General features: G+C 58.1%; 45 protein-coding genes and 3 pseudogenes (2 of these 48 cut by a window edge). 29 read left to right on the top strand and 19 right to left on the bottom strand.

What is annotated here, in order from left to right:
• Window positions 1-307 carry the 5' end (the start) of a lipid asymmetry maintenance lipase MlaY gene (mlaY, locus tag LJU29_RS19935; RefSeq protein WP_005733991.1) on the bottom strand. The gene continues 992 nt to the left of window position 1, outside the view, so 307 of the gene's 1,299 nt are visible here — the first part of the coding sequence; it begins with the start codon at window positions 305-307; the stop codon falls past the left edge of the window.
• A 1,276-nt stretch (window positions 308-1,583) separates the two neighbouring features.
• Here mlaY and LJU29_RS19930 point away from each other — a divergent pair.
• The 3 genes from LJU29_RS19930 (at window position 1,584) to LJU29_RS19920 (ending at window position 4,641) form a co-directional block, all read left to right on the top strand.
• Window positions 1,584-2,438 (top strand): glycine betaine ABC transporter substrate-binding protein, encoded by an 855-nt coding sequence (locus LJU29_RS19930; protein WP_005758702.1) that lies wholly within the window; start codon window positions 1,584-1,586, stop codon window positions 2,436-2,438.
• Between the two features lie 236 nt (window positions 2,439-2,674).
• Complete coding sequence (locus tag LJU29_RS19925; RefSeq protein WP_002552552.1) at window positions 2,675-2,986, top strand: DUF485 domain-containing protein; 312 nt, start codon at window positions 2,675-2,677, stop codon at window positions 2,984-2,986.
• A complete protein-coding gene (locus LJU29_RS19920; protein WP_004657644.1) occupies window positions 2,983-4,641 on the top strand; it encodes a cation acetate symporter in 1,659 nt (552 codons plus the stop codon). Before LJU29_RS19925 ends, LJU29_RS19920 begins: the two co-directional genes overlap by 4 nt.
• A gap of 105 nt (window positions 4,642-4,746) precedes the next feature.
• On the opposite strand, the gene LJU29_RS19915 is transcribed toward LJU29_RS19920, so the two are convergent.
• A complete protein-coding gene (locus tag LJU29_RS19915; protein WP_002552554.1) occupies window positions 4,747-4,905 on the bottom strand; it encodes a DUF3309 family protein in 159 nt (52 codons plus the stop codon).
• A gap of 314 nt (window positions 4,906-5,219) precedes the next feature.
• On the opposite strand from LJU29_RS19915, the gene LJU29_RS19910 reads away from it, so the two are divergent.
• The 4 genes from LJU29_RS19910 to csrA all read left to right on the top strand — a co-directional run bounded on the left by LJU29_RS19910 (window position 5,220) and on the right by csrA (window position 7,644).
• Entirely contained in the window at window positions 5,220-5,597 is a 378-nt protein-coding gene (locus LJU29_RS19910; RefSeq protein ID WP_005758700.1) for a DUF2784 domain-containing protein, read from the top strand.
• 103 nt (window positions 5,598-5,700) lie between these two features.
• On the top strand, window positions 5,701-6,516 hold the full coding sequence (locus LJU29_RS19905; RefSeq protein WP_005746252.1) for an SDR family oxidoreductase: 816 nt from the start codon (window positions 5,701-5,703) through the stop codon (window positions 6,514-6,516).
• A gap of 431 nt (window positions 6,517-6,947) precedes the next feature.
• Window positions 6,948-7,280: a YnfA family protein gene (locus tag LJU29_RS19900; protein WP_054995098.1), complete on the top strand. Its 333-nt coding sequence runs from the start codon at window positions 6,948-6,950 to the stop codon at window positions 7,278-7,280.
• A gap of 169 nt (window positions 7,281-7,449) precedes the next feature.
• Window positions 7,450-7,644: a carbon storage regulator CsrA gene (gene csrA / locus LJU29_RS19895; RefSeq protein ID WP_002552557.1), complete on the top strand. Its 195-nt coding sequence runs from the start codon at window positions 7,450-7,452 to the stop codon at window positions 7,642-7,644.
• A 48-nt stretch (window positions 7,645-7,692) separates the two neighbouring features.
• On the opposite strand, the gene LJU29_RS19890 is transcribed toward csrA, so the two are convergent.
• The 4 genes from LJU29_RS19890 to LJU29_RS19875 form a co-directional block, all read right to left on the bottom strand.
• The gene (locus tag LJU29_RS19890; protein WP_003314533.1) at window positions 7,693-7,920 is read right to left on the bottom strand and encodes a YheU family protein; all 228 of its coding nucleotides are present in this window, start codon (window positions 7,918-7,920) and stop codon (window positions 7,693-7,695) included.
• A gap of 67 nt (window positions 7,921-7,987) precedes the next feature.
• Window positions 7,988-9,184, bottom strand: a complete 1,197-nt coding sequence (locus tag LJU29_RS19885; RefSeq protein ID WP_002552559.1) for an osmoprotectant NAGGN system M42 family peptidase — start codon at window positions 9,182-9,184, stop codon at window positions 7,988-7,990.
• An 81-nt stretch (window positions 9,185-9,265) separates the two neighbouring features.
• Entirely contained in the window at window positions 9,266-11,014 is a 1,749-nt protein-coding gene (gene ngg / locus LJU29_RS19880; protein ID WP_257111104.1) for an N-acetylglutaminylglutamine synthetase, read from the bottom strand.
• Window positions 11,015-11,017: 3 nt separating this feature from the next.
• Window positions 11,018-12,790, bottom strand: coding sequence for an N-acetylglutaminylglutamine amidotransferase (locus tag LJU29_RS19875; protein ID WP_257111103.1), 1,773 nt, complete (start codon window positions 12,788-12,790; stop codon window positions 11,018-11,020).
• 236 nt (window positions 12,791-13,026) lie between these two features.
• Here LJU29_RS19875 and LJU29_RS19870 point away from each other — a divergent pair, with 236 nt between their 5' ends.
• Both LJU29_RS19870 and LJU29_RS19865 read left to right on the top strand, forming a co-directional pair.
• The gene (locus tag LJU29_RS19870; protein ID WP_306459379.1) at window positions 13,027-13,500 is read left to right on the top strand and encodes a hypothetical protein; all 474 of its coding nucleotides are present in this window, start codon (window positions 13,027-13,029) and stop codon (window positions 13,498-13,500) included.
• Between the two features lie 9 nt (window positions 13,501-13,509).
• The gene (locus tag LJU29_RS19865) at window positions 13,510-15,795 is read left to right on the top strand and encodes a polysaccharide lyase 8 family protein (protein WP_257111102.1); all 2,286 of its coding nucleotides are present in this window, start codon (window positions 13,510-13,512) and stop codon (window positions 15,793-15,795) included.
• A 29-nt stretch (window positions 15,796-15,824) separates the two neighbouring features.
• Here LJU29_RS19865 and LJU29_RS19860 read toward each other — a convergent pair whose 3' ends face one another.
• From LJU29_RS19860 to mnmC, 4 genes are all read right to left on the bottom strand, one after another.
• A complete protein-coding gene (locus LJU29_RS19860; protein WP_257111101.1) occupies window positions 15,825-16,904 on the bottom strand; it encodes a lipocalin-like domain-containing protein in 1,080 nt (359 codons plus the stop codon).
• Complete coding sequence (locus LJU29_RS19855; protein ID WP_257111100.1) at window positions 16,894-19,374, bottom strand: FtsX-like permease family protein; 2,481 nt, start codon at window positions 19,372-19,374, stop codon at window positions 16,894-16,896. The genes LJU29_RS19860 and LJU29_RS19855 overlap by 11 nt, the downstream gene beginning before the upstream one ends.
• Window positions 19,374-20,042 carry an ABC transporter ATP-binding protein gene (locus tag LJU29_RS19850; protein WP_005758688.1) on the bottom strand — a complete coding sequence of 223 codons (669 nt, stop codon included), beginning with the start codon at window positions 20,040-20,042 and terminating at the stop codon, window positions 19,374-19,376. The genes LJU29_RS19855 and LJU29_RS19850 overlap by 1 nt, the downstream gene beginning before the upstream one ends.
• A 174-nt stretch (window positions 20,043-20,216) precedes the next feature.
• Window positions 20,217-22,199 carry a bifunctional tRNA (5-methylaminomethyl-2-thiouridine)(34)-methyltransferase MnmC2/FAD-dependent 5-carboxymethylaminomethyl-2-thiouridine(34) oxidoreductase MnmC1 gene (gene mnmC / locus LJU29_RS19845; RefSeq protein ID WP_257111099.1) on the bottom strand — a complete coding sequence of 661 codons (1,983 nt, stop codon included), beginning with the start codon at window positions 22,197-22,199 and terminating at the stop codon, window positions 20,217-20,219.
• 162 nt (window positions 22,200-22,361) lie between these two features.
• Here mnmC and pap point away from each other — a divergent pair, with 162 nt between their 5' ends.
• Window positions 22,362-23,858 (top strand): polyphosphate:AMP phosphotransferase, encoded by a 1,497-nt coding sequence (gene pap, locus LJU29_RS19840; protein WP_004664251.1) that lies wholly within the window; start codon window positions 22,362-22,364, stop codon window positions 23,856-23,858.
• Window positions 23,859-23,910: 52 nt separating this feature from the next.
• On the opposite strand, the gene LJU29_RS19835 is transcribed toward pap, so the two are convergent.
• Window positions 23,911-24,315 (bottom strand): YbaN family protein, encoded by a 405-nt coding sequence (locus tag LJU29_RS19835; protein WP_122322597.1) that lies wholly within the window; start codon window positions 24,313-24,315, stop codon window positions 23,911-23,913.
• A gap of 10 nt (window positions 24,316-24,325) precedes the next feature.
• Window positions 24,326-24,913, bottom strand: coding sequence for a UPF0149 family protein (locus tag LJU29_RS19830; RefSeq protein ID WP_002552569.1), 588 nt, complete (start codon window positions 24,911-24,913; stop codon window positions 24,326-24,328).
• A gap of 176 nt (window positions 24,914-25,089) precedes the next feature.
• Here LJU29_RS19830 and recQ point away from each other — a divergent pair, with 176 nt between their 5' ends.
• From recQ to LJU29_RS19815, 3 genes are all read left to right on the top strand, one after another.
• Window positions 25,090-27,219: a DNA helicase RecQ gene (gene recQ, locus LJU29_RS19825; protein ID WP_016980791.1), complete on the top strand. Its 2,130-nt coding sequence runs from the start codon at window positions 25,090-25,092 to the stop codon at window positions 27,217-27,219.
• Window positions 27,220-27,312: 93 nt separating this feature from the next.
• Window positions 27,313-27,747, top strand: coding sequence for a MarR family transcriptional regulator (locus LJU29_RS19820; protein ID WP_002552570.1), 435 nt, complete (start codon window positions 27,313-27,315; stop codon window positions 27,745-27,747).
• Between the two features lie 95 nt (window positions 27,748-27,842).
• On the top strand, window positions 27,843-30,050 hold the full coding sequence (locus LJU29_RS19815) for a motility hub landmark protein FimV (protein ID WP_257111098.1): 2,208 nt from the start codon (window positions 27,843-27,845) through the stop codon (window positions 30,048-30,050).
• A gap of 39 nt (window positions 30,051-30,089) precedes the next feature.
• On the opposite strand, the gene LJU29_RS19810 is transcribed toward LJU29_RS19815, so the two are convergent.
• Window positions 30,090-30,440, bottom strand: a complete 351-nt coding sequence (locus LJU29_RS19810; protein WP_005758680.1) for a topoisomerase DNA-binding C4 zinc finger domain-containing protein — start codon at window positions 30,438-30,440, stop codon at window positions 30,090-30,092.
• A gap of 250 nt (window positions 30,441-30,690) precedes the next feature.
• On the opposite strand from LJU29_RS19810, the pseudogene LJU29_RS29930 reads away from it, so the two are divergent.
• From LJU29_RS29930 to LJU29_RS19780, 7 genes and pseudogenes are all read left to right on the top strand, one after another.
• Window positions 30,691-30,972: pseudogene (locus LJU29_RS29930) on the top strand (PAS domain-containing protein); the annotation flags it as partial.
• A 249-nt stretch (window positions 30,973-31,221) separates the two neighbouring features.
• Window positions 31,222-32,256, top strand: a complete 1,035-nt coding sequence (locus LJU29_RS19805; RefSeq protein ID WP_442628822.1) for a methyl-accepting chemotaxis protein — start codon at window positions 31,222-31,224, stop codon at window positions 32,254-32,256.
• A gap of 794 nt (window positions 32,257-33,050) precedes the next feature.
• On the top strand, window positions 33,051-36,056 hold the full coding sequence (gene eprS, locus LJU29_RS19800) for an autotransporter serine peptidase EprS (RefSeq protein WP_257111096.1): 3,006 nt from the start codon (window positions 33,051-33,053) through the stop codon (window positions 36,054-36,056).
• 58 nt (window positions 36,057-36,114) lie between these two features.
• Window positions 36,115-37,882, top strand: a pseudogene (locus LJU29_RS19795) (autotransporter outer membrane beta-barrel domain-containing protein).
• Between the two features lie 549 nt (window positions 37,883-38,431).
• Window positions 38,432-39,649, top strand: coding sequence for a DUF6861 domain-containing protein (locus tag LJU29_RS19790; protein WP_306459378.1), 1,218 nt, complete (start codon window positions 38,432-38,434; stop codon window positions 39,647-39,649).
• On the top strand, window positions 39,646-40,014 hold the full coding sequence (locus LJU29_RS19785; protein ID WP_081023442.1) for a hypothetical protein: 369 nt from the start codon (window positions 39,646-39,648) through the stop codon (window positions 40,012-40,014). Before LJU29_RS19790 ends, LJU29_RS19785 begins: the two co-directional genes overlap by 4 nt.
• A gap of 421 nt (window positions 40,015-40,435) precedes the next feature.
• On the top strand, window positions 40,436-40,726 hold the full coding sequence (locus LJU29_RS19780; protein ID WP_257111095.1) for a hypothetical protein: 291 nt from the start codon (window positions 40,436-40,438) through the stop codon (window positions 40,724-40,726).
• 52 nt (window positions 40,727-40,778) lie between these two features.
• Here LJU29_RS19780 and LJU29_RS19775 read toward each other — a convergent pair whose 3' ends face one another.
• Together LJU29_RS19775 and LJU29_RS19770 are read right to left on the bottom strand one after the other, a co-directional pair.
• Window positions 40,779-41,354 (bottom strand): BRO-N domain-containing protein, encoded by a 576-nt coding sequence (locus LJU29_RS19775; protein ID WP_257111094.1) that lies wholly within the window; start codon window positions 41,352-41,354, stop codon window positions 40,779-40,781.
• A 161-nt stretch (window positions 41,355-41,515) separates the two neighbouring features.
• Window positions 41,516-42,678 (bottom strand): IS3 family transposase gene (locus tag LJU29_RS19770; protein ID WP_122320854.1). Its coding sequence is split into 2 segments (ribosomal slippage): window positions 41,516-42,423 and window positions 42,423-42,678, totalling 1,164 coding nucleotides; the frame shifts between segments, so codons are not numbered across the junction.
• Window positions 42,679-42,741: 63 nt separating this feature from the next.
• Here LJU29_RS19770 and LJU29_RS19765 point away from each other — a divergent pair.
• The 3 genes and pseudogenes from LJU29_RS19765 to LJU29_RS19755 form a co-directional block, all read left to right on the top strand.
• A pseudogene (locus tag LJU29_RS19765) lies at window positions 42,742-43,062 on the top strand (5-methylcytosine restriction system specificity protein McrC); the annotation flags it as partial.
• A gap of 185 nt (window positions 43,063-43,247) precedes the next feature.
• On the top strand, window positions 43,248-44,987 hold the full coding sequence (locus tag LJU29_RS19760; protein ID WP_257111093.1) for a hypothetical protein: 1,740 nt from the start codon (window positions 43,248-43,250) through the stop codon (window positions 44,985-44,987).
• A gap of 42 nt (window positions 44,988-45,029) precedes the next feature.
• Complete coding sequence (locus LJU29_RS19755; RefSeq protein ID WP_054078085.1) at window positions 45,030-46,010, top strand: IS5-like element ISPsy2 family transposase; 981 nt, start codon at window positions 45,030-45,032, stop codon at window positions 46,008-46,010.
• Window positions 46,011-46,327: 317 nt separating this feature from the next.
• On the opposite strand, the gene LJU29_RS19750 is transcribed toward LJU29_RS19755, so the two are convergent.
• Both LJU29_RS19750 and LJU29_RS19745 read right to left on the bottom strand, forming a co-directional pair.
• Entirely contained in the window at window positions 46,328-47,575 is a 1,248-nt protein-coding gene (locus LJU29_RS19750; protein ID WP_002554639.1) for a ribonucleotide-diphosphate reductase subunit beta, read from the bottom strand.
• 274 nt (window positions 47,576-47,849) lie between these two features.
• Window positions 47,850-50,762: a ribonucleoside-diphosphate reductase subunit alpha gene (locus tag LJU29_RS19745; protein ID WP_122322946.1), complete on the bottom strand. Its 2,913-nt coding sequence runs from the start codon at window positions 50,760-50,762 to the stop codon at window positions 47,850-47,852.
• Between the two features lie 685 nt (window positions 50,763-51,447).
• Between LJU29_RS19745 and LJU29_RS19740 the strand changes: the two genes are divergently transcribed.
• Genes LJU29_RS19740 through fhuF form a run of 3 tightly spaced genes read left to right on the top strand, consistent with a single transcriptional unit; the run spans window position 51,448 to window position 54,534 of the window.
• Complete coding sequence (locus LJU29_RS19740; protein WP_161796206.1) at window positions 51,448-52,215, top strand: response regulator; 768 nt, start codon at window positions 51,448-51,450, stop codon at window positions 52,213-52,215.
• Window positions 52,216-52,219: 4 nt separating this feature from the next.
• Window positions 52,220-53,830 carry an ATP-binding protein gene (locus tag LJU29_RS19735; RefSeq protein WP_257111092.1) on the top strand — a complete coding sequence of 537 codons (1,611 nt, stop codon included), beginning with the start codon at window positions 52,220-52,222 and terminating at the stop codon, window positions 53,828-53,830.
• Window positions 53,788-54,534, top strand: a complete 747-nt coding sequence (gene fhuF / locus LJU29_RS19730) for a siderophore-iron reductase FhuF (RefSeq protein WP_257111091.1) — start codon at window positions 53,788-53,790, stop codon at window positions 54,532-54,534. Before LJU29_RS19735 ends, fhuF begins: the two co-directional genes overlap by 43 nt.
• On the opposite strand, the gene LJU29_RS19725 is transcribed toward fhuF, so the two are convergent.
• On the bottom strand, window positions 54,535-55,260 hold the full coding sequence (locus tag LJU29_RS19725) for a 4'-phosphopantetheinyl transferase family protein (RefSeq protein WP_257111090.1): 726 nt from the start codon (window positions 55,258-55,260) through the stop codon (window positions 54,535-54,537).
• Window positions 55,261-55,645: 385 nt separating this feature from the next.
• Here LJU29_RS19725 and LJU29_RS19720 point away from each other — a divergent pair, with 385 nt between their 5' ends.
• On the top strand, window positions 55,646-56,179 hold the full coding sequence (locus tag LJU29_RS19720) for an REP-associated tyrosine transposase (protein WP_122322341.1): 534 nt from the start codon (window positions 55,646-55,648) through the stop codon (window positions 56,177-56,179).
• A gap of 114 nt (window positions 56,180-56,293) precedes the next feature.
• On the opposite strand, the gene LJU29_RS19715 is transcribed toward LJU29_RS19720, so the two are convergent.
• Window positions 56,294-57,091 carry a dienelactone hydrolase family protein gene (locus LJU29_RS19715; RefSeq protein ID WP_257111089.1) on the bottom strand — a complete coding sequence of 266 codons (798 nt, stop codon included), beginning with the start codon at window positions 57,089-57,091 and terminating at the stop codon, window positions 56,294-56,296.
• A 172-nt stretch (window positions 57,092-57,263) separates the two neighbouring features.
• Here LJU29_RS19715 and LJU29_RS19710 point away from each other — a divergent pair, with 172 nt between their 5' ends.
• Window positions 57,264-57,614 carry a hypothetical protein gene (locus LJU29_RS19710; protein WP_057424082.1) on the top strand — a complete coding sequence of 117 codons (351 nt, stop codon included), beginning with the start codon at window positions 57,264-57,266 and terminating at the stop codon, window positions 57,612-57,614.
• A 27-nt stretch (window positions 57,615-57,641) separates the two neighbouring features.
• A protein-coding gene (locus LJU29_RS19705) for a response regulator (protein ID WP_002554629.1) crosses the window boundary here: on the top strand, window positions 57,642-57,671 show its start. Its footprint extends 648 nt past the window's final position; only the first 30 of its 678 coding nucleotides appear in the window; its start codon is at window positions 57,642-57,644; the stop codon falls past the right edge of the window.

The following is a 57,671-nucleotide window of genomic DNA, read 5'->3' as shown; positions in this document are numbered from 1 at the left end:
TCAGGAAGATCAGCGGGGCAGCGTGGTCCTGCTTCGCCAGGCGATAGTGCAGCTTTTTTACCGCCCAGAAGTTGTCCGGCAGGGTGAACTCGCGCTCGGGATGCAGGTTCAGGGTGTAGACGTCCTGATCGATGTCTTCATCGTCAGGCAGATCGGGGCGCAGATCAGGCGGTGTGGTCGCAATGGTCGCTTCAAACGGATTAGTCAGCGGGTAACCATAGGTGGCAGAGTCGACGGTGGTTGCCAGAGCGGACGCACTTAAACACAAGCCACCTATAACGGTAGCGAAGCGCAGAAAACGGAGCATGACTAAATCCCTTGGGAAAGAAGTGCTGATGAGATACGCAGGCTATGACCAAGGTGTAGTGCCAAAGTGCCGCATCCACCGGTTAACCGTGTAAATTATGACGGAACAATACACGTTCTTTGGAATTTGCAATGCAGTTATGCGGTTTATTTTTCGCAGGCGACGTAGATTGGCTCGGTTTGACCATACAGGCGGGGGACTGACTGCCGCTACATGCCGCTACGCTGCAGCTTTCTGGGGACGAAAAACACAAAGGAGAGCCGTAGCTCTCCTCCAATGTGTTTTACCTGCTCTTTTTATTGTTGTAGGGCGGCCTGTTATTGTTGTTGATGGCCAGTCCCTTTACAGCGTTGTTGAGCGACCCCCATCCGGGGTCAAGAGCAAACGTATTTTTTTGAGCGCTGACTCGCTTTAATCACCTGTCTGCACAACATCGTGATCCCACCGGTTCGGAAGCTACCTAAAGGTAGTTTTATTGTTCTCTGTCCGGTCGCGAGGCCTTTCACCGAAAGGTCCCTGTAAAGCTGATCCACTCCAAAAAAATCTGTTAGCTGCGCCTCTGTCCGTTTTGTTCTTGTTATGTCAGAGCCGTTACGTCTTGTTTTTATTGGTTTGCCGCTTCGTTTCTTGTTTTTGTTGTACAAGAGAGATAGCAGAAGCTGTGCCAACTTTTTAAAGTGCTTTTAAAACAACGATTTAGCTGTTCTGCGGGAAGAGGTGAGTGGGCTGCGCTGGAAAAACTGTTCCCGTGTTACCCGTTCGGGCCGGTGGATGTGAGTCGGCGGTAACACATCCTGTTTCCTTTTATAAAACGAGCAGGCTGAGACGTTTTTCAGCAGCGCTTGTCGCTGATGACTGCATGTTGTCGTTTCCCGTTGCCCGAGTGTCGTAGCCAGAGCATGTCTGCTTGCCCGGCAGGTTGATGATGACGGTGGCAATTTGCTGCGTGTCACTGCGCGTGGCGGCGATCAGAGCGCAGCGTGCCCCGAAACTGGACGCTCAGCGTTATACATCAGCCCCGGAGAGCCCGGGAAGTGATGCTTTCAGGCTTCTGCCCGCAGGGCGTGGGAGCGAACCTGTTCGCGAAAGGGCCGGTACAATCTCTGAATATGCATCGTCTGAGATACAGCCTTCGCGAACAAGTTCGCTCCCACGGCCTTCAGCCAGAATCACAAGCAACGTGTGTATGACGATGAGAGCCAAGCGTGGGTGTGCGCTTGAAAACAACGTTGACGAAGCCCGACAACCGTCGGTGCAGACTTCCGGGGAAGCGACAATGATGATGCGAAAAATACTGGGGGCGGGTGCCGCTCTGGTGCTTGCTGTCAGCTCCACGCTGGCGATTGCTGAAACCAAAACCCTGACCATCGGCTATGTGGAAGGCTGGTCCGACAGCGTCGCCACCACCTTCGTGGCCTCCGAAGTGATCAAGCAGAAGCTTGGCTACGACGTCAAACTGCAATCGGTCGCGGCCGGGATCATGTGGCAGGCTGTGGCCACCGACAAGCTCGACCTGATGTTGTCTGCCTGGCTTCCGGGCACTCACGGCGAGTACTACACCAAGTACAAGGATCAGGTCGTCAACTACGGGCCCAACTTCAAGGACGCCAAAATCGGCCTGATCGTGCCTGAATACGTGAAAGCCAAAACCATCGAAGACCTCAAGACCGATGCTTCCTTCAACAAGAAGATCACCGGGATCGATGCCGGTTCAGGGGTCATGCTCAAGACAGATCAGGCCATCAAGGATTACGGTCTGGACGGTTACAAACTGCAGGCGAGTTCCGGCGCAGGCATGATTGCCGAGCTGACTCGTGCGGAGAAAACGCAGAAAGCCATCGTCGTCACCGGCTGGGTACCGCACTGGATGTTCGCCAAGTGGAAACTGCGTTTCCTGGAAGACCCTAAAGGCGTCTACGGTGCAGCTGAAACCGTCGACAACGTCGCCAGCCTTGGCCTGGAGAAAAAAGCCCCCGAGGTCGTGGCCTTCCTGAAAAAATTCCAGTGGGCATCCAAGGATGAAATCGGTGAAGTGATGCTGGCGATTCAGGACGGTGCCAAACCTGAAGCCGCTGCCAAGGACTGGGTAGCCAAGCACCCGGATCGGGTTGCTGCATGGACCGCTAAATAGTTCTGCAGCCCTCTGCAAAAGCCGTTTCAAGGCCGTCTGGTGCCATCGCCAGACGGCCTTTGGCGTTTCTGGACCACGGTATTTTCTGCACAGGCTGACTTGTGGCGGACCTGTGCCGTGCAAAGAGGTTCATCTGCGGCTAGTGTCGTTCTAATACTAAGGTCGTCTGGAGTGCGCGCCGGACCCGACTAAAGTGCGTTACGTGACATCTCATCTGTGCTGCGAGGACAAAAACAATGAACGACAGCATTTACCTCTCGATTCAAAACAGCCCGCGTTTCAAGGAGCTGGTATCCAAAAGAGAGCGGTTCGCCTGGATTCTCTCGGCGATCATGCTTGGCCTGTATGCGGCCTTTATTCTTTTGATTGCGTACGGACCCCATATTCTGGGGGCCAAGTTGAGCCCGACTTCAACCATTACCTGGGGAATGCCGATAGGCGTAGGGCTAATCCTCTCCGCGTTTGTGCTGACCGCCATCTATGTTCGCCGTGCCAATGGCGAATTCGATGATCTGAACAACGCCATCCTGAAGGAGGCTCAGCAATGATCCGGCGCCTATCAGCAGCACTTGGCCTGGCCACATTCGCGCCGACTCTCTGGGCGGCAGACGCATTGACGGGCGCCGTGCAGAAGCAACCCCTTAACATCGCCGCGATTGTCATGTTCGTGGTATTCGTCGCCTTCACGCTGTACATCACCTACTGGGCGTCGAAAAAGAACAAGACCGCGTCGGACTACTACTCGGCAGGCGGCAAGATCACCGGTTTCCAGAATGGTCTGGCAATTGCCGGTGATTACATGTCGGCAGCGTCCTTTCTGGGTATCTCCGCACTGGTCTACACCTCCGGCTACGACGGCCTGATCTACTCGATCGGCTTTCTGGTGGGCTGGCCGATCATTCTGTTCCTGATCGCCGAACGCTTGCGTAATCTGGGTAAATACACATTTGCCGACGTTGCGTCGTATCGCCTCAAGCAAAAGGAAATTCGCACCTTGTCCGCCTGCGGCTCGCTGGTGGTAGTGGCGTTCTACCTGATTGCGCAAATGGTCGGTGCCGGCAAGCTGATCCAGCTGCTGTTCGGTCTGGACTACACGGTTGCGGTGGTACTGGTCGGTATCCTGATGTGCCTTTACGTATTGTTCGGCGGCATGCTGGCCACTACCTGGGTGCAGATCATCAAGGCGGTCATGTTGCTGTCCGGTGCGTCGTTCATGGCCCTGATGGTTATGAAACACGTTAACTTCGACTTCAACATGCTGTTCTCCGAGGCGATCAAGGTTCACCCTAAAGGTGAAGCGATCATGAGCCCTGGCGGTCTGGTGAAAGACCCGATTTCAGCGTTCTCGCTGGGTCTGGCGCTGATGTTCGGTACTGCTGGCCTGCCGCATATTCTGATGCGCTTCTTCACCGTGAGCGATGCCAAGGAAGCCCGCAAGTCCGTGCTGTACGCAACCGGCTTCATCGGCTACTTCTACATCCTGACCTTTATCATCGGTTTTGGCGCGATCCTGCTGGTCAGCACCAACCCGGCGTTCAAGGATGCAGCGGGTGCCTTGCTGGGCGGTAACAACATGGCAGCGGTTCACCTGGCCGATGCTGTCGGTGGCAGCCTGTTCCTGGGCTTCATCTCGGCAGTCGCCTTCGCCACCATTCTGGCAGTGGTTGCCGGCCTGACCCTGGCAGGTGCTTCGGCGGTCTCCCATGACCTGTATGCCAGCGTGATCAAAGCGGGCAAGGCCAACGAGAAAGACGAGATCCGTATCTCGAAAATCACCACCATTGCGCTGGCAGTCGTGGCGATCCTTCTGGGTATTGCCTTCGAAAGTCAGAACATCGCGTTCATGGTGGGTCTGGCGTTCTCGGTCGCTGCAAGCTGCAACTTCCCGATCCTGCTGCTTTCCATGTACTGGAAAAACCTGACCACCCGTGGCGCTATGATTGGCGGCTGGATGGGCCTGATCAGTGCCGTGGTGCTGATGATCCTGGGGCCAACCATCTGGGTGCAGATCCTGCATCACGAGAAAGCCATTTTCCCTTACGAATACCCGGCGCTGTTTTCTATCGCCATCGCCTTCGTAGGTATCTGGTTCTTCTCCATCACCGACAAGTCGAAAGCGGCAGAGGGCGAGCGCGCCTTGTTCTACCCGCAATTCGTCCGGTCACAAACAGGCCTGGGTGCCAGCGGTGCGGTTTCGCACTAAGTGCTGAAGCAGTAAATGAAGCAGCCTTCGGGCTGCTTTTTCATGGGCCATAAAAAAGCCCCGCCTGGAGAGGCGGGGCTTTTGCCTGTTGCTTGAAGCAACAGGTTATATCTTGCCGAGCAATACCAGAATCAGCAGGATCACCAGGATAGTACCGATGATGCCCGACGGACCGTAGCCCCAGCTGCGCGAGTGCGGGAATACCGGCAGACCGCCAACCAGCAACAGAATCAGAACGATGATAAGAATAGTGCCGATGCCCATGATGAGTTCCCTCTTTCATTTAAGTTAGTTAACAGATGCAGTACAGAATTTCATACCCAACGGCACTGAATTTGCCTGCTTGACTCATCCGACTATGGCCGCTCGGGAAAGGTTTCATCTATTTTTAATAATTTCTTACATATCTAAAAAATCATTAAAATCATGGGCTTGATGTGTTTTTGTCCGACAAAAATTCGGGTCTAGTTGATGGAAAGTGCCTGAAATGATCTTAAAAATCATTGAACTAAATGGCGTGAAAATTCTCCGCTGATTTGCACAGATGACCTGATTGAAATCCAGCAGAGGGCGCGCAGATGTTTTATCGAGTGGCGGCAGATGCCGTGGTCGCGTTTCATCTACTGTTCATCGTATTCGTGCTATTCGGCGGTCTGCTGGTAGTGAGCAGGCCGTGGCTGGCATTACTACACGTTCCGGCAGCTGCGTGGGGGGCTGCGGTTGAGTTTCTGCATCTTTATTGCCCACTGACACCGCTGGAAAACACACTGCGCCGCACAGCCGGTGAGCAAGGATATGACGGCGGCTTCGTCGAGCATTATCTGATTCCGCTGATCTACCCGGCCGGGCTTACGCCGGGCATACAGCTGTGGCTGGGGGGCATTGTGCTGTTGGTCAATGTGTCGGTGTACGGCCTGTTATTGATGCGTTTCTTATCACGCGTGCGGCATTCATAAGCTTCGGGTTTGCTCCAGGCATTCAGCGCCTTGATGGTGGGGTTGTAGGGCCCCGGCTGTGATTACACTCAGGCAACTCCTGCACATCACAAGGCACTCGGCTATGCAAAACCGCATCATGATTACTGGCGCCGGCTCAGGTCTGGGTCGTGAAATTGCACTGCGCTGGGCGCGCGAAGGCTGGCGGCTGGCGCTGTCGGACATCAACGATGCCGGTCTGCAGGAAACCCTGATGCTGGTGCGCGAGGCGGGTGGTGACGGGTTCGTTCAGCGTTGCGATGTTCGCGATTACAGTCAGCTCACGGCGTTTGCTCAGGCATGTGAAGAGCGACTGGGCGGCATCGACATCATCGTCAACAACGCGGGCGTGGCGTCGGGTGGCTTCTTCAACGAGCTGTCGCTGGAAGACTGGGACTGGCAGATCGCGATCAACCTGATGGGGGTCGTCAAAGGCTGCAAGGCGTTTTTGCCTATGTTGCAGGCCAGCAAAGGCAAAATCATCAACATTGCGTCGATGGCCGCGTTGATGCAGGCCCCGGCGATGAGCAATTACAACGTCGCCAAGGCAGGGGTTGTGGCACTTTCTGAAAGCCTGCTGGTTGAACTGCATGATCAGGGCGTCGCCGTGCATGTGGTCTGCCCGTCGTTCTTTCAGACCAACTTGCTGGATTCGTTTCGAGGCCCGACGCCTGCCATGAAAGCGCAGATCGGCAGACTGCTGGAGAAGTCACCGATCACTGCCGCAGATATTGCCGACTACATCTTCAGGCAGGTAGCCGCAGGCGAGTTCATGATCCTGCCCCACGAAGAAGGCCGAATGGCCTGGGACCTCAAGCGCAACCAGCCACAAGCGATGTATGACGAAATGACCATCATGTGCGCAAAGATGCGCGCCAAGGCGCAGAAAGGGCACGCCTGACACAGCTCAAAAGCGGACGCGAGCATCTCACTATCGTGCGATGCTCCCACGCTGGAGCGTGCGGAACGATAACCTCACTATCGTGCGACGTTTCGGGCCGGAATGCCGTTGCGTACGTTGACTATCGTGCGACGCTCCGCGTCGCATGCCGTTCCGGATGCTCTGCGTCCTCTTGCGACGCAGAGCGTCGCGACCTGCATTCCCACGCTGGAGCGTGCGGAACGATAACCTCACTATCGCGCGACGTTTCGCGTCGGCATGTCGTTGCGTACGTTGACTATCGTGCGACGCTCCGCGTCGCATGCCGTTCCGGACGCTCTGCGTCCTCTTGAGTGGCGCCGCGTTGGGTGTTCAGGGTCATTAAGGTCATGGGGGCGCTGTTTTCTGCTAGGGTTGCGCCCATCCTTTCAGCCCCTTTCAGCGAGTCCATCGTGCTCAATTACCTGTGGTTCTTTCTCGCAGCCCTGTTCGAGATATTCGGCTGCTATGCCTTCTGGCTATGGCTGCGCCAAGGCAAAAGCGCGCTGTGGGTCATTCCGGCACTCATCAGCCTGACACTGTTCGCGCTGTTGCTGACACGTGTGGAAGCGGCCTATGCGGGGCGAGCCTATGCGGCGTATGGAGGAATTTACATCGTCGCGTCGATTGCCTGGCTGGGGCTGGTCGAGCGGATCAGGCCGCTGGGCACGGACTGGCTGGGTCTGGCTTTCTGCGTGATCGGCGCGACTATCATCCTGCTCGGGCCGCGCTGGTCAGCTCCATGAAAACTGCGGCTGCCAGCGATATTTCCTACAGATTTAGCTAGAAAGTAAGACCCTTCCTTCAGTCTTTTCCGATGCGTTTGAAGGGCGTTACTGATTTGCCATCAGCGCATTGAAGCGCTCGGTTTCGCGATGCACCCTGCCTTTTTGCGCAACGAGAAGGGTGGGAAAAATGCTGGTACTGACGCGGGAAATTGGTGAAACGTTTTCAATCGGTGATGACATCACCGTGCAGATTCTAGGTATCAACGGCAATCAGGTGAGGCTCGGGATCAATGCCCCGAAAGACATCAAGGTTCACCGAGCCGAGGTCTACAAGCGCATCGCCAACAAACTTTCGCAACAAGCGACAACGCCGCTTCAATAGGCGACGTTGTTCGCCTCATTGAAAACCCCGATTCAGGCCCGCCCAAGGTTATTCAAAAAACTCCTTGGGCACATCGTGCTTGAGCATCAACTGACATTGCTGACTCTCAAGATCGAAAAAGATTACCGCCTGGCCTTTGGTCAGCGCATGTCGCACACGCAGCACGCGGGTTTGCAGCGGTGTTTCGTCGCCATTATCGGTGCCCTCACGGGTGACGAAATCCTCAATCAGGCGGGTGAGGGTGTCGGGTTCCAGTTGGTCGTAGGGGATCAGCATGGCGGTTCTCGTGTCGATGAGCAGCGATGATAGAACTGCGGTGCCAGGCACCGCAATTCACAGGCCCTCAACTTTCCTCGCGATTCTGCCCGATCAGGCTGTCGACCGGTGGCACACGGGTGTCGGATTCCATCTGCGCATCATGTTCGATCTGATGGCTGAACCGCTCCAGTGAACTCTGGGCCGGTTTGGCATCGCTGGCGAACACAGGTGGGCTCAATATGTAAGCACCCAGCAGTTTGCTCAGCGCTGCCAGGCTATCGATGTGCGTACGCTCATACCCGTGAGTCGCATCGCAGCCGAAGGCCAGCAGGGCCGTGCGGATGTCGTGCCCTGACGTCACTGCCGAATGCGCATCGCTGTAGTAATAGCGAAACAGGTCACGGCGTACCGGCAGTTCGTTCTCTACGCCCAGACGCAGCAAGTGGCGGGACAGATGGTAGTCGTACGGACCGCCCGAGTCCTGCATCGCCACGCTCACCGCGTGCTCGCTGGAGTGCTGGCCCGGTGCAACCGGCGCGATGTCGATACCGACGAACTCGCTCACGTCCCAAGGCAGTACGCCCGCTGCGCCCGTACCGGTTTCTTCGGTGATGGTGAACAGCGGGTGGCAATCGATCAACGGCTCTGCACCGCTGTCGACAATGGATTTCAGCGCCGCAAGCAGCGCCGCGACACCGGCCTTGTCATCCAGATGGCGTGCACTGATGTGACCGCTCTCGGTGAACTCCGGCAGCGGGTCGAAAGCCACAAAGTCGCCGATACCGATGCCCAGCGATTCGCAGTCGGCACGTGTGGTGCAATAGGCATCCAGACGCAGCTCGACGTGGTCCCAACTGATCGGCATCTCGTCCACGGCGGTATTGAACGCATGACCGGACGCCATCAACGGCAGAACGCTGCCACGAATCACGCCCGTGTCGGTGAATACACTGACACGGCTGCCCTCGGCAAACCGGCTTGACCAGCAACCGACTGCCGCCAGTGCCAGGCGGCCATTGTCTTTGACTTCCCGAACGCTGGCACCGATGGTGTCCAGGTGCGCTGATACTGCACGGTCAGGGCTGTTCTGCTTGCCCTTGAGCGTGGCGCGGATCGTGCCGCGGCGGGTCAGCTCGAACGGGATGCCCAGTTCTTCAAGACGCTCGGCCACGTAACGCACGATAGTGTCGGTAAAACCGGTCGGACTTGGAATCGCGAGCATTTCCAACAGAACTTTCTGCAGGTATTTCAGATCCGGATCGGGGATATTTGCAGGGGTCATGGATGCTCCTTATGGAACAGTTGCAAGCCACAAGGCTGCAAGGGCTGATAGCCCTTTTGCAGCCTGTGTCCGCAACTGCGATCAGATATGCACAGGCAGGCTGTGCGGAAACAACAGATCGACGAAACGTTCGGCGGTGGGTTGTGGTTCATGGTTGGCAAGGCCCACGCGTTCATTGGCTTCGATGAACACGTACTCGGGCTGATCGGCGGCCGGCACCATCAGGTCCAGGCCGACGACCGGGATGTCCAGAGCCCGCGCTGCACGTACTGCTGCATCGCTGAGCACCGGGTGCAGAATCGCCGTGACATCTTCAAGGCAGCCACCGGTGTGCAAGTTTGCAGCGCGGCGCACGGCCAGACGCTGATCCATCGGCAGAGTATCGGCATACTCAAAACCGGCCTCGCGCACTGTGCGCTCGGTCTCCTGGTCCATCGGAATACGGCTTTCGCCATCAGTCGCGGCGGCACGGCGACGGCTCTGGGCCTCGATCAACTGTTTGATGGTATGGCGTCCATCACCAATGACCTCAGCCGGACGACGGATCGCTGCAGCCACCACCTGAAAGCCGATCACCACGATGCGCAGGTCGAGGCCTTCATGAAAGCTTTCCAGAATGACGCGCGTGTCGAACCGACGGGCCTGTTCGATAGCGCTCTGAACGTCTTCGATGGTCCGCAGATCGACGGCGACACCCTGGCCTTGCTCGCCATCCAGCGGCTTGACCACGATTTGCCCGTGCTCTTCAAGAAACGCAAGGTTGTCGTCTGCACTGCCTGCCCGCTGCTGTGCGGGCAAGCGCAGGCCGGCAGCCTTCAACGCTCGATGGGTCAGGCTTTTGTCCTGACACAGGGTCATGCTCACCGCGCTGGTCAGATCGCTCAACGACTCGCGGCAGCGGATCCGCCGACCACCATAGCTGAGGGTAAACAGGCCGGCATCCGCGTCATCCACCTGTACATCAATGCCACGACGATGGGCTTCCTCGACGATGATTCGCGCATATGGATTGAAATCCGCCTGCGGACCGGGGCCGAGGAACAACGACTCGTTGATGCCGTTCTTGCGCTTGATGGCGAAGGTCGGAAGGTTACGGAAATTCAGCTTGGCGTACAGCGCCTTGGCCTGATGGTTGTCATGCAACACCGACAGATCAAGGTAGCTCAGACCGCGGCTCATGAAGTGCTCGATCAAATGCCGCACCAGCACTTCACCCACGCCGGGACGTGTGCATTGCGGGTCAACCGCCAGGCACCAGAGGCTGCTGCCTTTTTCCGGGTCATTGAAGGCTTTCTGATGATCAAGGCCCATGACGCTGCCGATGATCGTGTTGCTGCCCTCATCTTCGGCCACCCAATATACCGGGCCACCTTCATGGCGCGGCGTGAGCAGGGCCGGGTCGATGGGCAACATGCCGCGTGCCAGATACAGGTTATTGATGGCTTGCCAGTCCGCTTCGTTATGCGCCCGGCGGATGCGATACCCGCGAAACACCCGGTGCGCCGGTCGGTAGTCGCTGAACCACAGACGAAGCGTGTCCGACGGGTCGAGAAACAACTGCTGCGGCGATTGCGCCAATACCTGCTGCGGCGCCGCCACATACAAGGCAATGTCACGCTCGCCGGGCTTTTCGTTGAGCAGGTCTTGGGCCAGTGCTGCCGGATCAGGGTAAGTATGACCGATCAGCAAGCGTCCCCAGCCACAATGCAGCGCCAGAGGGTCTGCATCTATCTGGCTGCCATCTTCGGCAAGACGCGCTTGCAGACGTTCGTACGAGGGCGACTGGCCACGCAACAAGCGCTGGCTATAAGTCGTCGCGTTCTGTTTCATCAATCACAGTCCTTGTTCGCTGAGCCACAGGTTCAGCGCTGCCAGTTGCCACAACTTGGAGCCGCGCAATGGCGTGAGCTGGCCCTCTGGGTTGGTCAGCAACTTATCGACCATGGCCGGATTGAACAGGCCGCGGTCCTGACTGGAGTCGGTCAACAGTTCACGCACCCAGTTAAGGGTGTCGCCCTGCAAGTGCTTGAGGCCGGGAACCGGGAAGTAGCCCTTCTTGCGGTCGATCACTTCCGAAGGAATGACCAGACGCGCCGCTTCTTTCAACACTTGCTTGCCGCCATCAGGCAATTTGAACTTGCCCGGAATACGCGCAGACAACTCAACCAGACGGTAGTCAAGGAACGGTGTACGCGCTTCCAGGCCCCAGGCCATGGTCATGTTGTCGACTCGTTTGACCGGGTCATCGACCAGCATCACCGTACTGTCCAGGCGCAACGCCTTGTCGACCGCCGCGCTGGCACCGGGCTGGGCGAAATGATCGCGAACGAAATCACCGGCTGCGTCGTTGGCTGTGTGCCACTTCGGCTGCACCGTCTCGGCATATTCCGCATAGCTGCGGTCGACAAACGCATCGCGGTAGGCCACAACCGGGTCGCTCGCGCCGTCCACTTGTGGGTACCAGTGGTAACCGGCAAATAGCTCGTCAGCGCCCTGACCGCTCTGTACCACCTTGCAATGCTTGGACACTTCACGCGACAGCAGGTAGAAGGCGATGCAATCGTGGCTGACCATCGGCTCGCTCATGGCGCGGAACGCCGCAGGCAGCTGTTCGATGATCTCGCTTTCCTGAATACGCAACTGGTGGTGGCGTGTGCCGTAATGCTTGGCGATCAGGTCGGAATACTGAAATTCATCTCCACGCTCGCCACCGGCATCCTGAAAGCCGATAGAGAAGGTCGACAGGTCTTCGACCCCCACTTCACGCAACAGGCCGACCAGCATGCTGGAGTCGACACCGCCGGAAAGCAGCACGCCGACGTCTACCGCGGCACGCTGACGAATCGCCACTGCTTCACGGGTGCTGTCCAATACGCGGTCGCGCCAGTCTTCGAGCGTGAGGTTTTTCTCGTCTTCGTGCGGGCCGTAGGGCAGGGTCCACCAGACTTTCTGTTCGACCTTGCCGCTGGCGTCGATACGCATCCAGCTGGCTGGCGGAAGTTTTTCGACGCCGGCCAGCAAGGTGCGCGGCGCAGGCACCACCGCGTGGAAGTTGAGGTAATGGTTGAGCGCCACCGGATCAAGCATTCCGCTGATATCACCACCCTTGAGCAGGGCAGGTAGCGAAGACGCGAAGCGCAGGCGCTTGTCGGTTTTCGACAGGTACAACGGCTTTACGCCGAGGCGGTCACGGGCGATGAACAGCTGCTTGCTGTCACGCTCCCAGATGGCGAAGGCGAACATGCCATTGAGCTTGGGCAGCATGTCTGCGCCCCAGGCGTGATAGCCCTTGAGCAACACCTCGGTGTCGCCACCGGAATGAAACTGATAGCCAAGGCTTTCCAACTCGGCACGCAATTCCGGGAAGTTGTAAATCGCACCGTTGAAGGCCATGGACAGGCCCAGGTGACTGTCGATCATCGGCTGCGCCGAGCCATCCGACAGGTCCATGATTTTCAAACGGCGATGACCAAGGGCAACCGGCCCCTGGCTGTGAAACCCCCACGCATCCGGGCCGCGAGGCGCCAGCTCATGGGTAATGCGCTCAACAGCGGCCAGGTCCGCTGGTTGATGGTCAAAACGAAGTTCACCTGCTAATCCGCACATAAGTCCTTACCGGGTTTCCGTTGGGGAGGTGACTGAGAAAGTGCAGTCACCCAGAAACTGACCCAGTGCGGGCATGGTAGTTTTAGATCAAAAAGTTATAAGCGTTTGGGATTTATCCCTTGCTGCAGCCCGGCGGGTGCGACTGGACCTATCAAGATTGCTAGTGATGGTTAAATGCCCAGGCAGCGCATGATTCAGCCAAATAGCACCTGCTGCTACCAGGACGGGATAGTGCAATGGACGCAAACACTTGGGTTTCGATGAGGGAAATAAACTCTGAGCGGGACCTGATCGCAGGGGAGAGTCTACAGATCACTCTTATCAATACCGCAACGGGAGAACCGGTAGAAACCGTTCGGTTCTCCCCGACGCCTGCAGTGGGGCAGTACGACTGGACGAAAGCTTTCGCAGATTACATCAACGCTACGGCCGTGCACCTACGTGCAGGCGTCCTGCAGACCGATGGGACATTCAAGACCGAGCACAGCAGTTACTTGAATAAAATATGGACAGATTCAGCGCCTGATCGCGTTGCGCTCACCACCGCATGCCGTTTCAGTCAGTGGTCGGATCTATATACAGTCAACGCGGTAGGCGCGTTGCCTGAAGGTACGACTATCACGTGTAATCTTCTCAACAAGTCGACAGGCGACCTCTACCAGACCGTTCAATGTCATGTCCCGACTGAGCGTTTGGGCAGATATTGGTAGCCTGCCTATTTGAGCGAGACGATTAACAACAGAGGAGAGCTGCTACGCGCTGGAGAAAAGGATAACGCCCAGAAAAAGTTCGTTCCTATTGGCAGCAGTTTTCGTAACCACGTTTGGGCTCCGGCCGGATTACCGCTGACGCTCGAATTCGATGTCGGCTTTTCGCCAGCCGCATTGGCAAGTGCCGCGCAGGTGTTTACGCGTCTTTGTGATCAGATACCCAAGTCTATTCCGTCTGCGCAGGATATAGACGCCTGGTTGAGCGGTTTTTCTGACGGTAAGTTTCGAGACATCACCTACCCCGCGCAAGGTTCGACAGTCGAGGATATCAGTGGGCTCAATCTGCATCTGGACAGGGCCTTCAGAATCGCCTGCTATCTCTTCAGTCAGGCAACTGCATCGCCTGCGCATTATCTGTCTCATGCGCTGGAAGCACTGAACTTTTACGCCAGACAGGACTACAAAATCAGCTGGTGGAATCGACAGATTGGTCTTGCCAAAAAGGCTGGCCGCACGGCTGTGCTACTCGCCAAACATTTGACCGGCTCAGAGCTGATCAAGCAGTTCATCCCCTACGCCATGAAGACCACAAACACCTATGCCTACACCCAGACTGGCGCCAATCTGGCTGACTTTGCGTCCGTTCAGATTCTGTGGAGTGTCAGCGCATGGAAGAACTCTGGGCAGGGCAGCTATTTACTGTATCTGCGCGCTGCGGCAGATGTGCTGTCCGGGCTGTGCCAGCCAGTCGAACGCGAGGGCAAGGAGCATGGAGAAGGGGTAAGCGTGGATTACGCTATCAATCAACACAATGCCCTCAACGGCAGTCAGTACTGCATGCAGCTTTACTCAGGATCCTATGGCGCTGAGTTGTTGAACAGAATTGTTGAAGGCGCAGTGGTACTGGTCAGCGAGTTTTCACTCACAGCGACTGCACTGTCCGAACTGGTCAATGTTGTGGTGGAGGGTATGGGATGGATGGGCTACGCCAGCCGTAAGGATTTCCACGTCAATGGAAGGGCGATCAGTCGCGGTGTTCCTTCCAATGCTCACATTGCGATATGGGCTGAAGTACTGTTGCCCTTTGCAGATACTGCCAACAAAGAAGCACTCAATGAATTGATTCGACGCACAAGTGGCGATGAATCAAACAACCAATACTACAGAGGTGGACGTCTTTTTTGGGTCAATGACTATCTGGCCCATATCGGTTCTCACTACTGTGTGTGGGCCAAGGCGATTTCCACTCGTACAGTGGGTGGAGAAAGTGGCAACGGCGAGAACCCAAAAGGTTATTACATGGGCGCGGGCACCTGCTTTCTGACTCATCATGGCAAAGAGTATGAGGGCATCCAGCCGGTCTGGGACTGGCAACGTCTACCGGGGACGACGGTCGAACAAGTTCCGAATTTCAAATGGCCCAATACTGCCTGGGGGGTAAACATGTGGGGATCTCACGACTTTGCAGGAGGCGTGAGTGATGGAAAGAGAACCCTTCTGTCCATGGAGTTGTCCAGAAAAAACGTGACTCATGCCTATAAGACGGTCATGGCGACCGGTGATCGTGTGACTTGCATGGGGACCGGAATTGATACTCGCTCTGTCATGTTTCCGGTGGTTACCTGTGTCAATCAGTGCATTGCACGTGGTCCGGTGAGGTACCTGACGATCGACAATCAAGAGCATACACTTGAGCAGGGCTCGCTGACGGCTGACAATATTCAGGCCGTTTACCATGATGGCTTCGTCTATACGCTGGCATATTTCCGGTCTCGCCCTACCGTGACTATCGAGGTGAAAAGCCGCAGCGGTGCCTGGTCTGACATCAATATCAATGGCTCCCCCTATACGGTGACACTGCCTGTTTTTTCGCTTTGTATCCATCATCAAAAAGGTGAGAACGGCTCTTACTGCTATAGCGTCAGTCCTTTAGAAGATCTCTTGGACGGGGCGCTCCTGCCAACAGCTACCGTATTCGAAGTCGGCATGGCTGATGAACACATCGTGTACGATGGCGAGGCCGTAATGGTGAGTTGTTTCGATGCGGAGTTAACGCGCAGATGGGCGCAGGAAGCCGGCCATGGCTTCTATCCGGAACAACCGTGCGTTTATATTGCAGAACAGCAGGACGCGCAGGTTAAATTGACCTGCGCCGACCCCACGCAGACCCTGGAAAACTTGGCATTTGTCATCAAGGCAGATGAGCGGGGCACGCCACTGGTCAGGCTGGTAGTACGCCTGCCGCAGGGTGATGAACGAGGGCGCTCTGTAACCGTCAACTTCTTGATTGATTAGTTGATGTCCGCAAGGAGAAGAGACGGGTATCAATAGCCCGTCATCTCCAGATACCCGACTCCCTCCTGGCTACCGCTGAACCTCACCGGGCCTTCCCAGTAGGGAATACTGGTGCCCATCCAGGCCTTGGAATTCAGCGCTTCGGTGGTGATGTTCAGGTTCCTGCCGGGAATTTTGATTGCCCAACGGGTCGGTACCTGATGCTCGCCTATTGAGGTCTCCGTGAGTGGTTCAAGGCCGATTTCATTGGCGTGCAGCAAACTTGTCGTGCCATCGGCGCTGATCCAGTTGCCGGTCAGGTAGGGTGTGCCGTCCTTGTGGCGGATGCGGTAAAGCATCAAGCGGTCGCCGCCTGCCAGTTGCAGCGAGAACCAGTCCCAGCCGCTCTGGTTGGCGGTCAGTGGCTGGCTGCTCCACTCCCGGTCCAGCCAGGCGTTACCGGTGACCTGATAGGTTTTTCCTTCAATTACCACACTGCCTTTGGCGTCGAAGAAAGGCTGGCTGTAGTAGTACGACGCCTGGCCCGCTTCCGATTTCTGGCTGTAGCCTTGTTCGCCCTGCAACACCAGCGGCTTACTGGAGGTCAGGTGCAGGTCGTAGCGGAAATCCTTGCCGTTTGCCTTGAGTTGCATCGATGCGAGCGGGTCTCCGGTTTGAGCAGTGCTGGTGAATGCCCAATCGTCGATCCACGCCGAGAAGGGCGTCGACGTCACATTTGCCTGGCCGACTCCACCCCGTGCGTAACGCTCCGCCACGTAATGGCCGCTGCTTGATGTGGCTGCTGCATGGCCCAGCCAGATCGTGCCTTCGTTCCAGCCACTGCCGGTCTGTTGGCCGGGGCGCAGGGCATTGCGAAACAACGTCCACTGCACGCCGAACTGCTGGCCCGCGTCATCCTTGAGGGTGGCGGTGATGTACCACCACTCGATACGAAAGCCGGGGTGCTGGCCGTGGTCCTGCGGGAATGAAAAGACCTTGCCGGGTGTCACCTGCGCATAGCTGTCGGCCGTATTGCCCAGACCGGCGAACCCGCTTTCAGGTTGCGGTTTGTCGTCGCAGGCGGTGAGTAGCGCTGCGATGACCAGCGGCACCAGCCATTTACTGTTCATTGGCGAATGTCCTGATTAGATCCGCTGGACGGCTACGGTACAGCCTCAGCAACGGCCAGGCCGAGGCCAGCAAAGTCGCCAGCATCGCCAGCGCCATCAAGTGCAGCAGTTGTAGCGGGAACACCTGCAGCGGCAGGCGCCAGCCAAAGGCGCGAACGTTGATCACCGCATCCAGGCACCAGGCCAGCAGCAGCCCCAGTGGCAGCGCGAGCACCAGTGTCAGGACCGCCAGCAGCCAGGTCTGCCCCAGGTTGAGCAGCATCAATTGCCGTCGCGTGACGCCCAGCGCCCACAACGGGGCGAGCTGCCCGAGGCGGCTCTGGCTCTGGGTCAGCAGGCTGATGAACAGCGCCACGCCAGCCACGCCCAGTGTCAGGCTGTTGAGTGCGGCAGGGGCGGCAAACGTACGTTCAAAGACCTGGCTCGACCAGCCCTTGAGCTGGCTTTGATCGATGATGTGATTGTCGTCCAGCTTGAAACGCGCTTGCAGCCGGATGACCAGCGACGGGATTGTCGCCTGATCGACCCTCAGGTTGAAACGCACCGGCATCGATTGCGGCCAGTGGGCGAGCAGGTGCCGGGCATTGACCAGCAGATGGCCCTTGGGGTTGCCATAGTCGGCATAGATCCCGACGATGCGTGGGGTCCACTTGCCAGTGGGCACCGGGATGTTCAGCGTATCGTCCAGACCCAGTTGAAGGCGGCGTGCCAATTGTTCGCTGAGCATGACTGTGTCTTCATCGCGCAACAGATTCCACGGATCACCGGCGACGGATTCCAGCAACGCCCAGTGCTGGCGATAGGTGTCGTGATCGATAACGCCAAACAGGTCCACAGGCCAGCCCTGGACTTGCACCGGCACTTGCCAGTTGGGCAGCACGGCGCGGATATCCTGTTGCTGGTTCAGCCAGGTGTTCAGCGGCTCGGCCTGCTCCGGATTCTGCGGGCTGACATACAGTTCGGCGGTCAGGCGTTGCTCCAGCCAACTGTTGAACGTCTGACGAAAACCCGAGGTCATGCTGCCTGCGCCGATATTCGCGGCCATCGCCAGCAGCAGGGCCATCAGCGCCAGACTCAGGGCGGGCAACTGTTGACGGCAATCCGCCAGAAACCACTGCCCGAGCACCGAGCGGCTGCGCGTCAACAGACCGCCAAGCATGGTGTCCAGCAAAACCGGCAGGGCCAGCGCGGCACTGAGCAGTAGGGCGGACATCATCACAAACCCCAGCATCAGACTGGTGCCGAATAACAGCGCGCTCACGCCCACCAACGCGCCCAGCACCGCCACCCACGCCTGGCGCTGCAACCAGCGTGCATGGGCTTGCTGCCATGCCTGGGCATCGGCCAGTGCCAACAACGGCAAGCGCGCAGCCCGCAACAGGCTATTGGCACCGGCCAGCAACGCGCCAAGCAGACTCAGGCCGATACCGCTCAGCCACCACCACAGACTGAGGTTCAACTGGCCGGCGACCTCCGCGCCGTACAAGCCGCGCAGGCTGGCCGCGACATCCGGCAATAACAGGCTGGCCAGCAAGTAGCCGCTGACCACGCCGAAAATACCGCCCAACAGAGCCAGTGCGCCCAACTCTACGCCCAGCGCAGCTATCAACAGGCGTGCGCTGACGCCACAGGCACGCAAGTTACGCAACAGCCCACGGCGCTGTTCAAGGGCCAGGCCAATGGCCGCGTGGACAATGAACAGGCCGACGATGAAGGACAGCACCCCGAGCGCATTCAGATTGAGGTGGAAGCTTTCGGTAAGGCGCTCCAGATTGTTTTCTTCGCCGCTTTTCTTGATCACCAGCAGGTCATTCAGGGCTGCCGGCAGCGCAGGGTTCTGCCGGGCAAAATCCTTGGCCAGCAGCATTCCGGACAATTGCCCCGGCTGGTCCAGCAACGATTGCGCAAAGCCTATGTCAGTCAGCAAAACGCCGGGCGCCATATCGGGTTTAGCGTGCAAGGGGGGCAGCCGAACACCGGTTTCGGTCAACGGTTGCTGGCCTTCTTCGAGCCCCAGCGCTTGCAGGGTCTGCGGCGCGATCCAGGTCATGCCCGGCGGCGTGAGGAAGTCCACGACCTGTTCGGCGTTCAGCGTCTGCCCGGTCAGTGCCGAGCCGGTCGGCAAGGTCACCGGCTCGATACCCATCAGTTGCAGGCGACGGTCTTCGCGCCCTTGAAGCACGATACGGCCTTGCAGCATGGGCGATACGGGCCAGCCTTCGCGGCGCAACTCGATAAACAATGCCTGCGGGAACAGCCCGCCGCTGCTGGCGGCGATACGGGTCTGCGGCTCGCCGCCAATCAACTGGCTGGCCCGCTGGTAGCTTTCCCGTGCCTGACTATTGAGCGCCTGCACGCCGGTCAGCAGCGCGGTGGCCAGCCACAAGCCGGTCAGCACACTGAAAAACTGCACCGGATGACGGCGCCAATGGCTCAGCAGGGCGCGCAGCGTCCAATAGAAAACCCGCATCAGCGTTCGCCTTCGTCAGCCAGACGCCCCATATGCAGTACCACTTTACGTGACAGGCGCTGCGCGACGCGCGGGCTGTGGGTGACCATCAGCAGGCTGGTGGGGCTGTCGGCGAGAATATCCAGCAGCAGTTGCAGCACCTCGTCGCTGGTGGCTTCGTCGAGATTGCCGGTGGGTTCGTCAGCCAGCAGCAGGCCGGGTCGAGAGGCGAGCGCGCGGCCTATTGCCACTCGTTGCTGCTGTCCGCCGGAGAGCTGTTCGGGATAGCGATCCAGCAGTGCGGCCAGACCCAGACGCTCGATCAAATGCGCCTGCCAAGCTGCATCTACGCGCCCGGCCAGTCGTGCCTGAAACGCCAGGTTGTCGGCTATCTTCAGGCTGCCGATCAGGTTGAACTGCTGAAACACCAGACCGATTTCAGTCCGCCGCCAGTTCGCCAGCTGGCTTTCGTTCATCAGGTCCAGGCGTTGGCCGGCAACCTCTATGCTGCCGTCATCGACCTGATCAAGGCCCGCGACCAGATGCAGCAAGGTGCTTTTGCCACTGCCGGATTCGCCCATCAACGCCAGGCTTTCGCCCTGTGTCAGGTGCAGGTCCACGCCCTTTAATACATTCAGCGGCCCCTGGGCCGTGGTGTAGCGCTTGAATACGTTTCGCACTTGCAGCATGAGCGGCTCAATGGTTCTGACTGAGTTAAAAGAGTAGCGCCTGAGCGCAAGCGCGTCGCGACCAGATATCAGCTATCGTGCGACGCTCTGCGTCGTCATGCCGTTCAGGACGCTCTGCGTCCTCTTTGCTACGCAGAGCGTCGCGACCAGCATTCCCGAACGACAATCATAAAGCTACTTCCCGCCGCCACGAATCAGCCCGCGCAGGGCAAACCGGTTAGGGTGACAGGCTTCGGCAACGCTACGCGGCAAGGGCAGGGGCTCGTTGTCGAGCCAGGCGGCGATCAGCTCGCCACACAGCGGCGCGGTGATCAGCCCGCGCGAACCGTGGCCGCTGTTGACGTACAGGCCGTCCAGCCACGGGCAGGCGATGTTGGGCACCTGGCGCGCGTCCTTGCCCAGGGCAGCATAGGCCTGAAGAAATGCTTCGCGATCGGCCAGCGGCCCGACGATGGGCAGGTAGTCCGGGCTTGTACAGCGAAAGGCTGCGCGACCCTGCAATTGCTCGGGCGACAAATCGGCGGTGTCGAGGCGCGAAGTGAGGTCTTCTGAAATCTCCCGCAACAGCCCCAGATTGTCCAGATGATCGGCCAGGTTGGGGGGCAGATCAGTACTGTTGAAATCGAAACTGGCCCCCAGCGTATGTTCGCCAAGACGCGCCGGAGCCACATAACCCTCGGCGCACACCACGCTGCGCAATGCCGTGCTGGCCTGAGTCTGCGGCAAACGGGTGATCTGCCCGCGGATGCGTTTGAGCGGTAAATCGGCGCTCTGCGAAAACTGCTTGATATCCGCCGCCCCGGCCAGCACGACGACCGGAGCACTGTCGATCAACTGTTCGTCACTCCAGACCTGCCACTGATCATCGATGCGTCTCAGCTCCAATGCCTGCTGATGAGCGATCAGACGGATATTGGCGTGCGCGGCCTGTGCGTGACACAGCGCAGGCGGATGAACCCAGCCGCCTTCGGGGTAAAACAGCCCGCCACTGTTCAGCGCAACGCCGCTCTGCGCTTCGGCCGCAGGCTGGTCCAGCAGGTGCAGGAGTGATTCGGGGAAGGCATCGGCCAGCTGTTTCTGACGCAGCGCTTCCTTGTCATTGAAGGTCAGTTGCAGCACGCCGCAAGCGTCCCAGTCGACACCGCGCTGCAAGCGTTCAAGCAGTCTTCGCGTGTGGCCAAAACCGCTGAGGATCAACTGTGAAAGCGCTGTGCCATGCGCCGATAACTTCAGGTACAGCACGCCCTGCGGATTGCCCGAGGCTTCCTGCGCCGGTGCGGCATGACGCTCCAGCAGGCTGACCTGCCAACCCCGCTGTGCCAGGCTCTGCGCCGTGGCGCAGCCTGCCAGCCCTGCGCCGATCACCAGCGCCTTGCGCTCGCCGCTAATCGGAGCGGGGCGGGCGAACCAGGGTTTGGCGGCAGGAGAGGGTGCAGCATCTTCAGGCCAGGCGATAAACGCGCCGCGCAGCACTTCCCATTTATGGCCGATGCCCGGCACCCGCTTCATTTTGAAGCCTGCTGCGTTCAGCGAGCGCCGCACCCAGCCGGTGCTGGTAAACGTGCCTATCGTGGCGCTCGGTGCAGACAGGCGCGCCAGTTCGGCAAACAGTTCGGGTGTCCACATTTCCGGGTTTTTCGCTGGCGCAAACCCGTCGAGAAACCACGCATCAATCTGCCCGTCCAGCTGCGGTAGCATTTGCAGCGCATCACCAATCAGCAGGGTCAGGGTCACGCGGCCGTCATCGAATACCAGACGCTGAAAGCCTTCATGCACAGCCACATATTGATCGAGCAATTGACCCGCGAACGGCGACAGCTCCGGCCACAATGCCAGCGCGCGTTGCAGGTCGGCGCGGCTCAACGGGTATTTCTCGACGCTGACGAACTGCAGGCGCGCATTGGCGGGCGCGCACTCGTCGAACAACTGCCAGGCACAGAGGAAATTCAGCCCGGTGCCGAATCCGGTTTCACCAATGATCAGCCTGCCGTCCTCCGGCAGCTCGCTGAAACGCCGGCGCAGGTCGTTCTGCACCAGAAACACATGGCGCGTCTCGTCCAGACCGGACTCGGTGGAAAAGTAGACATCGGAGAAATCGCGGGAACGCGGGTTGCCTTGTTCGTCCCAGTCTATCCGGGCGTGGCGGGTAATGGTCATGTCAGGCTCAGCGGTGGCAGTGGGCGCATTTTAGCCGTGTGCGAGGATAAAAGTGCGATCACTGCTGCGCCGATTGACCGATGCCCGCAATCGGTGGTCAGAATGCTCACTGAGGGTTGTCCACCGGGCGTTCTCTGAGCCATCCCCAATCAGGAGTTGTGCATGTTTGAATCCGCTGAAATCGGTCATGCCATTGACGACGAGACCTACGAAGCTGCTTTGCCCGAGTTGCGCGAAGCCTTGCTGGAAGCGCAGATAGACCTGCACGAGCAGGCCGGTCGGCAGATCATCGTGCTGATCAACGGCATAGAGGGCGCAGGCAAGGGCGAGACCGTCAAACTGCTCAGCGAATGGATGGACCCGCGCCTGATCGAGGTACGCACCTTCGATCAGCAGACCGACGAAGAGCTGGCCCATCCACCCGCCTGGCGTTACTGGCGACAACTGCCTGCCAAGGGGCGCATGGGAATCTTCTTTGGTAACTGGTATAGCCAGATGTTGCAGGGCAGGGTCCATGGGCGTTTCAAGGACGCGGTGCTCGATCAGGCCATCAGCGGTGCCGAGCGCCTGGAAAAGATGCTCTGTGACGAAGGCGCGCTGATCTTCAAATTCTGGTTCCACCTGTCCAAGAAACAGATGAAGCTGCGCCTCAAAACCCTCAAGGATGATCCGCTGCACAGCTGGCGCATCAGCCCGCTGGACTGGCAGCAGTCCAAGACTTACGACAAGTTCGTGCGCTTCGGTGAGCGGGTGTTGCGTCGCACCAGCCGCGAATATGCGCCCTGGCATGTGATCGAAGGCGTGGACGCCAACTACCGCAGCCTGACGGTCGGCCGTCTGCTGCTGGAAGGCATGCAGGCCGCGCTGAACAAGGTCGAGCCCGAGCCCGCTGCGCTCACCGTTGGCCCGTTGGCGATCCATGACAATGAGTTGACCCTGCTGGACAGCCTCGACCTGAGCCTGCACCTGAGCAAGGACGACTACCAACAGCAGCTCATCACCGAGCAGGCGCGCCTGTCCGGCAACATGCGCGACAAACGCATGAAAAGCCATGCACTGGTGGCCGTGTTCGAAGGCAACGACGCGGCAGGCAAGGGCGGCGCGATACGTCGTGTTGCAGCGGCGCTCGACCCGCGGCAGTACGCTATCGTACCAATTGCTGCACCGACTCAGGATGAACGTGCTCAGCCGTATTTGTGGCGTTTCTGGCGGCAGATACCGGCGCGCGGCAAATTCACTATTTTTGACCGCTCGTGGTACGGCCGGGTGTTGGTCGAGCGGGTCGAGGGCTTTTGCAGTGAGTCCGACTGGAAGCGCGCTTACGCCGAAATCAATGACTTCGAAGAGCAACTCACGGACGCAGGCATTGTGGTGGTCAAATTCTGGCTGGCCATCGATCAGCAGACCCAGCTGGAACGTTTTCAAGAGCGCGAAAAGATCCCGTTCAAGCGTTACAAGATCACCGAAGACGACTGGCGCAACCGCAAGAAATGGCCGGATTACCGCCAGGCAGTGGGCGACATGGTGGATCGCACCAGCACCGAAATTGCGCCGTGGACACTGATCGAGGCCAACGACAAGCGCTGGGCGAGGGTCAAGGTGTTACGCACGATCAACGAGGCGCTGGAAAAGGCGTTTGGCAAAGACAAGAAGAAGTGATCGTCTGAACCGCGTGCCTGTCTGCATCGGCACTGGCGGGCGCAGCGGGGCATCATTTGCGAGGCGGGCGCGTTTTCTGCCTGATGATGTAAATGGTCACCAGCACCGCGCTGGTCAGCATGAAAGCTCGTGCCCAAGGCTGTGCGATCAGGTAGCACGACAGGCTGATGCTCAGCCACATCAGGCCGATTACGTACACCTTGCCCTTGAGCGGGATGCCATTGCCTTCAAGGTAGTCTCGAATCCATGGGCCAAGCCGCGGGTGGTCGACCAGCCAGTGGTAGAAACGTGGAGAGCTGCGCGCGAAGCATGCAGCTGCCAGCAGCAGAAAGGGCGTGGTGGGCAGCACCGGCAGGAATATCCCGATGACGCCCGATACCACGCTCAACCAGCCAACCGCTATCAGCAGATAGCGCACCGAGCGGTGACGGCTGGTGCGCGGTGAGTCTTGCGCCATAGGCGCCGACTCAGTGGTGGCGGGGCTTGAGGATCGCCGGCTTTTCGTCCGGAGCCTGGCAGAGCAGGTACAGGGCGGTCAGTGCTTCGGGGATTTGCACGATCATGTCGTCCATCAGGTTGGCGTCCTGAGCGATGTCGGCGAACTCCGGCTGCTCATCGAACAGGCCCGAACCGACCATGATCGGCAGGAGCATTTCGCTGACTTCTTCCTCGGCACTTTCGAACCAGGCGTTTTCACGCAGGAACACGCCTTCCATGAAGCCGATGCACCAGCCACGCAGGTCCGAATCATCCGGATCGTCGCCCAGGTCGAGATCACATGGCAGTTCGAACTCTTCGTCCGACGCCAGCTGGCGGGCAATGTGTGCCTTGAGTGCGATCAGAGTGGCTTCGACCTCTGTCTGTTGCGCCTCGCTGCTGTACTGCGGCGGCTCGGAGAACAGCGCGTCGATCCACTCGCGCTCCGGCACGTCTTCGGCACAAATGGACAGGGCGGTCAGGTAGCCATGAGCGGCCACGTAGTCCAGTGCTTCTTCGTGCAGTTCATCTGCATCGAGGAAGACTTGCAGGCGGGTTAATTGCTCAGCGAAGGACATGGAAGCGCTACCTTGAAAATAAACGATGCTGGATTCTAGGCCCTGAGCGTCCTTGGCGCCAGCGCGCAGGCCAATTGCGGTTAATTTCGACCGCTCATGTCCGAGCCATCCATTGCTCCCGAGCGCTCGGGTATACTCCCCCGTTTTGCAGTGCAGCAGGATATTCCGGGGTTTTTATGCTTGAGCAGGCACAACGCGTACTTAAAGACATCTTCGGTTACGACAGCTTTCGTGGTCGCCAGGGTGCCATTATCGAGCGTGTAGCCAACGGTGGCGATGCACTGGTGCTGATGCCGACCGGTGGTGGCAAGTCCCTGTGTTTTCAGGTGCCGGGGCTGTTGCGTGAGGGGCTCTGTGTGGTCGTCTCGCCGCTCATTGCGCTGATGGACGATCAGGTCGCCACGCTGGATGAACTCGGTGTGTCCGCTGCTGCGCTCAACTCCACCCTCAGTGCCGAGCAACAGCGTGAGCTGGCCAACCGCATTCGCCTGGGCGAAGTCAAAATGCTTTACCTCGCCCCGGAGCGCCTGGTGCAGCCGCGCATGCTGTCGTTCCTGCAAAACCTTCAAATTGCCCTGTTTGCCATCGATGAAGCGCACTGCGTATCGCAATGGGGTCATGATTTCCGCCCTGAGTACCTGCAATTGGGGCAACTGGCCGAGCTGTTTCCGGATGTGCCGCGCATCGCGCTGACCGCCACCGCCGACAAGCGTACCCGCGAAGAAATCGTCACGCGCCTGCACCTGCAGAACGCCGAGCGCTTTCTGTCCAGCTTCGACCGGCCAAACATCTTCTATCGCATCGTGCCCAAGGAACAGCCGCGCAAACAGCTGCTGGCGTTCCTCTCCGAACGGCGCAGCGATGCCGGTATCGTCTACTGCCTGTCGCGCAAGAAAGTCGATGAAGTGGCCGTTTTTCTGAGCGAAAACGGCTATCCCGCGCTGCCGTATCACGCCGGGTTGCCATCGGAAACCCGTGCTGCCAACCAGAAACGCTTCCTTAATGAGGAAGGGCTGATCATGGTGGCGACCATCGCGTTCGGCATGGGCATCGACAAACCCAACGTGCGTTTTGTGGCGCACATGGACCTGCCCAAATCGCTTGAGGCCTACTATCAGGAAACCGGTCGGGCCGGGCGTGATGGCCTGCCTGCCGATGCCTGGATGGCCTACGGTCTGCAAGACGTGCTGATGCTCAAGCAGATGTTGCAGAACTCCGAAGGCGACGAGCGCCATAAGCGTCTGGAGCAGCACAAGCTCGACGCCATGCTCGCCCTGTGCGAAGAAACCCGTTGCCGTCGACAGACCCTGCTGGCCTATTTCGACGAAGACATGCCCAAGCCATGCGGGCATTGCGACAACTGCGTCGATGGCGTGCAGACCTGGGATGCCACCGAGCCTGCGCGTCAGGCGCTGTCGGCCATCTACCGTACCGGCCAGCGTTATGGCGTCGGTCATCTGGTCGATGTGCTGCTGGGCAAATCCAACGACAAGGTAGAAAGCTTCGGCCATCAGCATCTGTCGGTGTTCGGGGTCGGCAAGGCACGCACCGAGGCCGAGTGGCGCTCGCTGTTCCGCCAACTGGTGGCGCGCGGGCTGGCAGACATCGACCTTGAAGGCTATGGCGGCCTGCGCCTGAGCGACACGTGCCGGCCTCTGCTGCGTGGCGAAGTTACTCTGGAACTGCGCCGCGACCTCAAGCCACAAACCACTTCAAAGAGCAGTTCCGGCAGCCCGGCGAGCCAACTGGTGCGCGGCGAAGAGCGCGAGCAGTGGGAGGCCTTGCGTGCCTTGCGGCGCAAGCTGGCCGAGGAACATGCCGTGCCGCCTTACGTCATTTTCCCGGACTCGACCCTGCTGGAAATGCTGCGCAGCAAACCCGGATCAATGGCCGAGATGGCCCGAGTGGGCGGCGTGGGCGCGCGCAAGCTGGAGCGTTACGGCGAGGCCTTTCTTGAAGTGCTCAGTGGCAAGGCCGAGGCACCACGGGTGGTGGCCGATGTACGACACGAGCTGATCAGCCTGGCGCGTGCCGGCATGACCCCCACGCAGATTGCCGGTCAGTTGCAGTGCTCGGAAAAGAATGTCTACACCCTGTTGGCCGAGGCCATCGGCAAGCAGCAGCTGTCCATCGAGCAGGCACTGGACTTACCGGAAGACCTGTTGGGCGAGGTTCAGGATGCCTTTCTCGATGGCGAAGGAGAACTACCACCGGTGTCGGCGATTGCCGAGCAGTTTGCCGGGCGGGTGCCGGAGGGCGTTTTGTATTGCGTGCGAGCGGCGTTGCAATCGGAATTTGAGGTATAACAGCGTGCGACGAAACGTCACCGTCCCGCGCTTGCCTGAACATAGGGACCATGCTTAGCTCGCTAATAATTAGTTTGAATCATGAGTTTCCTTATGCCATTGACTGATGAACACCGTTTCGGGATGCAACTCGGACATCTCACCCGGGGCTGGCGCGCCGAACTGGACCGTCGGCTTGCCGATCTTGGCCTGTCTCAGGCGCGTTGGCTGGTCCTGCTGCACCTCGCCCGGTTCACCGAGCCGCCCACCCAGCGCGAGCTTGCGCAAAGTGTGGGCGTCGAAGGACCGACTCTGGCGCGTTTGCTCGACAGTCTTGAAAAGCAGGGCCTGGTTCAGCGCCAGGCAGTAGTCGAGGATCGACGCGCGAAAAAAATCCTGCTCAGTGATACTGCCTTGCCACTGATTGAAAAGATTGAAACCATCGCCAATGTGTTGCGTATCGAGCTGTTCGAGGGCGTGAGCGAGGAAGATTTGCGCGTCAGCATGCGGGTGCACTCGCAGATTCTGGCCAATCTGGAAAGATCCTGAGACGAAGCCGGGCGTTCTCAACCATAATCGTGCAACGGATACTGAAGTCCAACTGATTACGTGAGAAGCCTGCTGTGGTTTCTATAAGGGTTCGCATGCTGAAGAGTTCACTGGCTGCTGTCGAAGGTGCAGGTCGCAGGGCGCGCGGGGTGTTTTGCAAGAGCGTCATAGCGGCGTCATTGCTGGCCTGCTCTACGCTGGCGTCTGCGTTGGGGCTGGGTGAAATCACCTTGCACTCGGCGCTCAACCAGCCGCTGAATGCCGAGATCCAGCTGCTGGAGACTGGTGGTCTGAGCAACGAAGATGTTGTCGCCAGGCTCGCGTCGCCCGAGGCTTTTGCCAAGGCGGGCATAGAGCGGGTGTTCTTTCTCAACGACCTGCGCTTCACCCCTGTGCTGCGCGGCGATCGCGGCGTGATCCGGGTGGTATCCACTAAACCGGTCACCGAACCCTACCTGAGTTTTCTCGTCCAGTTGGCGCGGCCGAATGGCGATTTGCTGCACGAATATACGGTGTTGCTTGATCCTGCCACCTCACCGCAAGGTCTGGCCGCCACGCGCAGCCGCAACACGCAACGTTCGACGGCCTCTGCGCAGGAAAGCCGCATGCCGGTCGCGCCACCGGCCGCCGTGCAGGGCAAGCATTACACGGTTGTCAATGGCGATACCCTGAATGGCATTGCCAGCCGTTTGCAAGGGCCGGGTAACAAGGTTTCGGCAAGCCAGCTGGCAGACGGCATTCGTTTGCTCAACCCGCAGGCATTCGCGGCGGGCGCCGGTTCCGCGCTTAAAGTTGGCCAGGATTTGTTGCTGCCCGATTCCGCTGTATTGCCAAGTGCCGCTGCGCCTGCCGCCAGCCCGGAGGCGTCGTCACCCAAGCCTGCCGAGTTGCAGCGCACCGCCGAGCAACTGTCGGCGGCCGCCATTGAAAACCAGCAACTGGCTCAATCGCTGGAGGCGCTCAAGGCCCAGACTCAAGAACTGCAAGAGCAGATGAGTGGCAAGGACAAGCAAATCACCGCGCTGCGCAGTGATCTTGCCGTTGCGCAATCCGCTGCCCGACCTGCCACGCCTGCCGCACCTGCAATAACTCCGGCTACTCCTGCTCAACCGGCCGCTGCCCCGACGCCAGGCACCGATTCATTCCTGAGCCTGCCGATACTGCTTGCTGCCGTGTTGATTGTGCTTCTGCTTGTAGCGTTTGCTTATTCGAGACGACGCCAGCAGCGCAAACAGTCCGCAGCACCTGCTGTTGCGCCGGATGAGCAACTGATCAAACCTGCTCAGGCGACCATGCTTCCGGTGTTCGAAGTGCCCGCCGTTGCGCCACAACCCGCGGTGCAGCCACCACCGACCCCGGCAGCGACCAAACCACCGGCAGCGCAACGTTCGGCTGGCTCTACGCCGGATGCGCTGGACGGCGTCAGCATTTACATCGCCTACGGGCGCTTTACCGAGGCGATGGGCATTCTGCGCAGCGCCCTGGAAAATCAGCCGGAGCGTGATGACATTCGCATCCGCTTGCTGGAATTGCTGGCGGAGCAGGGCGACGGCAGCGGTTTTGTTCGGGAAGAGCAATCAGCGCTGGAGCACGGTGTTGATCCGCAGACCATTCAAGACATCCGCGACCGCTTTCCACAAATCAAGGCCGCCGAAGTTGCGCCTGTGGCGGCGGTCGTCCCTGCCGCTGCGGTCGCGGCTACCACGCTGTCTTTCGAAAAGTCCGAGCCCGAGCCAGAATCTGCCGCCTATCTGCAGCCCGACCTGGAGCCTGAACCCGCGGCGCAGCTGGACGAAACCGCCGCAGCGGCGCTGAATCCGCAGGACGAGTTTCAGTTGAACCTCGATGACCTGTCGATGGATGCCGACTGGGATCTGGTCGATCCGTTCGACAGCCCGCCGCCGCGCATCAAGCCAGCAGCGGCGACTGCTGCGCCAGCGCCCGCTGACGTCGACCCTGGTTTTTCTTCGGACCTGACTCAACTGCCGGAAGTCTTTGAGCTCTCGGATGAGCAGTTCCTCAGTGATTTCTCCGAACCCGATGTCATCGAGCCCATCGAAGTGGTGGCACCTGCAGTTGCTGACGACCTGAGCGATGACTTTCTCGACAGTTTCATGAGCGACGACGCAGAGTTCGACCTGCTGGACCTTGAAGAGCCACCACTCAGCCAGATCAATCAGGCGCAGGTGCTGATCGAGGAGGGCGATCTCGAGTCGGCTCGTGAAATTCTGCAACAGGTCATTGCCGAGTCCGACGAGGAGCATCGGCGCATGGCGCGGGAACTGTTGGTGGGCATCAGCTGAACCCGTTGTTTCCTTGAGCAGGCGTGACCGGTCTGGCGTTTAACGAAAGATCGGCCGAATGCCCCGGCATTTCGGATACGCCACGCAGCCCCAGAACTCACCGGCATTCTTGCCGGTCCGGGCTACCTTGATCACCATGGTTTTTTTACAGTGCGGACACGCGGGCGCTGCGGGCTTTGCCGGCAGCTTTGGTGTGGCCGGTTCACGACGCTTTTCCGGGCGCTTGGCGCGGCTGGTTTTGACAGGCTTTTGCGGTTGCGGTGAGTGTGCTGCGGGTTTGGTGGGCTGCACATGCTGTTGCTGATCCGCTGTCTGACCGGCAACCCTGCTCAGTAGCCTGCGAAACGTGCGGATCAATGCCGCCAGAGCAGATGTCGTGTTGCGTGCCATAAAGGTGCCTTGAGTCGCGTCGCGTCCAGGAGCAGCATGGTGCAGGCATCCTCGTCAGGACGCAAACTCCTACGTGGCGATCATGCCCGTCTGCTGTTCCCCGCCACACCTAATTGCCGCCTGTGGCTAAAGCCCTGCGTTTTGTGGGCGATAACAGTGCACGAGGACTGCCGGTTGCCACCCTGAAAGGTTGTGCTACACCTTCAGCACACGCCCGGCATATCAAGCATTATCACGGAGTGAATTATTAATGCGCGTCAACATGCCTATCACGCAGACTGAACGGACTTTTCCGGCATCTGAACGCCTCATCTCCACCACCGACCTCAATAGCCACATTACCTACTGCAACGATGCCTTCGTCGCGTTGAGCGGTTTTACCCGCGAAGAACTGGTCGGCCAGCCGCATAACCTTGTGCGCCACCCGGATATGCCGGCTTCGGTGTTCGCCCATATGTGGGAAACCATCAAGCAGGGCAAGCCGTGGATGGGCGTGGTCAAGAATCGCTCCAAGCAAGGTGATTATTACTGGGTCAGCGCCTACGTGACGGCGGTGTATGAAAACGGTCGAATCGTCGGCTATGAGTCCGTACGCTCGTTGCCTACCCGCGATCAGGTTCGTCGGGCAGAAGCATTGTATGCACGGCTGCGTGCTGGCAAATCGGCGGTGTCGGCAACCAGCTCGGCGGCCTATCACTTGGTTCGCCAGCTACCGATGATCCTCTGCGCCCTGGCACTCGCTGTCGGCGTCTACCTGCTCGACGATCTGCCTTCGATCATCATGATTCCGATTGTAATGGTGCTGCTGGGCGGTTTTCTGGAAATGCGTCAGCGCCGCAGCATTCGCAACACCCTTGAAGAACACCCCAAAGCGTTCACCAGTTCTTTGGTTGCGCTGACCTACAGCGACAACCGTGGCCCGCAGGCGCAACTCGATCTGGCCATGCTCAGCGAAGAAGCCCGGCTGCAAACTGCCCTGACGCGCCTGGCCGATACCGGCGAGAGCGTACGCCAGCATGCCGGGCGTTCTGCGCAACTGTCGTTGCGTCAGGCCGAGTCGCTGGACCAGCAGCGCAGTGAGGCGGATCAATCGGCTACGGCCATCAATCAGATGGCGGCGACCATTCAGGAAGTGACCCACAACGTACAGAACACCGCCCACGCCGCCGAGGAAGCGGACAAACTGGCGCAGCAGGGGCGTGGTCTGGCCGATGAAAGCCTGTTGGCGATTCGGCACATGGCCAACTCGGTCACCGACATCGGCAACGCAGTGGGTGAACTGGCCAGCGCGACGCAGTCAATCGGCAGCGTGGTTGACGTGATCACCTCCATCGCTCAACAAACCAACCTGCTGGCGCTCAATGCGGCCATCGAAGCGGCCCGGGCCGGCGAGCAGGGGCGTGGCTTTGCGGTGGTGGCCGATGAGGTTCGCTCACTGGCTTCCCGTACGCAGTCCTCGACCGAGCAGATCCAGCAAATCATCACCTCGCTGCGTGATGGTGCCGACCGTGCGGTGCAGACCGCCAACAAAGGCGAGCAGATCTCCCAGGAAAGCGTTGCCAGCGTCGAAGCCGTGCAGAAGGCCCTGGACGGCATCAGCCAGTCCGTGACCCGCATCACCGGCATGAGCCAGCAAATGGCCTCGGCATCCGAAGAGCAGAGCCACGTTGCGGAAAACATCAGCCAGCAGATTACCCGTATCGCGCAACTCTGCGACGAGAGTGCCAGCCAGGCGCAGCAAGGCTCGCAGATCAGCGGCGAACTGGAAGAAATGGCGCAGTACCTGCACAGCCTGGCCGAGCGGTTCAGTCGCTAAGCATGCGCAGAGGACGCAGAGCGTCCGGAACGGCATTACCACGCGGAGCGTGGTAATGAGAATTGGGGGGATTGCGCCTGGGTGCGTTCACATTACAACCCCACTGTCCGGACCTCAGCCTGGCCTCAGAAGGCGTAGCCCGAAGAGGACGCAGAGCGTCCGGAACGGCATTACCACGCGGAGCGTGGTAACGAGAGTTGGGGGTATTGCGCCTGGTTGCGTTCACACAGCAACCCCACTACCCAGACCCCAGCCTGACCTCAGAAGACGTAGCCCGAAGAGAACGCAGAGCGTCCTGAGCGGCATTACCACGCGCAGCCTGGTAACGAGAGTCGGGGGTATTGCGGCTGCGTGCGTTTACGCAAAACCCAACCCCACCACCTATCGTGCCCATCGCTCCGCGTGGGCATGCAGTTCATGACGCTCCGCGTCATCTGTTTGCCGTAACGCAGACTCCATTTGGGTGATTATCAATTATTGTCGGACAATTATTGGTATATCCGAATAAATAAGGCGCTTAACTGAAGTTGTTGAAGATATCGGCTGGAAAACTAGAAAAAGTGGAGGGCGTGCAATTAAATTGCCACTACTCAATTCAATTACCTCCATATCAAAAAAACAAACAAACTCAATACATTCAAACGGATATCACTGAACTATATATCCAGTAATGCATTATCCTTATGTCCTGAAACTTGTATTAGAATTGAAATAAATCTGTTGCCAAGTGCATAACCGCAGACTATGTTCTGGAATCGCTCAATGAAGAGCCGACCATTATCAGGTATGCAGGGATGCGAAAGTCCAAGCGTTTGGGTGCTGTCCGTTATTCGTTTAAACCTGTAGCAAGCGGCGCTCTTTGTGCGTTGTCTTTTACGTTTGGCTGCTCTGCCTACGCGGATTATGTCGAGCAGGGCAAACCGGGTGACGCTGCCAGTTGGCGTTCGGCAGAATTCCAGAGCGACTGGGGCCTGGGGCGTATTCAGGCTGATCAGGCCTACGCCGCTGGCATCACTGGCGCAGGCGTCAAGATCGGTGCGCTGGACTCGGGTTTTGACTCGTCCCACCCTGAAGCCACTTCGTCCCGCTATCACGCAGTCACCGCTACCGGTACTTACGTTGACGGTTCGCCCTTCAGCATCACTGGCGCCCTCAACCCGAACAACGATACCCACGGCACGCACGTTACCGGCACCATGGGCGCGGCGCGCGATGGCGTCGGCGTGCATGGCGTGGCGTACAACGCACAGATCTACGTCGGCAACACCAATCAGAACGACAGCTTCCTGTTCGGCCCGAGCCCGGACCCGCAGTATTTCAAGGCGGTGTATGGGGCGCTGGCGGATGCCGGAGTACGCGCCATCAACAACAGCTGGGGCAGCCAGCCATCCGATGTGACCTACGCCACCGAGGCAGGTGTGCGTGCGGCCTACGCTCAGCACTACAACCGTGGAACCTGGCTGGACGAAGCGGCGAACGTCTCGCGCAAGGGCGTGATAAACGTGTTCAGTGCAGGCAACAGCGGTTACGCCAATGCCAGCGTGCGGGCGTCGTTGCCGTATTTCGAGCCAGACCTCGAAGGCCACTGGCTGGCTGTATCGGGCCTCGACAGCAGCAACGGTCAGCGCTACAACCAGTGCGGCCTGTCCAAATACTGGTGCATCACCATGCCCGGGCGACTGATCAACGGCACCGTGCCCGGCGGCGGTTACGGGATCAAGTCCGGCACCTCGATGTCTGCACCGCACGCCACCGGGGCGCTGGCACTGGTGATGGAACGCTTCCCGTACCTGAATAACGAGCAGGCGCTGCAAGTGTTGCTGACCACCGCCACCCAGCTCGATGGCTCGGTCACTCAGGCACCGACCAACAGCGTGGGCTGGGGCGTGACCAATCTTGAGCGGGCGATGCGCGGTCCCGGTCAATTGCTCGGCACCTTCGACGCCAACCTGGGTGCCGGTGTGAGCGACGTATGGAGCAACGATATTTCCGATCAGGCGCTGCTTCAGCGTCAGGCCGAAGACACTGCCGAGCAGGCCACCTGGCAGCAAACCCTGATCAGCAAAGGCTGGCAAAACGGCGTTGCCAGTACCGCCAGCCAGCAGGATCAGGCCGATTACGCCACCGGCACCGCGCGTGCCGCCGCAGCCGCTCAGCGTCAGTACCAAGGTAGCCTGGTCAAATCCGGTGCCGGTCGACTGATTCTGCAAGGCGCCAACACCTACCGTGGCGATACCCTGGTCAATGGCGGCTTGCTGTCGGTCAACGGCTCGCTGGTTTCCGCTGTGCAGGTCAATGCGGGCGGCACGCTGGGCGGCAATGGCCAGATCGGTGGGCTGACAGCGCGCAACGGCGGTATCGTCGCGCCGGGTAATTCCATCGGTACGTTGCAGGTCAACGGTGATGTGACCCTCGAGCCGGGTTCGACCTACGCCGTGGAGCTTTCGCCCACCGCCAGTGACCGTATCGTCGCCACCGGAAGCGCCACCGTGTCAGGCGCGAACATGACGCTGGCGCTGGAGAACGCGACGCCGGTGGCCTTGAGTTCTGCACCGATCCAAAGCGTCGTAGGTCGCCAGTACAACGTGCTGCAAGCCGCCAATGGCGTAAACGGCCAGTTCGGCTCAGTGACTTCGAACTACGCGTTTCTGGGTGGCCGACTCGACTACGCAGCCACCGGCGTCGCGCTGAACGTCGAGCAAACCAGCGCATTCAGCAGCGTCGCCCAAACCCCGAATCAATCTGCCGTATCAACCGCTGCCGAACAGCTTGGCGCAGGCAACGCGGTGTACGAAAACCTGTTGCTGACTCAAAGCGCAGCTGCTGCCCGAGACAGCTTTCAGCAACTGTCCGGCGAGATCTACCCGGCCATTGGCAGCGTGCTGATCAACGACAGCCGGCAGATCCGCGATGCAGTGGGTGAGCGTCTCGGGGCCAGCGTATTCGGCACTGATGGCAACACGGCCGCACAAGACAATGTCTGGATCAAAGCCCTGGGTGCCTGGGGCAAGACCGACTCGCGTGACGATACCGCCGGTTACACCACCTCGATTGGCGGCCTGCTGGCCGGTGTCGATGGCAACCTTGCCGATGACACACGTCTGGGCGTGGTCGCGGGCTACAGCGACAGCTCATTGAACATGGGCTCCGGCACGCATTCCCGGGCTTCGGTGGACAGCTACCACCTGGGCGCTTACCTCGGCCATGAAATCGGCGCACTGCGCCTGACCCTCGGCGGCGCGCACAGTTGGCATCGCATTGATGCACAACGCGACGTGCAGGTCGGCGGTGCTGCTGGCAAAGAGAAAACCAAACACGATGCCCAGAGCACGCAAGTGTTTACCGAGGCGGCGTATCGCATCCACTTGCAACCCGCGACCCTCGAGCCGTTCGCCAATCTGGCCTACGTCCACCTCAACACCGACAGCTTTACCGAGAAGGGCGATGCGGCGGCGCTGTCTGCCGGTAGCGATAACCGCGATGCGGTGCTGAGCACTCTCGGTGTACGGGCGCTGAAAACCATCGCGATCAGCGACCGACAGAAAATCGACCTGTCGGGCAGCCTCGGCTGGCAGCACAACCTGAGCAACACCGATTCCGAGCAGCACCTGGCATTTGCCTCGGGCGGTGGCAGTTTCGGTATCGAAAGCTCGCCGCTGGTCCGTGACGCCGCGCTGGTCGGTGCTCATGCCAGCGTTGCATTGAGCAAGGACGCCAGGGTCAGCCTCGACTACAGCGGCCAACTGGCCAGCCGGGAAAAAAGCCACGGTGTCGGTCTGAGCCTTAACTGGCAGTTCTAAACCCGGCAGCACCTAAACCAACCCTCAAACCACCCCCCCAACCAAAAGAACGACGCGCATGCAGATGCATGCGCGCGGAGATTCGTGCGCGTTAACTAAGGACGGTCGTTTCATGAAAGATGCATCCACCACTCGACACACCTCTGTCAAACCCCTCGGTCAGGCCATTCACGCCATCAACCGCGCCTCTTGCGGCGCACTGGCCTGCTACCTCGCGACCTTGGGCGTGGCACATGCCGCACCCTATGTGGAAGCAGGGCAGGCGGGCAATGCGGCCAGCTGGCGCAGTGCCGAATTCAATGCCGACTGGGGCCTGGGCGCGATCAATGCCGATCAAGCCTACGCCGCTGGTTACTCCGGCAAGGGCATCAAACTGGGCATCTTCGACCAGCCGGTCTATGCCCCGCATCCAGAGTTTTCCAGCGCCAACAAGGTGATCAACCTGGTCACTAGCGGTATCCGTGAATACACCGACCCGTATATCCCGGTGAAGGCGGGCGACGCGTTTCGCTACGACGGCGCACCGACCCCTGTCTCTGGAAAACGACAACGCAGCACTGCTCAGCAGCAACCAGACCCGCAGCGTACTCGGTCAGCAATTCAACGTACTGCAGGCGGCTGGCGGCATTCAGGGTCAGTTTGGTTCGGTGACGGATAACTACGCATTCCTCGACGGCAACCTGGCTTACAGCGGTACCGGTGTGACACTGGCTCTTGAGCGCAACGGCGACAGCTTCGCTAGCGCAGGCCAAACCGACAACCAGCGCAGCGTGGCCCAGGCCATTGAGCAACTGAGTGCAGGCAACTCGGTCTACGAGAGCATCATCCTCAGCCAGGACGCCGCCAGCGCACGCCGCGCATTCACCCAACTGTCCGGCGAAGTGCACCCGGCCATCGCCACGCAATTGATCAACGACAGCCGCCAACTGCGCGACGCCGTGGGTGACCGTCTGCGCGTGGAAGGCTTGTACGACCAGCCAGCACCGGGCACTGAAGATAACTCGGTGTGGGTCAAAGCGCTCGGCGCATGGGGCAAAAACAGCGGCAGCAGCGACAGCGCCAGCTCGACCTCATCGCTGGGCGGCCTGCTGGCAGGCGTCGACGGCCTGATCAGCGAGCACACCCGCTTGGGCGCGATGGCAGGTTACAGCGACACCTCGCTGAGCCTGGGCGATGACACCCACTCGCGGGCATCGGCAGACAGCTACCACCTGGGCGCCTACATCGGCCACGAACAGGGCGCACTGCGCCTCACCGCAGGCGCGTCGCACAGCTGGCACCGCATCGACGTGAAACGCGACCTGCAATTCGGCGCGTTTTCCGACCGTCAAAAGGTCAAGTGTGACGCCCAGTCGAGCCAGGTCTTCACCGAAGCCGCCTACCGCCTGAACCTGCAACCGCTGGCACTGGAGCCATTCGCCAACCTGGCTTACGTCCACTTCGACAGCGACAGCTTCACCGAAAAAGGCGGCGCCACGGCCCTCAAAGGCAGCGACGACAACCGCGACACCGTGCTCTCGACCCTGGGCATGCGCGCCGGAAACCGCTTCAACCTCAACGACACACAAAAACTCGACGTCTCCGCCACCCTCGGCTGGCAGCACAACCTGAGCGACACCTCGTCGGAACAACACCTGGCCTTCGCCAGCGCCGGCAACAGCTTCAACGTGCAAAGCGTCTCAATGGACCGCGACGCCGCCGTAGTCGGCGCCCGCGCCAGCCTGGCGCTGGGCAAGGATGCACGCATCAACCTGGACTACAACGGCTTGCTCGGTGCACGGGATAAAACCCACGGCGTGGGCTTGTCGCTGGATTGGCAGTTCTGATGGAGGATGCCTGCGGGGTGCAGTAGCCCCGCAGGCACTCGGTAATACCTATCGTGCCAATGCTCCGCGTTGGCACGCATCTCGTGACGCTCTGCGTCATATCCAACCATCACGCGAATGCTGGATCACTCATAAGTCCAGGCTTCTGCCCGCAGGGCGTAGGAGCGAACTTGTTCGCGATCTGCCGGGAACCGGCAGCAAAACCTGTGTATGCGGTACATCAGGCACAACCGAGGTGACCTTTTCAGGGCCGCTTCGCAACCGTCGTAACTTCTTCCCAAAACTCCCTATTTTGAGGGGTAGAAGCCTGCTCTCCGGGCTTGCCAAGGCTCGTATCCAGACTGCGCGGAGATTCTGGCCAAGTTCGGCTTCACGCCTGCACCACACGCGGGAAACCGGAGTCAGTCAACGGCTGCTTTTGAGCCGCCAAAGCGGTTGTACGAATTTTCCGAATTTTTGCGGGCTTCATGTACCCCTCGGATTTTTTTACACTTCTTCTGTTAAGTTGCTCAGGCAGAGCTGTATCAAGAGTTGTCAGGGAGACACTGAATGTTCTTTTTTCACATGCTGCCCTCATGGGATGACATACGGCGAAAGCTTGACCGTGATATCGCGCCCTACAGAGGGGGCCATTTTCGCACGCATCGAAATGAACCCGTCCCGTCGCCCGCGCTGATCATTCGCCGCTTCAATTGTGTCAGGTCCGCGTTCGACCGCGCCGAATCGGAGGCTTGTCGCATACTGGGACAACGTTTCGTTGACCTCGACATCTCCAGCATCATCAAGGACTTGATCGATGTAGTCGCCCAAATGGCCATGATCGTCGTGGGCAGTGCTTTTGTCGGAGGGGTAGCCGGTGCAAGCGCGGGCGCGCTTTTTTTCGGGGTGGGTGCTGCTCCCGGTGGTTTAATGGGCGCTACATTAGGGGCGCAGGCCAGTACTTTCATACTGGGGATTCTTGGTCTGGAGTCCATCGCTGAATCCGTCATCGATGGCTTTCCGCGCATCATTCATTACTACACTCGCGGTATCAGCACAGCATGGCAAGGCCCCCGCGAACAAGGGTGGAGCTCCTTCATGGTAGACGACCCGGTCGCACAGAACAGCGCGGTTCAGGAAATCGCACAAGGGCACGTTGAAGTTGTGATTCTGCTATTGGGCGCGATGGTTCAGTACATCACACGCGGCCGCGGTAACGCTCGTGTTTTGGCAAATGAAATGCGGGCCAGCGCCAAAGGCGAGCGACTGGGCCAGTGGATGCTTGAGCATGAAGATGACCTGAAGAAGCGACCTGATTTGCAGAGGCCGGAGCCGCGTAGGGGGGCGCTTGATAAACAGGGACCCTCATATTCATCATCAAGCCGTCATGAATCAGAATCACCTGAACAAGGTAGGTCAGGTTCGACTTTAGATGAAAAAGAGGTTGCCGACGATAGTCCAAAGCTTTTAAATAACTATTCTGCAACTAGATTTTTTAAAGGTGATGAGGCAGTTAAGCACTTTGAAAAGCACGGCTCAGAGTTAATGAGTGCGTTTGGAAAAAGTGAATATAATATTAAAAACTATTTAGATGACGCAAATCATGTGATTAGAAATGGCGATTTTGTGCCTGAAATGAATGGCTATGTGAAGATGATTGGCGGTGAAGGTAGTGCTAAATATGGATTTGTAGGCGTTGATAGAGCGACTGGTAATATAACAACGTTTCACGTTAAAACTGTGAGTGAGCTTGCGCGAAAGGCTCCAAGTCTAGGATTTTCCAAATGATAATTAAACAGTGTGAGTGGATCTCGAAAGATGCTTTGGAAGCAATGCTGACAATCGGTGATACTGAAACTCAGTGCGTAGCTTTTTGTCATCCATGTCATATGAATGTCGGGGACATGCTGCTAGAGCCTGTCCTTGCGATATCAATAAAAAATGTAGCCAAGATGGCGGCAGGCTCTCAGCCATACGTACTACGTATTGACGATGGATTCGTCCATGAAATTCTGGCTGAGGTGGCTAGTGTTGAAAAATCGCTGGTGATTGCAGGTGAAATCACTATTGAATTGGATGATGTACTACCCGGAGACATCAACGTCGGAGATATGATTAGTTTCTCCTGCGGACGTCTTGATGTGATTTCCTGACTTTTAAAACTGGTATTGTCAAGATGACGATGTGTATCACGAGTCTTCGTTGCACTGCACATTCTGAATTGTACACAGAACCTCCCCAAGCATCATCCCCACATAGAGCGCTCGTTGTTATACATAAGTCTGTTTTCGATTCTGGCAGAAGGTTTAGGTCACCCCTCTGGGGTTACATCTAGTCTGCTATGTCGTTTTTTGGCACTTTTCCGAACCCTCTCGGATTTTTGTATAGCGACAAGCGCATCCACTTGCTACCCATATGGCGACCCTCGCTATTACAAAAACTTCACACATCTCAAAATGCCCTCCCACGATGTGAGAACACCCAGGCAAGGACTCTGCTAAAGAATTGATGGCCCATTGGTATCATGGTAAAACCTTGCAACAGACACCCGTCTGCGCTCGCTAAGGAATAGCCATGAAAAAGACAGGGACAGGCTTCGTCGCCATACTCGCATTTCTCTGTGCCCTCTCCGCAAACGCCAGAGAAACCCAAGTCACAGACGCCTCAATCGTCAAAGCCATCATCCAGGAATCCATCGACAGCTACCCCGGTAATTGTCCGTGCCCCTACAATTCCGCTCGCAATGGCAGCCAATGCGGCAAACGCAGCGCGTACAGCCGCAAAGGCGGTTACGCACCGATCTGCTACAAGGAAGATGTCACCAAAGAAATGATCAACGACTACCGCCGCCGCCTGAAAGACTGATCCCACGATACACAATGGCCGTTACCCACATGGCACGGCCATCACCACGCATTCAACCCAGCCGAGACGCAGGCAGCACCGCCCGCCACCAAGGCCTGCCTAAACTACGTGGCCGCGCTTCAACCCGCATCTGCGGATGCGCCAAGAGCATCGGCATATCCCGCAACCGTATCCACGGCTCGCCGTGCCAGTGCAACATACTCACCGACAACCCCGGCCACCGCAGCATGCTCAGGTGCGGCGTGCAGTCATCAAACGGCACCTGCCCATCCCGCAACGCAGGCACCACCTCATTAGTAAGCCACTGCCGCAACCCGCGATTCTCCGCGTGATAGTGATGCACCATCATCGCGTACGCCCCCGACTCACTGATCATCAGCTCTGACTGCGCTTCGCCGTGCAGGTCGAGCGTGATCATCCGGTGCTGGTCAGCGTCCAGCTTGCGCAGCGTCCGCTCGTTCAACGGCCAGCCGATCATGCGACCGAGATCGCGGGCGCTGAACCAGGGTTGGTTTTCGAGGAGGAGGGCGAGGAGTTGGCGGTTGTGACGGTGGAAGGGGGTTGGGTTTAAACCGACACACACCTCGTGCGGCTGACGAGCACTTGCCCGAAATAGATTGCTTAACATGCTGACCTCTACGTGTGAACTGAAATGACGTTAAAGACCAACGTAGAGCGGGCGTAAGAAAACCCAACTGAGCGAATCAGCAAAGCCGAGATTTTCCGTTCAATTAGAACGATTGGAATCTGGAGCTATGCGTGAACTCACTGCATCTACGTTTGTAGTGGTCAACTGATCCCGGACACGACGTTAAGGTTTTTCTCGTACTGAGCGGGCGCCATTCCATCATTGAACTGGTGTGGCCGAATCCAGTTGTAACGATGCATCAGGTAATGACTGATATCCCGCTGAGCCTCTTGGACCGTCATGTAGCCCACGGTCGGTATCCACTCAGTTTTCAAGCTGCGGAACACACGCTCCATCGGCGAGTTGTCGTAGCAATTACCCCGGCGGCTCATGCTCTGGCGTATGCGGTATCGCCAAAGCCGCTGGCGAAACTGTCGGCTCCCGTATTGGACGCCCTGGTCGGAATGAAACAGCAGGCCCTGAGGCTTGCCGCGTTGCTCATAAGCCATGTCCAGCGCCTTGATCACCAAGTCCGTATCCGGTTTGTTCGAAAACGCCCAGCCCACCACCCGACGCGCGTAAAGATCCATAACCACCGCCAGGTAATGCCATTTTCCTTGCGCCCAGATGTAGGTGATGTCGCCACACCAGACCTGATTGGGCGCGGGTACATCGAACTCCCGATTCAAAATGTTCGGAATGTCAGGCCGCTCCACTGTTGCTTTTTTATAAGCATGCGAGCCTGGTTGCTTGCTGATTAATCCCAGCTCCCGCATCAAGCTACGCACCTTGAACCGACCGATTTGCTCGCCATCCGCCTGCATCATCGACACGATACTGCGGCTGCCGGCAGCGCCTCGACTTTGCCCGAACAGCTCATTGACTCGGCTAAGTAAACGAACCCGCTCGGCGTCTGGAGACCGACGCCGCAGGCAATGGTTGTAGTAGCACGAGCGAGGTACCTCGAACACTTCGCACAGCAATTCGATTGGCTCATGGACACTGAGCTGATCAATCAGCGCATGCGCTCGTGCTCTTCCGACATCAAGAGCGCGGTGGCCTTTTTTAAAATGGATTTCTCCCGCTCAAGACGGGCGATCCGGGCTTCGAGCTCCTGGATTTTTTGCTGCTCGGGCGTGAGGGCTTTGCTCTGTGGAGTGACACCGTTGCGCTCTTGTTGAAGCTGGTTGACCCAGCGACGCAGCGCAGATTCGACCACCCCAAGCGAGCGGGAGGCTTCGATATGGCTATAGCCTTGATCGAGCACGAGGCCTGCGGCCTCGCGTTTGAATTCAACGGAAAAGGTACGGCGTTGTTTGGTCATCAGACACCTCTATCTGGCGATATTCTCGCCTAAATGAGTGTCCGGAACCATTAGACCACTACAAAGGTCTTTCAGCTACGGCCTGACTTGATGATTACTCAGGGAGAGAAGAGCTGGGTTCTGGACACCAAATGGAAGCGGCTGGACAGCGAGCTGGGTAGCAAAAATTATGGCCTGAGCCAGGCTGATTTTTATCAACTGTTTGCGTATGGGCAGAAGTATTTAGGCAGGCAGGGGGATTTGGTGCTGATTTATCCGAAGCGTGGGGCGTTTCAGGAGGCGTTGCCGGTTTTTGAGTTTTCGGAGGGGTTGAGGTTGTGGGTGGTGCCGTTTGATTTGATCTCTGAAAAAACTATAGTTATAGAGAAAATCACACGACAATGAAAATGAGTTCTATGAAGCTAAAGGAGCTATTAACTGAGTATCGTATAAGTTTTCTTGCGCTCAGTATGTAAATTATAGGGGGAATGGTTTTGGAGAATGTACAAGGCAAATGATATAAATAGACCTTTTGATGGCTATATGCTTTCATATGGAGTGCGCAAACTTGACGATTTCAAGGAGAGATTATGTCTGCTACCACGCTGGCGATAGAAAATATTTATCACGAAACTAAAGAGTTTTTAATAGTCGGGCTGACTGGTAGAACTGGCTCAGGCTGTACCACTGCCGCCCAGAAATTAGCATCTCCCAGTTTCGGTATTCCATCTGATGGATATGATGGGCTTTCAATAAATGAAATTAAAAAGCACAAAATAATAAAGAAGTATATCGATTCTATAAGTTGGACGCCTTTCTATAAGTTGGAGGTAAGTGGCTTAATAACATTTCATCTCCTGCTGCTTTCTGATTTGGAACTGGATAGTTACTTGCGCGGAGTTTCTTTGACGGATGCTTCGGTAGTTAAGATATCAGAGTTATTCAGTGTTGAATTTTCAGAAGTGCGCAAAGCCGTTGTCGAGCGTATGTCACATGGGTACACTTTTGTAGCTGATTTTGCAACGGATTGGTATCGCCTGTATTTTCAAGATATTCCTGCAGTTACGAGCAGCTTTAGACAGATTTTAACAGACTCGGAATTTACAAAGCTATATCAGAAGACGGGTGATAATATTCGCTCGTCGGGCCGTGCCAATGACAATGTTTTCAATTCGGCAGAGATTTTTAACTTTCCTAAACATATAAATTTAATAATAAAAGTAGCACACGCACATGCAAGACTACGGAAGGTTGAGTGCAGGGTTGTAATAGACGCGATCAGAAATCCATACGAGGCTTCCTATCTGAAGCGTAGGTATGCAAATTACTATTTGGTTTCTATAAATACCGATAACTCTCAGCGCCTTCTTAGTTTGAGGGCTGTAAGAGGTTTTTCTGATGCTCAGATAAAAGAGCTGGATGAAAAAGAGTACCCCCAGAAGCTTTCGGGTGCCAATAGGTTTATAGCTCAAAATATACAAGAATGTATCGAAAATTCAGATATACATATCCATAACTCCAAGGTCAGTAATTTTACTCATAATGATCTAGTTAGCCAGCTGGCTTGGTATGTTACGTTGATGATTCATCCGGGATTAGTCATGCCTACTTCGGCGGAAAATTGCATGCAGATAGCATACTCCGCTAAACATAGCTCTGGTTGTATATCTAGACAGGTTGGTGCTGTAGTAACTGATGCCAGTTACAGTATTAAGGCGGTTGGTTGGAATAGCACTCCTCAGGGGCAAACTCCCTGTCTACTTCGAAGTGCAAGTGATCTTCTTGATAGAGTTAATCCAGAAGATTACAGCGATTACGAATTGAATGATAAGGTTTTTCATAATGCTATGGAGCTCAAGTATAAAGATCTTAGCTTGATCGCTAAAGATAATGGTCGCAATTTGGCTTATTGTTTTAAGAATGTCCAGAATGAGATTGAAGGAGAAAAAAATCAAGTTCATACTCGTTCGTTGCATGCGGAAGAAAATGCTTTTCTTCAGATATCAAAGCACGGGGGACAGAAGGTATCGGGTGGTATATTGTTTACCACTGCTAGCCCTTGTGAGTTGTGTGCAAAGAAAGCCTACCAGCTAGGTATAAAAAAGATATTTTTTATTGATCCTTATCCAGGGATAGCTACTGATCACGTGATTTCGGTTGGAATCGATAGGCCGGTATTAGAGCTGTTTCGCGGCGCGGTGGGCAGGGCATTTTATCAGCTGTATCAACCCGTGATGCCTTACAAAGATGAGTTGGAGTTGGTGTTTGAGATTCCCAAGTACAGTAACCCGGATAAGAAGTCTAAGGAAACTCTGAAAAAGACTTCCTAATTTGGCAAAATCTCCGGACACCAGTCGCCGAGCTTTTCGATGATGAAACAGATGACCTTCGCCGACGCCGAGTATGCCGGCAAGCGCAAGCAGACCCGTAAGGAATTGTTCCTGATCGAGATGGATCAGGTGGTGCCCTGGAAAGGTTTGATTGCCCTGATTGAGCCCTATTATCCAAAAGGAGAAGGTGGCCGGCCCGCCTACCCACTGATGGCGATGCTGCGTGTTCATCTGATGCAGAACTGGTTCGGCTACAGCGATCCGGCGATGGAAGAAGCGCTGTATGAGACGACCATCCTGCGTCAGTTTTCAGGCCTGAGCCTGGAGCGAATTCCAGACGAAACCACCATTCTCAACTTCCGTCGTCTGCTGGAAAAGCACGAGTTGGCGACCGGGATTCTCGGCGTAATTAATGGTTATCTGGGCGACCGTGGCTTGTCGTTGCGTCAAGGCACCATCGTCGATGCCACGCTGATTCACGCGCCCAGTTCGACCAAGAACAAGGATGGCAAACGCGATCCTGAGATGCATCAAACCAAGAAAGGTAACCAGTACTATTTCGGCGCCAAGGCTCACATCGGCGCCGACGACGAGTCAGGCCTGGTGCACAGCGTGGTAGTAACAGCGGCCAATGTGGCAGACGTCACGCAGGTTGCCAAACTGCTGCACGGCGAGGAAAACGTAGTCTGCGCCGACGCAGGTTACACCGGGGTCGAGAAGCGCGAAGAACACGCTGGGCGCAAGGTCATTTGGCAGATTGCCGCCCGCCGCAGCACTTACAAAAAGCACGGAAAACGCAGTATTTTGTACAAGGCGATCCGCAAAATCGAGAAGGCCAAGGCCCAGGTTCGCGCCAAGGTCGAGCATCCGTTTCGGGTCATCAAACGCCAGTTTGGCTATGAAAAAGTGCGCTTTCGGGGCTTGGCCAAGAACACCGCGCAGATGGTGACGTTGTTCGCCCTGTCAAACCTGTGGATGGCCCGTCGACATTTGTTGGCGAGCGCAGGAGAGGTGCGCGTGTAATGCAGGAAATGGTTACCGCAAAAGGCTTTGCAGCGGCCGAAAGAGCTAAAAAGCGAAGATAATTGAGCAAATTTCGACATGCATCGTTTTTTGAAAAGTGCTGAGGACTCGGTAGCCGGAAAACATCCGGCTACTTCAGACCTTCCCTAGAAGTGTTCTTCAAAGTGAAAATGAAAAGTTGCAAGAAAGAATAAGAGTTTTAGAGAGTGAGTTGGATTCACGCAAAATCTGATTGGCTTTGGTTAAGTCGGTCATTGATACGTTTTGACTAAAAAGCCAGGAAGCCTTTACTTCCTGGCTTTTCTAAACCGAGCCTATCAATCCCAGCTCAACGCTCCACCAGTCTGATACTCAATAACCCGAGTCTCAAAGAAATTCTTCTCTTTCTTGAGGTCCATGATCTCGCTCATCCAAGGGAATGGGTTGGTCGTCCCTGGATACTCTTCCTTCAAGCCAATCTGGCTCAAACGACGGTTAGCGATGAATTTCAGGTAGTCTTCCATCATCGCAGCGTTCATGCCCAGCACGCCGCGGGGCATGGTGTCGCGGGCGTATTCGATTTCCAGCTGGGTGCCTTGCAGGATCATCTGCGTGGCTTCTTCTTTCATCTCGGCATCCCACAGGTGTGGGTTTTCGATTTTGATCTGGTTGATCACGTCGATGCCGAAGTTCAGGTGCATGGACTCGTCGCGCAGGATGTACTGGAACTGCTCGGCGACGCCGGTCATTTTGTTGCGGCGGCCCATGGAGAGGATCTGGGTGAAGCCGCAATAGAAGAAGATGCCTTCCAGTACGCAGTAGTAGGCGATCAGGTTGCGCAGCAGCTCTTTGTCGGTTTCGACGGTGCCGGTTTCGAACTTCGGATCGGAGATCGAACGGGTGTACTTCAGGCCCCAAGCTGCCTTTTTAGCGACCGATGGGATCTCGTGGTACATGTTGAAGATCTCGCCTTCATCCATGGCCAGCGATTCGATGCAGTACTGGTAGGCGTGGGTGTGGATCGCCTCTTCGAAGGCCTGGCGCAGGATGTACTGGCGGCACTCCGGATTGGTGATCAGGCGGTACACGGCCAGCACCAGGTTGTTGGCAACCAGCGAGTCGGCGGTGGAGAAGAAGCCCAGGTTGCGCATGACGATGCGGCGCTCGTCGTCGGTCAGGCCTTCCGGGTTTTTCCAGAGGGCGATGTCGGCGGTCATGTTGACTTCTTGCGGCATCCAGTGGTTTGCGCAACCGTCCAGGTACTTCTGCCAGGCCCAGTCGTACTTGAAAGGTACGAGCTGGTTGAGGTCGGCGCGGCAGTTGATCATCATTTTTTCATCAACGGCGACGCGGGCGCTGGCGCCTTCGAGTTCGGCCAGGCCTTCAGCGACGTCCAGTGCGTCCAGCGCTTTCTTGGCGCGGATCAGGGCAGCGGAGTCGGCGGCGGTAACGGCGCGGGCTTCTTGTGCAGCCAGGCCACCGGCGCTATCGAGGCGGTCCATGTTGGCTTCGTTGGCGTGACCGGCGTTGGTCGCTTTGGCGACTACTTCGCCGTCTTCTTTATCGAATTCGTCCCAGCTCAGCATGGTGTACTTCTCCTGCTTGAGGGTCAGTCGGGTGGACTGGCCTGTTGGATCCAGAGGGGGTGTTGCTTGCTTTTAAGGTGTTGCGTGCAAGGAACATGAATTTTTGGCTTTTGAGGCCTTTGGGTGAGGAGCAGGGTGGCAAGGGCATGTGTGCCCTTGCCGACCTCTTCGCGGACAAGTCCGCTCCTACAGGAGTCTACAAGTCAGCATTCGGCTTGTTGGCTTCTCGCTCCCACAGGGTTGTGTTTATCCTGTGGGGCGAGGTGGGGTTGCCTTACTGGCAAGCCTCACAATCCGGCTCGTCGATTGCGCAAGCCTTTGGCACTGGGGCCGGGCCGGCCGGTGCTGCTTCGGTTGGACGCGGGGCGGTGATCGCCGAGTCGTCCGGGCCGTGGCCGCCGCTCGATACTGCGTTGAGCTTGCCGGTATTGACGGTGGACTTCTCGGTGCTGGTCGCGGCCAGGGCACGGAGGTAGTAGGTGGTTTTCAGACCACGGTACCAGGCCATGCGGTAGGTCACGTCCAGCTTCTTGCCCGAAGCGCCAGCGATGTACAGGTTCAGCGACTGAGCCTGGTCGATCCACTTCTGACGACGGCTTGCCGCGTCGACGATCCACTTGGTGTCCACTTCGAAAGCAGTCGCGTAAAGCTCCTTGAGCTCCTGCGGGATGCGCTCGATCTGTTGTACCGAACCGTCGTAGTACTTCAGGTCGTTGATCATGACCGAGTCCCACAGGTCGCGAGCCTTGAGGTCGCGAACCAGGTACGGGTTGATCACGGTGAATTCGCCGGACAGGTTCGATTTCACGTAGAGGTTCTGATAGGTCGGTTCGATCGACTGCGACACGCCAGTGATGTTGGCGATGGTGGCGGTCGGTGCGATGGCCATGATGTTCGAGTTACGGATACCTTTCTGCACACGGGCACGAACCGGCGCCCAGTCCAGGGTTTCCTTCAGGTCGACATCGATGTACTTCTCGCCACGCTGCTCGATCAGGATCTGTTGCGAATCCAGCGGCAGGATGCCTTTGGACCACAGCGAACCCTGGAACGTCTCGTAGGCACCGCGCTCGTCGGCCAGGTCGCAGGACGCCTGGATGGCGTAGTAGCTGACCGCTTCCATGGACGTGTCGGCGAACTGCACGGCAGCATCGGAACCATACGGGATGTGCTGCAGGTACAGCGCATCCTGGAAGCCCATGATACCGAGGCCGACCGGACGGTGGCGCAGGTTGGAGTTCTTGGCCTGCGGCACGGAGTAGTAGTTGATGTCGATAACGTTATCGAGCATGCGCACAGCTACATCGACGGTGCGCTTGAGCTTGTCGGTGTCCAGCTTGCCGTCGACGATGTGGTTCGGCAGGTTGATCGAGCCCAGGTTGCAGACCGCGATCTCGTCCTTGTTGGTGTTCAGGGTGATCTCGGTGCACAGGTTCGAGCTGTGAACCACGCCCACGTGCTGCTGCGGGCTGCGCAGGTTGCACGGGTCCTTGAAGGTCAGCCAAGGGTGGCCGGTTTCGAACAGCATCGAGAGCATCTTGCGCCACAGATCCTTGGCCTGGATGGTCTTGAACAGTTTGACCTTGCCTGGGTATTCGGTCAGCGCTTCGTAGTACTCGTAACGCTCCTGGAAGGCCTTGCCGGTCAGGTCGTGCAGGTCCGGTACTTCGGATGGCGAGAACAGGGTCCACGGGCCGTCGTCGAAGACGCGCTTCATGAACAGGTCAGGGATCCAGTTGGCGGTGTTCATGTCGTGGGTACGACGACGATCATCACCGGTGTTCTTGCGCAGCTCGATGAACTCTTCGATGTCCATGTGCCAGGTTTCCAGGTAGGCACAGACAGCGCCCTTGCGCTTGCCGCCCTGGTTGACCGCAACGGCGGTGTCGTTGACCACTTTCAGGAACGGCACGACGCCTTGCGATTTGCCGTTGGTGCCCTTGATGTATGAGCCCAGCGCACGAACCGGTGTCCAGTCGTTGCCCAGGCCGCCTGCGAATTTGGACAGCATGGCGTTGTCGTGGATCGCGTGGTAGATGCCCGACAGGTCATCCGGCACGGTGGTCAGGTAGCAGCTGGACAGCTGTGGACGCAGGGTACCGGCGTTGAACAGCGTCGGGGTCGAGGACATGTAGTCGAACGACGACAGCAGGTTGTAGAACTCGATGGCGCGGTCTTCACGGGCTTTCTCTTCGATTGCCAGGCCCATGGCCACACGCATGAAGAAGATCTGCGGCAGTTCGAAACGCACGCCATCCTTGTGGATGAAGTAACGGTCGTACAGGGTTTGCAGGCCCAGGTAGGTGAACTGCTGATCGCGCTCGTGGTTGATGGCCTTGCCGAGTTTTTCGAGGTCGAATTCGGCCAGTACAGGGTTGAGCAGTTCGAACTTGATACCGGTGGCGACGTAGGCAGGCAGCGCCTTGGCGTACAGGTCGGCCATTTCGTGGTGGGTGGCGCTGTCGGCGACACCGAGGAAACCCAGGCCTTCGGCGCGCAGGGTGTCCATCAGCAGGCGGGCGGTGACGAACGAGTAGTTCGGCTCACGCTCGACCAGGGTACGTGCGGTCATGACCAGTGCGGTATTGACGTCTTTCAGCGCAACGCCGTCGTACAGGTTTTTCAGGGTTTCGGTCTGGATCAGGTTGGCGTCGACTTCAGCCAGGCCTTCACACGCTTCGGTAACGATGGTGTTCAGGCGACCCATGTCCAGTGGCGCAAAGCTGCCGTCCGCGAGGGTGATGCGGATCGACGGGTGAGCCTGTACCTGATCTTCAGGGGCACGAACGGCACGCTCCTTGGCGCGCGAATCACGGTAGATGACGTAGTCGCGAGCCACTTTCTGCTCGCCGGCACGCATCAGCGCCAGTTCAACCTGATCCTGGATTTCTTCGATGTGGATGGTGCCGCCCGAAGGCATGCGCCGTTTGAACGTGGCGCTGACCTGTTCGGTCAGGCGTGCAACGGTGTCGTGGATGCGCGACGAGGCGGCAGCGTTGCCGCCCTCAACTGCAAGAAACGCCTTGGTGATGGCAACGGTGATCTTGTCATCCGTGTAAGGAACGACAGTGCCGTTACGCTTGATCACGCGCAGTTGACCGGGAGCAGTGGCAGACAGGTCCTGTGGGGTCTGGCTGGCCTGCGGCGCGCCGGTCGGCGAGTTCTCGCGAGTTGTGTCTGTTTGCATGTGTGACTCCACGTTCCTTTAAGTTTGTTCGGGCATTGCTGCCCACCGTTTCGTTTCGAGCAGTAAGTCGCAAAAGGCGACTCAAGGGCTCCAAAACGAAGGTGAAAGCGGGAGGTGCAGCCGCTTCCAGGTTTTGAAGCCAAAAAGGACCGGGCTGTGCCCGATCCTTTGAAAATCTGATGAAGAATGCGTGTTCGATGTTGCAAAACGTGTACGGGATGGCTCTGGCTCAAGCGCGAGCGGTTTGGGTGCCTAAACCGGCTTGAAGTTCAACCCCTCAGACGCAACAAAAATGCTTGAATTTCCCATTTGAGTTGTGCTGGTGTTTTTGCGCAAAACCCCACATGTAGGGTGTGTCTCGTCGCCGGGCTACAAGATAATGCGTTTTGGACATGAATTGCAACGCACCGCCTGTGGATAAAGTGTGTGTAGTTTGTGTATGAATCGCACACCATGCGTGTAGGCCGCATAACTACTGGATCGTGACCGTTTGTCACCGATTTCTGTAGGTGCTGGCGACAGGTTGCTGATTTTTGAGGGCGCGAACCCTATCACAAAAAAACGCTGCTGCAAGACCTGTCTGGCATGTGATGTGCTAAGCCGCGCCGGATGTCGTGCGAGGTGGGCGGCGGTTGCTACACTCGCCTGCGACGCGGTGCCGCAACCCTTGTTTTGAATAACAACAATGGGTCAACCACAACAAGGGGAGATTGCTTTGGAGCCACACACCTGGCATGTACTGATTGTCGAAGATGACCAGCGACTGGCCGAGCTGACCAGCGATTACCTGCACAACAACGGCCTGCGCGTAAGTATTGAGGGCAATGGCGCGCTGGCGGCGGCGCGAATCATTGCCGAACAGCCGGATCTGGTGATCCTCGACCTGATGCTGCCCGGTGAGGACGGTTTCAGTATCTGTCGCTCGGTACGTGACCGTTACGACGGGCCGATTCTGATGCTCACCGCGCGCACCGATGACACCGATCATATTCAGGGGCTCGATACCGGGGCTGACGATTTCGTCTGCAAACCGGTGCATCCGCGCGTGCTGCTGGCGCGTATTCATGCCTTGCTGCGCCGCAGTGAAGCGCCGCAGGTGCCTGCTGCAGAGCTGCGGCGGTTGGTGTTCGGCCCGTTGGTGGTGGACAACGCCCTGCGCGAGGCCTGGCTGCGCGAGCAGAGCATCGAACTGACCGGCGCCGAATTCGACCTGCTGTGGCTGCTGGTGGCCAACGCCGGGCGCACGCTGTCCCGCGAGGAAATCTTCACTGCGCTGCGCGGTGTGGGTTATGACGGGCAGGATCGCTCTATCGACGTGCGTATCTCGCGCATCCGCCCGAAAATCGGCGACGACCCCATCCACCCGCGTCTGATCAAGACCGTGCGCAGCAAGGGCTATCTGTTTGTGCCCGAAGCGGCGCAGGACATGAGCGGCCACGTGTTCAGCGGCTGACCTTATGAACTCGATCTTTCTGCGGATCTACGGCGGCATGCTCGGCGTACTGGTGCTGGTCGCGCTGCTTGGCGTGTTCGCCCTGCACGTGCTCAATCAGTCGCGCGGCGAGCAATACCGCGAACGTCTGGCCCACGGCACCTTTACGGTGATGGCCGATAACCTTGTGCCGCTCAACGACATCGAGCGCCGCCGCGCCCTGGCGATCTGGGAGCGCTTGCTGGGCATTCCCCTCAGCCTGCAAAGCATCGAGCAGGCTGGACTGGACAGCGGCGCGCGCGGTCGTCTGGCGCGTGGGCAGGTGGTGGTCGAGCAGATCGGCCCGCACGCCGCCAGGGTCTATCGTCAGTTGAGTGACAAGGAACCGCTGCTGCTGAGCGGCGAGGTGCAGCAGATCACCGAGCAACTGGCGCGAGCCACTATTTACCTGCTGATCGACGAGCTGGTGCGCTTTCCGGTCGATGAGCAACCGGCACGCCTGCAAGCCCTGCGCATCGACAAGGGCTTTGGTTTCGACTTGCATCTACTGGCGCTGGACCAGGCTGACCTGGACGATGACCAGCGCCGCCGCATCTATGAAGGCGACACGGTAATGGCGCTGGGCAAGGGCGGCGACTCGATCCGCGTGCTGGCCGGAATCGTCGACACCAACTGGGTGCTGGAAATCGGCCCGCTGTATCAGATGAACCCCTATCCGCTGCATTGGCTGCTGGTGATCGCCTTGATGGGCCTGTGTTTTATCGGTCTGGTGGTGTACTTGCTGGTGCGGCGTCTGGAGCGGCGCGTGTTGGAGCTGGAAGCTGCAGCGACGCAGATCGCCCAAGGCAGCCTGCAAACCCGCGTGCCGACCGAGGGTTCCGACTCGGTGGGGCGTGTGGCGGCGGCGTTCAACAGCATGGCCGAGCACCTGCAACGCTCGCTGATGATCCAGCGCGAGTTGGTGCGCGCGGTGTCTCACGAGCTACGCACACCGGTTGCACGCTTGCGTTTCGGTCTGGAGATGGTCAGCGACGCCACCACTCTCGAGGCGCGGCGCAAATACATGCGCGGCATGGACAGCGACATTCAGGACCTCGACAAACTGGTCGATGAAATGCTCACTTACGCGCGCCTTGAGCAAGGCGCGCCGACCCTGAATTTCCAGCGTGTCGATCTGGATGCGCTGATTGATCAGGTGATCGCCGAACTGGCACCCTTGCGCGCCGATGTGCGGGTTTCACGGGGCGAATGTTTGACCTCTGAAGAGGGCGAAGCCGCCTGGGTCGAGGCAGAACCGCGTTATCTGCATCGTGCGGTACAGAACCTGGTGAGCAACGCGATGCGCCATGCAGAAAACGAGGTGCGCATAAGTTACCGACTGGAGGCGCAGCAGTGCCGTATCGATGTGGACGATGACGGTCCCGGCGTTCCGGAAGAAGCCTGGGAGCAGATTTTCACGCCGTTCATGCGTATCGATGACAGCCGCACCCGAGCGTCAGGCGGGCATGGGCTGGGCCTGTCGATTGTGCGGCGGATCATCCATTGGCACGAAGGCCGCGCGCTGATTGGCCATAGTGTCAGCCTGGGTGGCGCGTGTTTCAGCCTGTCCTGGCCGCGCACGCAGGTGCCGCGTTGAGTGCTCAGCTGTTCAGTGGTCCGCTTGAGTGCTTCGGGCAGACGTTGCTGGCGGCAGATGATTCGCGCCCTGTAGTGGCGTTGCCTGATCTGCTGCAAGCCGAGCGGCTTGATCAGTTACTGCTGAGCATTTACGGGCCGCAGTTGATGCCCAGCCAATTGCCGGTGCTGGTGTCGCAGTGGGCCAAGTTTTACTTCATGCAGATTATTCCGCCGGTGCTGGTTGCCAGTCTGGTGCATGGCTGGCATTGGCCGTTGGCGCTTGAGCAGGTCGCACTGGCAGTGGATGAACGTGGCCTGCCGAATGGTGTTCGGTTGGCGGGGGAGGGAGAGGCCTGGCGGGGCATTCCGGCTGATCCGTTTCAACGGTTTGCCGGGTTGCTTGATGACAATTTGCAGCCCTTTATTGCCGCATTGAGCGCCTATGGCGGGCTGCCCTGCGCGGTGTTGTGGAGCAGCGCCGGGGATTATCTGGAAGGCTGTCTTGTGCAACTGGCCACGTGCAGCACTGCGTCATTGGTGCCAGGGCTGGCGCTGTTGAGCGAGAGGAAAATGCCGGATGGGCGGGCCAATCCTCTGTTTCAGGCGGTGCGTTACGTTTCGCAGGCGCAGGGTGATGAACCGCGCAGGCAACGGCGTGTGTGCTGCCTGAGTCATCGGGTGGAGTGGGGCGGGCGTTGCGAGCATTGTCCGCTGTCCGGCTGATCAGCCTTCGACTGCGACCAGACTCAACAGATGATCGCCCAGCACACTGAACTGGCCGTCGAGTTCCTTGCCTGCATGCCACTCGCTGGACAGATCGATGAGCAGGCGCAAGCGGGCGTTGCCGTCGGCGGACCATTCAAGCAGTTGCGCGTCTTCAAAATAGAAGCGCTTTTGCACGATGGGATAGAGCGCCTTGAACAGCGCTTCCTTGATCGAAAAGGTCAGGGTCACGCGCAGCGCGACTTGATCCTGCGCGCCTGCCGCCATGTCGGCCAGCTCGGCAGCCGTCAGAATTTCCCCGGCCAGTCGCGAGGCACGCTCATGGCTCAGCAGGTTTTCCGTGTCCAGCCCCAGCCCGCGCCATTGTCGCTTGTGCGCCACCACAGCGGCGGCCCAGCCGGTGCTATGGGTGATCGAGCCACAGACATCAGCGGGCCAGACTGGCGCACGGTCTTCACCCACAGCAGGAACATGCAGACGGCCATCCAGTTGGCACATGGCTTCGCGGGCACAGAGCCGACCGGCGAGAAATTCGGCCTGACGCTTGGCGACCGAGCGCTGAATGCTCGCAGGCATCTGCACCGCACAGCGCTGAAAGTCGCCGTCGATCAGCGTGTGCGGATCAAACCGCCCACTGACCAGCACCGCGCCAGGCAGCGCATGCGGCAACGGCCAGTGCTGGACAAGTTCGGGACAGCAGGCGGGAAGGTCGGGTAATTGAGTCATGGGCGGCATTTTGCCGGGGGAGCGGGTTTGAGGGAAGGGCACTGGTAACTATCCGCGCCCTTCTTGGCGACGCAGAGCGTCGCGACCTGCATTCCCACGCTGGAGCGTGCGGAATGATCGTAACTATCGTGCGTTGCTCCGCGTCGCATGCCTTTCCGGACGCTCTGCGTCCTCTTGCGACGCGGAGCGTCGAGAACTGCATTCCCACGCTGGAGCGTGAGGAACGATCATCGCAACTATCGTGCGTTGCTCCGCGTCGCATGCCTTTCTGGACGCTCCGCGTCCTCTTGGCGGTGCATAGCAAAAAACTGGTCACACTTTCATTATTTCCACGTACTCGGTCGGAAGGTACCTTTCGCGGCTCTGATGATTCAAGGATGAACACATGGGCCGGAGTAGATACACCATCACCGAACCTGAGAAGCCTCATTTCCTGACGTGCACGGTGGTGGAGTGGTTACCGCTTTTTACCCGGCCTGTTCTGGTAGACATTCTGTTCAACGCCTGGCGCTACCAACAGGCTCATCAAGGACTGCAGCTCTTCGGGTATGTCGTATTGGAAAACCATTTGCACTTCGTGGCCCAAGCGCCCGCCTTGGACAAATGTGTGAGTAGTTTCAAGTCATTTACGGCTCGACAGATAATCGAAGCACTTGAGAACGCCAACGCCGAGAGCACGCTGGAGCGTCTGCGATTCGTCAAACGCCTGCACAAGAGCGACAGGGTGTATCAGGTCTGGCAGGAAGGAGCTCATGCCGAGCTTGTGTGGAGTGAAAAGGTTATGCGGCAGAAGCTCGATTACATTCACCACAACCCGGTAAAGAGAGGCTATGTGGACATCGGTGAGCACTGGAGGTACTCCAGCGCTCGCGATTATGAGGGGCAGCGCGGTTTGATCGATATTCAGCGCTGGTATTGACGCATAGCGTGCGGAGCGATGACCTCAACTATCGTGCGGCGCTCCGCGTCGCATGCCTTTCCGGACGCTCCGCGTCCTCCCCGTTTCAGGCGGACGCGGAGTTTCAGTTATCGCTCAACCAAATATCTTTTTGAAAAACACTTTCATGTCCGCCCAGGAGCTCTCATCGGCAGCCTTGTCGTAGCCGATGTCAGGGCCGCCGTGGTCGCCGTGGTCGCCGTGGCTCAGGCGGTCGGCGTCGGGGTTGGTGAAGCCGTGTTTGGCACCGTCGATGCTGACGAATTTATAGTCAGCCTTGGCGTCGTCCATTTCCTTTTTAAAGGCTGCGACGTTTTCAGCGGTGACCATGCTGTCCTTGGCGCCGTGCTCGACCAGCATTGGCACCTTGATACCCGGTTTCGCCGGGGTATTGGTGACCAGTGCGCCGTGGAAGCTCACTACGCCCAGCAACGGTTCGCCGCGCCGCGCCGCGTCCAGCACGATCTTGCCGCCGAAGCAGTAACCGACCGCTGCAATTTTTTTCGGGTCGGTCTGAGGTTGCTTCTTCAATTGCTCCAGCCCGGCATCAAAGCGCTTGTCAGCCGCATCACTGTCCTTGAGCGCAGCCTGCATGAATGCCATCGCGTCCTTCGGGTGCTCGGTGTTCTTGCCTTCGCCGTACATGTCGATGGCCATGGCGCTATAGCCCAGTTCAGCCAGGTCGCGGGCGCGGCGCTTGGCGTAGTCGTTCAGGCCCCACCACTCGTGAACCACCAGAATACCTGAGCGTGGACCTTTTACCGCGTCGTCGTAAGCGTAGTAACCCACCAGTTTGGTTCCGTCGGCACTCTTGTAATCGATCTGCTCGGTCTTGATCGCTGCCTGAGCGAGTCCGGTCAGGCCCATCATGATCATTGCAATCCACACACGCATGGTCAGCTCCTTTTGATAGTTTGAGGTCGCAAACAACCATAGCCGATTCCGCTGCATCCGGTGTAGATGACTGTTCAGCGCCGGTTCATGGCGTGTTCAGTCGGGGTTCAGCCCGGCGCGATTACTGTTGGGCCGTACCTTGACAGCGTCCCCGAGCGCAAAAGGAGTCGATATGTTGAATCTCAACAAGTTTTTCCTGGCCTTGGCTTTTCTGAGTGGCAGCGCCGCAGCGCAGGCGGGCGATGGTCGGCTTGACGTGGCTCGTATCGAGTTCGGCAAGACCAGCGAAAGGCTTGATGACGCCAACAGCTGGGGGCATGCGCTCGGGGAACAGGCACATACCAATGTTTCTGTGGGCACACTTTATTCACCGCCGGTTTACGGCACCCTGACAGGGACTCACAATGGTGTGCCTGTCAGCCGCGAAATCCTGCTGGGCAGCTATGATGTGACACAACACGTGCCCGTCAGCGCCCGCCTGTTGAGTACTGATGCGACGATGTCGTTTCATTCTTTGTCTTGAGGCTGCGATTGTGCCTGGGAGAGCTGCATGAAGTTGTTGGTAGTTGAGGATGAAGCG

This window comes from Pseudomonas ficuserectae (assembly GCF_024584585.1).
Lineage (GTDB): Bacteria > Pseudomonadota > Gammaproteobacteria > Pseudomonadales > Pseudomonadaceae > Aquipseudomonas > Aquipseudomonas amygdali.
Note: the sequence above shows the minus strand (reverse complement) of the source record. Positions and strands in the feature narration are given on the sequence as shown.

Excerpts from the sequence above, each read along its gene's own strand:
- LJU29_RS19815 (WP_257111098.1), top strand. The coding sequence starts at position 27,843 with ATGCTGAAGAGTTCACTGGCTGCTGTCGAAGGTGCAGGTCGCAGGGCG.
- LJU29_RS19835 (WP_122322597.1), bottom strand. The coding sequence starts at position 24,315 with ATGGCGCAAGACTCACCGCGCACCAGCCGTCACCGCTCGGTGCGCTAT.
- csrA (WP_002552557.1), top strand. The coding sequence starts at position 7,450 with ATGCTGGTACTGACGCGGGAAATTGGTGAAACGTTTTCAATCGGTGAT.
- LJU29_RS19925 (WP_002552552.1), top strand. The coding sequence starts at position 2,675 with ATGAACGACAGCATTTACCTCTCGATTCAAAACAGCCCGCGTTTCAAG.
- ngg (WP_257111104.1), bottom strand. The coding sequence starts at position 11,014 with ATGAAACAGAACGCGACGACTTATAGCCAGCGCTTGTTGCGTGGCCAG.
- LJU29_RS19820 (WP_002552570.1), top strand. The coding sequence starts at position 27,313 with ATGCCATTGACTGATGAACACCGTTTCGGGATGCAACTCGGACATCTC.
- LJU29_RS19830 (WP_002552569.1), bottom strand. The coding sequence starts at position 24,913 with ATGTCCTTCGCTGAGCAATTAACCCGCCTGCAAGTCTTCCTCGATGCA.
- LJU29_RS19850 (WP_005758688.1), bottom strand. The coding sequence starts at position 20,042 with ATGCTGCAAGTGCGAAACGTATTCAAGCGCTACACCACGGCCCAGGGG.
- LJU29_RS19910 (WP_005758700.1), top strand. The coding sequence starts at position 5,220 with ATGTTTTATCGAGTGGCGGCAGATGCCGTGGTCGCGTTTCATCTACTG.
- LJU29_RS19720 (WP_122322341.1), top strand. The coding sequence starts at position 55,646 with ATGGGCCGGAGTAGATACACCATCACCGAACCTGAGAAGCCTCATTTC.
- LJU29_RS19810 (WP_005758680.1), bottom strand. The coding sequence starts at position 30,440 with ATGGCACGCAACACGACATCTGCTCTGGCGGCATTGATCCGCACGTTT.
- LJU29_RS19775 (WP_257111094.1), bottom strand. The coding sequence starts at position 41,354 with ATGTTAAGCAATCTATTTCGGGCAAGTGCTCGTCAGCCGCACGAGGTG.
- LJU29_RS19915 (WP_002552554.1), bottom strand. The coding sequence starts at position 4,905 with ATGGGCATCGGCACTATTCTTATCATCGTTCTGATTCTGTTGCTGGTT.
- mnmC (WP_257111099.1), bottom strand. The coding sequence starts at position 22,199 with ATGACCATTACCCGCCACGCCCGGATAGACTGGGACGAACAAGGCAAC.
- LJU29_RS19805 (WP_442628822.1), top strand. The coding sequence starts at position 31,222 with ATGATTCCGATTGTAATGGTGCTGCTGGGCGGTTTTCTGGAAATGCGT.
- LJU29_RS19885 (WP_002552559.1), bottom strand. The coding sequence starts at position 9,184 with ATGACCCCTGCAAATATCCCCGATCCGGATCTGAAATACCTGCAGAAA.
- LJU29_RS19785 (WP_081023442.1), top strand. The coding sequence starts at position 39,646 with ATGATAATTAAACAGTGTGAGTGGATCTCGAAAGATGCTTTGGAAGCA.
- LJU29_RS19750 (WP_002554639.1), bottom strand. The coding sequence starts at position 47,575 with ATGCTGAGCTGGGACGAATTCGATAAAGAAGACGGCGAAGTAGTCGCC.
- LJU29_RS19725 (WP_257111090.1), bottom strand. The coding sequence starts at position 55,260 with ATGACTCAATTACCCGACCTTCCCGCCTGCTGTCCCGAACTTGTCCAG.
- LJU29_RS19710 (WP_057424082.1), top strand. The coding sequence starts at position 57,264 with ATGTTGAATCTCAACAAGTTTTTCCTGGCCTTGGCTTTTCTGAGTGGC.
- LJU29_RS19755 (WP_054078085.1), top strand. The coding sequence starts at position 45,030 with ATGAAACAGATGACCTTCGCCGACGCCGAGTATGCCGGCAAGCGCAAG.
- LJU29_RS19905 (WP_005746252.1), top strand. The coding sequence starts at position 5,701 with ATGCAAAACCGCATCATGATTACTGGCGCCGGCTCAGGTCTGGGTCGT.
- LJU29_RS19740 (WP_161796206.1), top strand. The coding sequence starts at position 51,448 with ATGGGTCAACCACAACAAGGGGAGATTGCTTTGGAGCCACACACCTGG.
- LJU29_RS19855 (WP_257111100.1), bottom strand. The coding sequence starts at position 19,374 with ATGCGGGTTTTCTATTGGACGCTGCGCGCCCTGCTGAGCCATTGGCGC.
- LJU29_RS19790 (WP_306459378.1), top strand. The coding sequence starts at position 38,432 with ATGTTCTTTTTTCACATGCTGCCCTCATGGGATGACATACGGCGAAAG.
- LJU29_RS19860 (WP_257111101.1), bottom strand. The coding sequence starts at position 16,904 with ATGAACAGTAAATGGCTGGTGCCGCTGGTCATCGCAGCGCTACTCACC.
- recQ (WP_016980791.1), top strand. The coding sequence starts at position 25,090 with ATGCTTGAGCAGGCACAACGCGTACTTAAAGACATCTTCGGTTACGAC.
- LJU29_RS19870 (WP_306459379.1), top strand. The coding sequence starts at position 13,027 with ATGGACGCAAACACTTGGGTTTCGATGAGGGAAATAAACTCTGAGCGG.
- LJU29_RS19875 (WP_257111103.1), bottom strand. The coding sequence starts at position 12,790 with ATGTGCGGATTAGCAGGTGAACTTCGTTTTGACCATCAACCAGCGGAC.
- LJU29_RS19760 (WP_257111093.1), top strand. The coding sequence starts at position 43,248 with ATGTCTGCTACCACGCTGGCGATAGAAAATATTTATCACGAAACTAAA.
- LJU29_RS19715 (WP_257111089.1), bottom strand. The coding sequence starts at position 57,091 with ATGCGTGTGTGGATTGCAATGATCATGATGGGCCTGACCGGACTCGCT.
- LJU29_RS19920 (WP_004657644.1), top strand. The coding sequence starts at position 2,983 with ATGATCCGGCGCCTATCAGCAGCACTTGGCCTGGCCACATTCGCGCCG.
- LJU29_RS19735 (WP_257111092.1), top strand. The coding sequence starts at position 52,220 with ATGAACTCGATCTTTCTGCGGATCTACGGCGGCATGCTCGGCGTACTG.
- LJU29_RS19890 (WP_003314533.1), bottom strand. The coding sequence starts at position 7,920 with ATGCTGATCCCCTACGACCAACTGGAACCCGACACCCTCACCCGCCTG.
- LJU29_RS19745 (WP_122322946.1), bottom strand. The coding sequence starts at position 50,762 with ATGCAAACAGACACAACTCGCGAGAACTCGCCGACCGGCGCGCCGCAG.
- LJU29_RS19930 (WP_005758702.1), top strand. The coding sequence starts at position 1,584 with ATGATGATGCGAAAAATACTGGGGGCGGGTGCCGCTCTGGTGCTTGCT.
- LJU29_RS19780 (WP_257111095.1), top strand. The coding sequence starts at position 40,436 with ATGAAAAAGACAGGGACAGGCTTCGTCGCCATACTCGCATTTCTCTGT.
- pap (WP_004664251.1), top strand. The coding sequence starts at position 22,362 with ATGTTTGAATCCGCTGAAATCGGTCATGCCATTGACGACGAGACCTAC.
- eprS (WP_257111096.1), top strand. The coding sequence starts at position 33,051 with ATGCGAAAGTCCAAGCGTTTGGGTGCTGTCCGTTATTCGTTTAAACCT.